At 51.0% G+C, this 57671-nt stretch carries 35 protein-coding genes (2 of these 35 only partly in view); 20 read left to right on the top strand and 15 right to left on the bottom strand.

Annotation, left to right across the window (positions count from 1 at the left end):
- A protein-coding gene (dprA, locus tag ACO08I_RS09995) for a DNA-processing protein DprA (RefSeq protein WP_282775551.1) crosses the window boundary here: on the bottom strand, positions 1 to 210 show its start. Its footprint begins 888 nt before the window's first position; 210 of the gene's 1098 nt are visible here — the first part of the coding sequence; it begins with the start codon at positions 208 to 210; its stop codon lies off the left edge, out of view.
- A 300-nt stretch (positions 211 to 510) separates the two neighbouring features.
- Here dprA and ACO08I_RS09990 point away from each other — a divergent pair, with 300 nt between their 5' ends.
- Positions 511 to 1044 carry an SH3 domain-containing protein gene (locus ACO08I_RS09990; RefSeq protein WP_282775552.1) on the top strand — a complete coding sequence of 178 codons (534 nt, stop codon included), beginning with the start codon at positions 511 to 513 and terminating at the stop codon, positions 1042 to 1044.
- A gap of 197 nt (positions 1045 to 1241) precedes the next feature.
- Here ACO08I_RS09990 and ACO08I_RS09985 read toward each other — a convergent pair whose 3' ends face one another.
- The 3 genes from ACO08I_RS09985 to ACO08I_RS09975 form a co-directional block, all read right to left on the bottom strand.
- A complete protein-coding gene (locus ACO08I_RS09985; protein ID WP_421949229.1) occupies positions 1242 to 1961 on the bottom strand; it encodes a glucosaminidase domain-containing protein in 720 nt (239 codons plus the stop codon).
- A gap of 443 nt (positions 1962 to 2404) precedes the next feature.
- Positions 2405 to 3550, bottom strand: coding sequence for a cystathionine gamma-synthase (locus ACO08I_RS09980; RefSeq protein ID WP_044222242.1), 1146 nt, complete (start codon positions 3548 to 3550; stop codon positions 2405 to 2407).
- 147 nt (positions 3551 to 3697) lie between these two features.
- A complete protein-coding gene (locus ACO08I_RS09975) occupies positions 3698 to 3973 on the bottom strand; it encodes an HU family DNA-binding protein (RefSeq protein WP_044222245.1) in 276 nt (91 codons plus the stop codon).
- A gap of 197 nt (positions 3974 to 4170) precedes the next feature.
- Between ACO08I_RS09975 and ACO08I_RS09970 the strand changes: the two genes are divergently transcribed.
- Positions 4171 to 4362 carry a hypothetical protein gene (locus tag ACO08I_RS09970; RefSeq protein ID WP_282775554.1) on the top strand — a complete coding sequence of 64 codons (192 nt, stop codon included), beginning with the start codon at positions 4171 to 4173 and terminating at the stop codon, positions 4360 to 4362.
- A gap of 2 nt (positions 4363 to 4364) precedes the next feature.
- Here ACO08I_RS09970 and ACO08I_RS09965 read toward each other — a convergent pair whose 3' ends face one another.
- From ACO08I_RS09965 to ACO08I_RS09950, 4 genes are read right to left on the bottom strand one after another with little or no spacing between them, the layout of a single operon-like run.
- The gene (locus ACO08I_RS09965; RefSeq protein ID WP_282775555.1) at positions 4365 to 5678 is read right to left on the bottom strand and encodes an ABC transporter permease; all 1314 of its coding nucleotides are present in this window, start codon (positions 5676 to 5678) and stop codon (positions 4365 to 4367) included.
- A 2-nt stretch (positions 5679 to 5680) separates the two neighbouring features.
- Positions 5681 to 7099 carry an ABC transporter permease gene (locus tag ACO08I_RS09960; RefSeq protein ID WP_282775556.1) on the bottom strand — a complete coding sequence of 473 codons (1419 nt, stop codon included), beginning with the start codon at positions 7097 to 7099 and terminating at the stop codon, positions 5681 to 5683.
- 13 nt (positions 7100 to 7112) lie between these two features.
- Complete coding sequence (locus ACO08I_RS09955; RefSeq protein WP_421949228.1) at positions 7113 to 8897, bottom strand: ABC transporter substrate-binding protein; 1785 nt, start codon at positions 8895 to 8897, stop codon at positions 7113 to 7115.
- A 49-nt stretch (positions 8898 to 8946) separates the two neighbouring features.
- Positions 8947 to 10749, bottom strand: a complete 1803-nt coding sequence (locus ACO08I_RS09950; RefSeq protein WP_421949227.1) for an ABC transporter substrate-binding protein — start codon at positions 10747 to 10749, stop codon at positions 8947 to 8949.
- A 1268-nt stretch (positions 10750 to 12017) separates the two neighbouring features.
- Between ACO08I_RS09950 and ACO08I_RS09945 the strand changes: the two genes are divergently transcribed.
- The 6 genes from ACO08I_RS09945 (at position 12018) to ACO08I_RS09920 (ending at position 29079) form a co-directional block, all read left to right on the top strand.
- Complete coding sequence (locus tag ACO08I_RS09945; protein WP_421949226.1) at positions 12018 to 17456, top strand: EndoU domain-containing protein; 5439 nt, start codon at positions 12018 to 12020, stop codon at positions 17454 to 17456.
- Between the two features lie 10 nt (positions 17457 to 17466).
- Entirely contained in the window at positions 17467 to 17961 is a 495-nt protein-coding gene (locus tag ACO08I_RS09940; RefSeq protein WP_282774662.1) for a hypothetical protein, read from the top strand.
- 197 nt (positions 17962 to 18158) lie between these two features.
- Positions 18159 to 23744 (top strand): T9SS type A sorting domain-containing protein, encoded by a 5586-nt coding sequence (locus ACO08I_RS09935; protein ID WP_421949225.1) that lies wholly within the window; start codon positions 18159 to 18161, stop codon positions 23742 to 23744.
- 20 nt (positions 23745 to 23764) lie between these two features.
- On the top strand, positions 23765 to 24397 hold the full coding sequence (locus tag ACO08I_RS09930; protein WP_421949224.1) for a hypothetical protein: 633 nt from the start codon (positions 23765 to 23767) through the stop codon (positions 24395 to 24397).
- Positions 24398 to 25308: 911 nt separating this feature from the next.
- Entirely contained in the window at positions 25309 to 27723 is a 2415-nt protein-coding gene (locus ACO08I_RS09925) for a gliding motility-associated C-terminal domain-containing protein (protein WP_421949223.1), read from the top strand.
- Positions 27724 to 28176: 453 nt separating this feature from the next.
- Complete coding sequence (locus ACO08I_RS09920; RefSeq protein WP_421949222.1) at positions 28177 to 29079, top strand: TIGR01777 family oxidoreductase; 903 nt, start codon at positions 28177 to 28179, stop codon at positions 29077 to 29079.
- On the opposite strand, the gene ACO08I_RS09915 is transcribed toward ACO08I_RS09920, so the two are convergent.
- Positions 29076 to 29981: a murein hydrolase activator EnvC family protein gene (locus ACO08I_RS09915; RefSeq protein ID WP_421949221.1), complete on the bottom strand. Its 906-nt coding sequence runs from the start codon at positions 29979 to 29981 to the stop codon at positions 29076 to 29078. The genes ACO08I_RS09920 and ACO08I_RS09915 overlap by 4 nt on opposite strands.
- Positions 29982 to 30217: 236 nt before the next feature.
- Between ACO08I_RS09915 and ACO08I_RS09910 the strand changes: the two genes are divergently transcribed.
- Positions 30218 to 33118: a tetratricopeptide repeat protein gene (locus ACO08I_RS09910; RefSeq protein WP_421949220.1), complete on the top strand. Its 2901-nt coding sequence runs from the start codon at positions 30218 to 30220 to the stop codon at positions 33116 to 33118.
- 146 nt (positions 33119 to 33264) lie between these two features.
- Positions 33265 to 36252, top strand: a complete 2988-nt coding sequence (locus tag ACO08I_RS09905; RefSeq protein ID WP_421949219.1) for a DNA polymerase III subunit alpha — start codon at positions 33265 to 33267, stop codon at positions 36250 to 36252.
- A gap of 4 nt (positions 36253 to 36256) precedes the next feature.
- Here ACO08I_RS09905 and egtD read toward each other — a convergent pair whose 3' ends face one another.
- The 5 genes from egtD to ACO08I_RS09880 form a co-directional block, all read right to left on the bottom strand.
- Positions 36257 to 37237 (bottom strand): L-histidine N(alpha)-methyltransferase, encoded by a 981-nt coding sequence (egtD, locus tag ACO08I_RS09900; protein ID WP_421949218.1) that lies wholly within the window; start codon positions 37235 to 37237, stop codon positions 36257 to 36259.
- 26 nt (positions 37238 to 37263) lie between these two features.
- Positions 37264 to 38541 (bottom strand): ergothioneine biosynthesis protein EgtB, encoded by a 1278-nt coding sequence (gene egtB / locus ACO08I_RS09895; RefSeq protein WP_282775306.1) that lies wholly within the window; start codon positions 38539 to 38541, stop codon positions 37264 to 37266.
- A gap of 191 nt (positions 38542 to 38732) precedes the next feature.
- A complete protein-coding gene (locus ACO08I_RS09890) occupies positions 38733 to 39623 on the bottom strand; it encodes a hypothetical protein (protein WP_282775307.1) in 891 nt (296 codons plus the stop codon).
- Positions 39624 to 39927: 304 nt separating this feature from the next.
- Complete coding sequence (locus tag ACO08I_RS09885; protein WP_282775308.1) at positions 39928 to 41514, bottom strand: glycoside hydrolase family 10 protein; 1587 nt, start codon at positions 41512 to 41514, stop codon at positions 39928 to 39930.
- The gene (locus tag ACO08I_RS09880; protein WP_421949217.1) at positions 41453 to 42910 is read right to left on the bottom strand and encodes a hypothetical protein; all 1458 of its coding nucleotides are present in this window, start codon (positions 42908 to 42910) and stop codon (positions 41453 to 41455) included. Before ACO08I_RS09880 ends, ACO08I_RS09885 begins: the two co-directional genes overlap by 62 nt.
- A 1195-nt stretch (positions 42911 to 44105) precedes the next feature.
- Here ACO08I_RS09880 and ACO08I_RS09875 point away from each other — a divergent pair.
- The 9 genes from ACO08I_RS09875 to ACO08I_RS09835 all read left to right on the top strand — a co-directional run bounded on the left by ACO08I_RS09875 (position 44106) and on the right by ACO08I_RS09835 (position 53568).
- Positions 44106 to 44498 (top strand): hypothetical protein, encoded by a 393-nt coding sequence (locus tag ACO08I_RS09875; protein WP_421949216.1) that lies wholly within the window; start codon positions 44106 to 44108, stop codon positions 44496 to 44498.
- A complete protein-coding gene (locus tag ACO08I_RS09870) occupies positions 44491 to 44913 on the top strand; it encodes an HNH endonuclease (protein ID WP_421949215.1) in 423 nt (140 codons plus the stop codon). The genes ACO08I_RS09875 and ACO08I_RS09870 overlap by 8 nt, the downstream gene beginning before the upstream one ends.
- Positions 44914 to 44994: 81 nt before the next feature.
- A complete protein-coding gene (rpe, locus tag ACO08I_RS09865) occupies positions 44995 to 45669 on the top strand; it encodes a ribulose-phosphate 3-epimerase (protein WP_044222285.1) in 675 nt (224 codons plus the stop codon).
- 83 nt (positions 45670 to 45752) lie between these two features.
- The gene (locus ACO08I_RS09860) at positions 45753 to 48296 is read left to right on the top strand and encodes a TonB-dependent receptor (RefSeq protein WP_282775312.1); all 2544 of its coding nucleotides are present in this window, start codon (positions 45753 to 45755) and stop codon (positions 48294 to 48296) included.
- 7 nt (positions 48297 to 48303) lie between these two features.
- Positions 48304 to 48471, top strand: a complete 168-nt coding sequence (locus tag ACO08I_RS09855; protein ID WP_160213783.1) for a hypothetical protein — start codon at positions 48304 to 48306, stop codon at positions 48469 to 48471.
- A 19-nt stretch (positions 48472 to 48490) separates the two neighbouring features.
- Positions 48491 to 50134, top strand: coding sequence for an alpha,alpha-trehalase TreF (gene treF / locus ACO08I_RS09850; protein WP_282775313.1), 1644 nt, complete (start codon positions 48491 to 48493; stop codon positions 50132 to 50134).
- Between the two features lie 19 nt (positions 50135 to 50153).
- Positions 50154 to 51086 (top strand): aldose 1-epimerase, encoded by a 933-nt coding sequence (locus ACO08I_RS09845; protein ID WP_421949214.1) that lies wholly within the window; start codon positions 50154 to 50156, stop codon positions 51084 to 51086.
- Positions 51087 to 51161: 75 nt separating this feature from the next.
- Positions 51162 to 52229: an Rpn family recombination-promoting nuclease/putative transposase gene (locus ACO08I_RS09840; protein ID WP_421949213.1), complete on the top strand. Its 1068-nt coding sequence runs from the start codon at positions 51162 to 51164 to the stop codon at positions 52227 to 52229.
- Between the two features lie 787 nt (positions 52230 to 53016).
- The gene (locus ACO08I_RS09835; RefSeq protein ID WP_421949212.1) at positions 53017 to 53568 is read left to right on the top strand and encodes a hypothetical protein; all 552 of its coding nucleotides are present in this window, start codon (positions 53017 to 53019) and stop codon (positions 53566 to 53568) included.
- Positions 53569 to 53776: 208 nt separating this feature from the next.
- On the opposite strand, the gene ACO08I_RS09830 is transcribed toward ACO08I_RS09835, so the two are convergent.
- Complete coding sequence (locus ACO08I_RS09830) at positions 53777 to 55384, bottom strand: hypothetical protein (protein ID WP_421949211.1); 1608 nt, start codon at positions 55382 to 55384, stop codon at positions 53777 to 53779.
- A gap of 125 nt (positions 55385 to 55509) precedes the next feature.
- Here ACO08I_RS09830 and ACO08I_RS09825 point away from each other — a divergent pair, with 125 nt between their 5' ends.
- Positions 55510 to 57671 carry the 5' portion of a DEAD/DEAH box helicase family protein gene (locus ACO08I_RS09825; protein WP_421949210.1) on the top strand. It continues 685 nt past the right edge of the window, so 2162 of the gene's 2847 nt are visible here — the first part of the coding sequence; it begins with the start codon at positions 55510 to 55512; its stop codon lies beyond the right edge, outside the window.

Genomic DNA, 57671 nt, shown 5'->3' with positions numbered 1-57671 from the left:
CAGCTCGCGCTCTGCCATGAAAAGGGCATCTGAGTTGCGAATGTTGTGCAGGAGCTGAGCGCCGATACCCGGTACTCCCTTCAGTTCTTTTTCTGTCGCCTCGAAAACAGCTCTTGCTCCGCCACAGTAGCTCATTAGATTACGGGCTGTCACCGCACCAACTTTGGGGATGAGCGTCAAAGCGACCTGGTAGAAGATATCATCATTCATGTTAGTATAGCTGGCGCGGAGTAAACCTTCAGCTCATGAATCAAAATAGACCGGAATAACGGGTGAGAAGAACACCCTGCACAGACAAGACAGAATAGGCAGTCAGCATAAAGTGCACTCAAAAAACAATGCGCTGACTAGCCGTTAACCGAAATATTGCTGCCCGAATGGGCAGGCTCGGAGGACAATTCCGCGTTAATTTATAATTTCGCTTCAAAGATAGGCTTTTCAGATTATGGAAGCAATTTTTTGTAGCTTTTTTGTAGTTTGTAACACAAAAAGCGTTGAAAACAATCTTGTATGAGTGAGCAGTCTGGTGGTATGTTACCAAAGGTAGAGATCCTCATCATTGGGGGCTTTTTTATTTTGTTTATGATTTGGGCGGTCTCCAAATGCGCGGCTACGCAGGAGGCCTACGAGGAACAGGCACAGCAGGAAGCCATAGAGGAGGCTCAGGCGGATTCCCTGCGCGATGCCGGGCTGGTTGGCGACTATATGCCACTGGATACTACCGTAAAGCCCCTAAAGAACCCGGCACCTGAAGCAGAAAGCGTTGAGCCGGCTATTTCCACACCGCTCTATGTCATCACACCTGCGCTGAATATGCGCACCGGGCCGGGCCTCCGCTTCAAAATAATGGAACGCCTGGAGCTCTACGATGAGTTGCAGTTCCTGGGTGAGGTGACCGATACGACACAACGTATTGATCTGGGCGAAATCACAGCAGAAGAACCCTGGGTGAAAGTACGCACGCCAAGTGGTAAGGAGGGTTGGGTGTTTGGTGCCTGTATCGATTACTATAAGCACGAGCTTAAAGGAGTCGAGACGGACTAGTGGTCTGTCAAGGCTAAAACTAGGGGTTGCCTGCGGCGACTTTTGAGGCTACTCTTCGTTGGACAACCCCTTACGTAGCGCTGCTATGCGCGGGAACATCCGCCTTGATTAGCCTCAAAATTCGCTCCCACTCAACCCATAAATTAACACTTGACAGACCACTAGCGCCGCACAGGCACCTGCAACCCTCCCCATGGCTACAGCCCGTACACCCGGATTACCTCAAGTAGCTGAGCGGCAAAGTCGGGCTCTTCCGAAAATCCTTTGTCTTCCAGTGCTGCCGCCCAGCCACGTATATCATCCGTATCCAGTGTTTTCAGGTCGCTGTATGGGCCGGTGGTGATGAAAAAGCTGTGGTCCCTAAAACTGGTCCAGGCATTCTCATACTGCCTGAGACAATAGCCATCGTAAGACTTTTCTGCCCCTTTCCAGTCATCGGTGCAAGGCAACAGGAAGTGGTTGTTGCGCCCCTCTGCGGACCATGGAGCCGTCCCTGCCTGACTGTGCAGCAAAGCACTTGCCAAGGTGACAGCTGCCGGTATTCCGAACTTGCGCTCCTCGCTTTTTGCTACTTTGTCAAAGCGCTCAATGTATTGTCTAATCTGCTTCTGTCCGGTATGCTGCAGTCGCTCCAGGGCGTTGGCTTTCTTAGGGCTGCGCGCCGCAGCGGTTAGGTCAAAATGCTCTGTTTGGCTGGCAGTAGCATCAATGATGGCGTTATCCGTATACCGTTCACTTTTGACTGCTTTTTCCATTGGCAGCTCCTCAGGGCTTTGTTCCAGTTGTACCGGTGTGTTGAGGTTGAGCTTAAAGCTGAGGTCTTTTTTCAGGGCAACAAAAATCAGTAAGGCAGCAATGCTTAGCTTAAACCAGTTGCGCTGTAGATAATTTTTGATGTGTTCTGCTTGCGGGCTCATTTTTAATACATTTTGTTTCCTAAGATTGTGTTTAAAACAAAAGTAAAACAAAAAGTTTTTATTCGCAACCCCTGTAAACAATTTGTAGACTATTTTCTTCATCTGCCCCGGAATAGGTGGTTGTTTTCACCTTTGGAATCCTGCATCTTTAGTCAACCACCAAATTCAAATTGATGCAGAGCACTATTCCAATGATTAGCTTTTTGTGGACTGTATGGCTTTTGCTCAGGTACATAGCCCTTTCATCCATATCGGTCAGTTTGCGGACTTGGCAGAGGCTACCAACGTGGCAGTTATCAGCGATCCACAGGCGGGATACAATCATCAATGGAGCTACAGCCCCCGGGTGAACTTCAGGCACAGAATGAAGTTCGTAAAGCATAAAAAAAGGCTCCGGGGCATAACCCCGAAGCCTTAATTTTGTTGTTGATCCCGCCGGAGCCTTATAGCTGTGCCAGTGCCTGCTTCAGGTCCTGAATGAGGTCTTCGACATCCTCGACGCCTACGCTTAGCCGGATTAGTGAATCCGTGAGGCCTACTTTCAGGCGTTCCTCCCGCGGGATAGAAGCGTGCGTCATGGAAGCAGGGTGCCCAATGAGCGACTCCACGCCACCGAGTGATTCCGCCAGGGTGAAGATTTTGGTGTTGCTGAGCACTTTTACTGCGTGATCGAAGCGGTCATCTTTCAGATCAAAAGAGACCATGCCGCCAAAGTAGCGCATCTGCTTTTTGGCAATTTCGTGGCCCGGGTGGTCCGAAAAGCCAGGATAATAGACGTGGCCTACCTTCTCCGTTCCCTTGAGGACTTCCGCGATTTGTGCAGCATTGTGGCAAGCCCGTTCTACTCTGAGATGGAGGGTTTTGATGCCCCGTAGTACGAGGAAGCAGTCTTGAGGGCCAGGGACGGCGCCAACGGCATTCTGGAAAAAGTGGAACTGCTCCGCGAGCTCATCGCTGCCAGTGACCAAAGCGCCCAGGACCACATCAGAGTGGCCGCCCAGATACTTGGTAGCGGAGTGCAGGACAATATCAGCGCCCAAATCCAGCGGGTTTTGCAGGTATGGAGAGGCAAAGGTATTGTCTACGCAACTCAGGATGCCTTTTTCCCGGGCAATACCACAGACCGCTTCGATGTCCACGATGTTGAGCATAGGGTTGGTTGGTGTTTCCACCCAGAGAAGCCTGGTTTGATCCGAGATAGCAGCGCGCACCGCATCCAGGTCATTGAAGTCGACAAAGGTAGACTTAATGCCATAGCGCTCGTACACTTTGGTCATCAGGCGGTAGGAGCCACCGTAGAGATCGTTGGTGGAGACCACCTCATCCCCCGGATTGAGGAGTTTAAGTACGGCATCCATGGCTGCCAGGCCACTGCCGAAGCAAATACCATGCTTCCCGTTTTCCAGCGCAGCGAGGTTGTTTTCCAGTACAGTCCGGGTGGGGTTCTGAGTACGTGCGTATTCATAGCCTTTGTGGTCGCCCGGCGCGCTTTGTGCATAGGTGGACGTTTGATAGATTGGTGTCATGACGGCACCGGTCACGGGGTCCGGGTGTACGCCGGCGTGTATGGTTTTGGTTCCGAATTTCATATGTAGGGCTGTGTACTTTCGGCCCGCTTGTAGCGGGTTGTGGTTTAAGAATGAAGAAAAGGGCAATCTGATAAGTATACCAGATTGCCCTTTTAGGACACCGGAGGCGTTAGCCGCCACCCGGTGTGTTATAAGACTTAGCTGTAATTAAGCGTTAACAGCGTCAGAAATTTCTTTACCGGGCTTGAATTTCACAACGTTCTTAGCTGCAATTTTGATGGTTTCACCGGTTTGTGGGTTACGTCCGCTGCGTGCTTCGCGGTGGGAAACAGAAAAAGTACCAAAGCCAATCAGGGTAACTTTGTCACCGCCCTTCAGTGAGTCAGTGATGCCATCGAGCACTGCGTTCAGTGCATCAGTAGCCTGGGCTTTAGAAAGGTTCGCGCTATCGGCGATTTTGTTAATAAGATCTCCCTTATTCATTTCTGAATGTTTTAATTAGTTAAACTTAACGTGCGGCAAATTTATGCGCTGGAACTGTCATTACCAAGTTTTGCTACTCAAAAAAAATGCGCGAAGCCAGAATTTTCAAGGGTTTTGGACGTTTTGGATATATCTTTGGAGCGAATTACATTTGACACTTGTTTATTTTTCTCCTGATCAGAATAAAATTTGTATACATGCGCCGAAGCTTATTGTTATTAGGATTTTGTACGGTTATGGCTTTTCTGACGGTTACGACCTCTTCCTGCAACCGTAAAGCCGGGTGCCCGGCAGTGGAAAACGCTCATGTCAAACCTAACCGTAAGGGGGAGCTGCCCACACGGGGGGGCAAGTCGCAGCTTTTTCCAAAGAAGTTCTACAAAAATTAGATTTACTGCTTCCGGCGGGGGTCCAACGCATCGGTAAGCCCTTCACCCAGCAGGTTGAATACCGTGACCGTCACAAAAATTGCCAGCCCGGGGAAGATCGCCAGCCACCAGGCAGTGAATTTACTCCGGGCCAGGTTGAGCAGGGAGCCCCAGGTGACTTCTTCTGCAGCTACCCCTATGCCCAGAAAGGATAAAAAGGCTTCCATCAGTATCGCACTGGCGACTCCAAAGGCGATAGTGATGAGTACTGGCGTCAGAGCATTGGGAATGGCATGCCGGGCTATAATCCGCCATTCGCTGTAGCCCAGGGCCTGCGCGGCCTCAATGTACTCCAGGTTTCTCACCCGTAGCAGCTCCGCCCGGATGAAGCGGGCGATCCCGGTCCAGCCTATCAGACCGATAATGGCCATAATGTAAAAGACCGATTGTTCTTCAATGATGGCTACGATGCTCAAAATGAGTAGCAGCCCGGGGATAGAGTTGACCACTTCGATCAGCCGCATCACTCCGAGGTCAAGCGGAATGGTGACCGGTTGCGACCAGACTCCCTTGCCTTTCAACCACACCGCAAGCAGATTGACGAGGCCCATAATGGCGATAATGAGGACCAGGCTCTTGAATATTTCCCAACCAAAGGTGCCCTCACTTAGGGCAAAGGACCGGGCCTGAAAACCATAGAAGTAGGCCAGAAAGACCCCCAGCCCGTTCAGTACCAAACGAATCCGGCTAATGCTGAACCGCTCATCCCCAAAGTAGCCAGCCAGTGCGCCGAGGAAGATGCCGATCAGCGCGGCAATACTCATCGCTACAATACCGACCAGCATAGCCGTGCGGGTGCCGGCAATCATCCCGGCAGCCACATCTCTGCCCAGTTGGTCGGTGCCGAGCCAGTGCCGGAAGCGGGTGGAAGGCACATCCTGCTCATCGCCCGGAGCTACGTAGTTGCGGTTGTTGCGGTCCATCGTTTGAGCGGAGTAGGGTATAGGTGCCCAGATCACATAGTCGTAGTCGTGCTCATGCCAGCTGTTCTGGAAAAAACGGGCTTCCCAGCTATCCAGCCCGAGCCCAACCGCATAGGAGCGGAGTACCGGGAAGTGCGACTCCCCGTCCAGCTTGGCGTATATCGGCTTTTCATTGGCGATGAAGTCGGCAAAGAGGGCAATAAACCCTAGTACGTACAGTACCCGCAGCGACCAGACCGCCATCCGGTTTTTCCGGAACTGCTGCCGCACGATCGACCAGTAGCTCTGCGGGGGAGCCTGCTGTTGGCTGAGATGGTCAGCCAGTTCCTGTTCTTTGCGTACGCCAATCAGCATGGTTAATTCTTGTCTTTTCCGTAGGAGACCCGGGGGTCTGCCATTGCATAAAGGATATCAGCCACCAGTATACCGGTCATCGTCAGTATCGCAGCAAGCATTAATACGGTGTACACTACCGGCCAGTCGCGCTGAAAAATAGCATCAACGGTCAGTTTGCCCATACCTGGTATATTGAAAATCACCTCAATCACCACCGAGCCGGCAAACACCGCCGGGAAGATACTCGCAAACATCGTGATAATGGGAAATAAAGCGTTGCTGAACGCATGTTTCCAGATCACCGGTTGCGCATTCAGGCCTTTGGCCCAGGCGGTACGGATGTAGTCTTGCCGGATCACGTTCAACATGCCGCCCCGCACCTGACGCGAAATAAAGGCCAGCGCACCGTAGGCCAGGCAAAAAACCGGTAGCACCAGGTGTGTGCCGGCTTCCACAAACCGCTGCCAGAATGGTGCATCGGGCGGCAGGTCCCCCAGCCCCAGAGACGGAAACCAGTCCATACCGTACTCCGGCGTGGTGAAGAAAACCACCAGCATCGTGGCAATCCAGAAGTTCGGCAGCGAATACAGCACGAAGAGCAGCAAAGTCGTCACACGGTCAAACGTACTGTCTTTCCAAACGGCTGAAAACACTCCAATCGGCACCGACAAAAGGTAGGCAATAAGAATGGCCAGGAGGTTCATCGTCAGGGTCCACCGCAGCGCATCCCCCATCTTATCGGCCACAGGCCGGCTGTCAATAAAGGATTCTCCAAAGTCGAGGGTCAGAAAATCCGTAATCCAGTTGTGGTACTGATTGTCGAACCCGTACCATTTGATATCGGGGATGTAGAGTCGCCCGGGGCTGGCCTGAGCCTTAAGCTGACTATACGTTTCCTGCAGTTGGGCTACCGAAGTGCCGATGGTTGCCTGCAGGGTGCTGTCTCCGGCGGTTTGGCTGGCGGCTTTGTCGAGCAGGCTGCTGATGCGCTCGTCTTTATAAGCCAGGTACAGCTGTTTGATGAGTGGGCGCACGGCACGAACGGCTTCGGTTTTGCCCAGGAGTTGTTCGGTACCTTGGTCTGCCTTTCGTATTGCATGATAGTAGTTGGAAATGGCTTCCCAGTTACCATACTGTTGAATGAGCTTGACCAGGTTTTCCCTTTCATCGCGCTTGAAGATGCGGTAGAGGGTGTCGGGGTAGGCCGCAGAAGACAGGCTCAGGTAAAAAACAGGCTTGTCCAGCCCCAGGTATTCGGACGTTTCCCGGTACACCCGGTCTGCGTCCCTTAGCTCACGCTGCAGCCCTCCACCCATATCACGGTTGCGCTGTTCCACCGGGTCGCCAGGTGCCATCTTGCTCAGCCCAAAGGCCAGCAAAGATATGACCAGCAGGGTGGGCAGAAAAATCAACAGGCGTTTAAGCAGGTACTGCAGCATAAATGGCGGGCACCTAGCCCTCGGTTTTAAATTTTAATAATGCAGGGACGTAGCCCGGGAACACCGGTGTGATCGGGGCTTCCAACTCCTTATTAATGATAAGCCGGCCGGTTGGTACCAAAATGGGAATGATCGGCATAGACTCGTGGATTTTGGCCTGTAGGTCCATGTAGAGCTTTTTGCGCTCCTTAGGATCCAGGGTAACTTGTATACGGTCAATAAGCGCATCGGTTTCAGGAGTGGCAAAACCACTGCGGTCATCACCTTCGGAATGGTACTCCTGCTTGGGCTCCCAGGTGATGGGCTGAATGCCTTTGGCACCTGCCAGGAGCTCGAAGTCCCGGCGGCTGACATCTTCCATATTCACGTTGTGCTCCTGTGGGGTCAGGGTGATTTCGATGCCGGCTTTTTTGGCAGACTCCTGAAGCAGCAGCGCTACACTTTGAGAAACCTGCCGCCCGGCGGTGTACTTATATTCCAGCGATAATTCCGTGAGCACCCCGTCAATTTCTTTGTCCACAATACCATTATCATTGCTGTCTTCCCAACCGGCTTCGGTCAGCAGTGCCCGGGCCTTCTCCACTTCATAGGGGATAGGCTTGATATCCGGGTTGTGGTAAGAAGAGGAAGCAAGTACGGATCCAGTCGAAGGCTCTGCCAGCCCGGAGAAAGCCGTATTAATAATGCTCTCCACATCGGTGGCGTAGGCCAGTGCACGGCGTACTCTTGGATCTTCCAGTTTTGGGATTCGGGTGTTCAGGTAGACAAAGGCATGCACCAAAGATGGTGGCGTGTAGAAGTCAAATTTCTCAGCTACAAAAGCCGTCTCCTTCAGCTCATTGAACTGCTCAGGTGCAGTATTCGCCAGTACATCAAGCTGCCCGTCCTTCAGGGCGGCCACCGCTGCGGTCTGATCCTGAATGGGGCGGAAGATCATCTCCTGCGGATAGGATTCCATGACAATGCCTGCACCTTCCACCTGATCGCCCCACCAGTCCGCTTTGCGTTTGAGGACCAGCCGCTGACCGGTCTCCCAGCGCACCAGCTTGTAAGGCCCGCAGCCATTCACACCTTCCGGCTCCCGGCTGAAAAAGGGGCTGGTGAATTGCTCGGCAAATTGGTTGATCTTTTCGTTGCTTTCGGCGAGGGCTTTGGCTTTCTCGGTATCCATTAGGTCGGGCAGGGGGATGTCCGCCATCAACCCGAGGGAGTCATAATGGTGCACAGGCAGCACGGGCAAAGCCGCGCTGATTGCTTCTTCCCCAATGATATACTTTTGGTCAGAGTAAACAGTGAACCGCTTCGGGTTCTCCGCATCTATTGCCACTTCCTTGATGAAAGACAAGTAAACCCGGTAGGGCGCCGCCGGCACTTTAGGATTGAAGGTGGCTTTCATGGTGAAAAGGAAGTCCTCTGCCGTCACCGGGCTGCCATTGTCCCAAACGGCTTCCGGGCGGATTTCGAAGGTGTAGGAAACGCCGCCTGCGTAGGGGCCTTCTTCCAGAATTTTCACTTCAGGCGCGCTCACGGCGAGAGCCGGTTCCAGCTCCAGGGTAGTGGGGTTGAGCCGCTGCAAATAGGAAAAGGTGGCACCAATAATGGTATTGGAATAATTGCTCAGGGTCAGCACGGGGTTGAGCTGATCAGGCTCCGCATCCAGTTGCAGGCTTACCGATTCAGGGGCAATGCCTTGGTTCGTTTGGCCGGTATCTGATGCGGGATCGGGATCACTGCCACAGCTAGAGAAGCCAATCAATAGAGCAAACAACAAGAAACGGAGGGTAGAACGTAAAGTCATGTGGTCGGTTTTTAGATTGAATTGGGGCGAATTAAGGTAAAATAGGTAATTATTGGGGCGCTACATCCCGCAAAACAAAGTCCTGAACAAAAAAGCCAGGCCTTCGCGCGGAGGCCATCGCTTCGAATCGTTTGCTGATGGCGATGCGTTCCAGTGGCGAAAATAGGAAAATGTAAGGCTGCTCTTCGTATATCAGCTCCTGAAATTCCAGATAAAGCTCCCGGCGCTTCTGCTCGTCCAGGGTTACCTGTATCGCTTCAATGAGCCGGTCGGCTTCTTCATTGCGGAAGCTGACGCGGTTGCCGCCGGACGGGGTATCGCTTTCCGAGTGCCAGAGCTGCTTGGGGTCATCGGGTATAGGGGCTTGCCCCCAGCCGCTGGAGTAGATTTCGTAATCGCGCTTTTTGACCTGGTCGATCAGCACGGTAAATTCTTTGGGTTCGATATTAATGCTTACGCCGGCCCGTTTGGCATTGTCCTGAAAGAGGAGCGCCTGGTTGTTGGCAAATTTACTGGCTGAGCTGATGATATAGTCCAGCTCCAGTTCGGTAAGTACGCCGTTGAGGTTTTTATCTACGATACCATTGCCGTTGGTGTCTTCCCAGCCGGCTTCTGCCAGCAAGCTGCGCGCCTGTTCCGGATCAAAGGGGATGGGGGGCAGCTCGTCATGGTAATAAGGCTTGGTAGGGTGGAAGGGGCCCACAGTGCGGGTGGCCAGGCCGTTGTAAAGGGTGTTGATCAGTTCATCCACGTCAAGCAGGTGGGCCAGCGCCCGGCGTACCCTTTTGTCTGCCAGTTTTGGAGACTTATTGTTGAGCCCGATGAAGTAGTACACGAGTGCCGGCGGCGTATGCAGTTCATAACGGTCGCTTACCAGCTCATTGTCCCTGAGGCCGACAAAGTCTTCGGCATCAATCTGGCTCGTCACATCAATCTGTTCGTCCTTAAGCGCAGCCAGCATGGCGGTCTGATCGGGGATAATCGTAAAGACCAACCGCTCCGGTGCCGCGCTAAGCATAGGGTAATCCGCCTGCAGGGCATCCCCCCACCAGTCAGTTTTGCGGGACAATTCAATTTTCTGCCCGGTTTCCCAGCCTTCAAAAGTGTAAGGGCCGGAACCGGAAACGAAGCCTTTTTCCCGGGAGTACTTAGGGCTGTTGAAAGCATCTGCAAAAGCCTGCAGGCCCGGGTCGGACTCCACAAGGCGGGCTGCTGCCTCAGGGTCGGACAAGTCCGCCACACGGTATGGGCTAAGCAGGCCTTCCGGGTCGTAAATATGGGCAGGCAGTACTGTCATATTGCTGATGGCAGGCTCGCCGAGTATATATTTCTTATTGGCATAAACCGTGAACGCTTTGGGGTTGTCAGCATTGACCTCCACCTCGCTGATGAACTCCAGGTAGGCGCGGTAGTGCGCGGCATTGACTTTGGGGTTGAGAATGGCTTTGAGCGTAAAAGCGAGGTCATGCCCGGTGATCGGGCTGCCGTCATCCCAAACTGCGGCCTCATGTATTTCAAAAGTGTAGGCGACACCACCGGCGTTGGGGCCCTCATTGATTTCTTTAACCACGGGGGGCGCTTTTGCCAGCTGCGGTTCCAGCTCCAGCGTAGTGGGGTTGAAGTGGAGGAGGTTCAGAAAGAGCTGCTCGTTCACCACGCGGGCGTAAGTGCTTGCCGCAAGTATAGGGTTCAGCCGGTCGGGCTCGGCAGGAAGCCGGGCGTAGACGACATTGTCTTTGCGCTTGAAATCCACTCCGGAGGCTTGCCCGCCGGAAGCAGGCGAACTGTCCTGGCAACGCCAAAGAAAAAAGCTAAGCATCAGCAGTAGTACTGCGGGGCTGATTTTGATCATGTTTTCAGATTCGTTCAAAGGAAGAATAAACTTGGGACCTGCCCTAAATTAAAGGATTTGGTGAGTAATTTATAATTATTTTTCCGGAGGCGGCCTGGTAGGTATAACAAATTGCACAAAACAGAAAGTGATACCGTAGATTATATACGCCATATGAAGTGGCCACTAGTTACCGGGGGCAACCCTCTGCATTTAAGCGCTATGGCTGCTGGGGTAGAGCTTCCGGCTCTGCTCCAGCTTATCCAAGAGGCAAACAGCAAATGCTGCCAGGCTATCAAAAGTGCAGTTTGTTATGCACACGGCGGCTTGTTAGCGTGCCAATAGCCTTGGTGTGCTGGGGCAGCGTGGTGAACAAAACGGGTTTTTCTCAATCAGGTGTCTCAGATAAATGGTCGGTCAATTGAGGCTTGGTCCCAGGTACGCTCTGCTGACGAAACGGTCTCTACGGTTGAAGGTAAGCACCTGAAACGAGACCGGACCAGAGCCTTTTGCAAGACAATAGTCCGCGCCACAATGTTTTTTTTGAAAAAAACACTCAAAAATTTTGGAATCTCGCGGGGGGGGGGGTAAATTTACCATTGTTAGTAAACTATATAGAGTTACAGAAGCAACTAAGACTTCTGTCTCCTGTATGCACAAGGTATATTCGCGCAAGCGCTTAATCATCTATTGCACATTTTTATCTGGGGAACAAAATCGGTAAAGGGTATGGCTTCTGTCGTCAGCATGGTTTACTATGTCTGATAAATGTCTGCTCGTTCAATAAGAGATAGGATTGCCTGTTCACAGGTATAAAGCTTATCCTTTTGGCTGATGCATTTAGAAGCTGTCTTGATGGTTAGATTGGTTTGGAATAAAGCATCAATAGCGTGCCTCTGGGTACGATATTTGTTTGATCCGTTGATGCCCTACTTCGAACCTTTCTGCCAGGGCTTAGCCGTTCAAGTCTAAGATTAGGAGTTCTACGCCTGGAACCTTAATAATTGGGTTCTTACATGTATAGATATGCACCAATGGTTGGGTTGTCAAATGGTGAATTAGATTAGCATTATTTGTACGGTAATCCCGGCACAAAAATTAAGTATAAGGTTCAGCAACGGTCCTCGGTAAGGACTGAACTGTTAATGCGTCCCTGTATGCACAAGTTGGTGCATACCTGACATAATATTCGTTTTCACAGCTTCCGGCATCGTGTACCGCCGGAAGGGTAAACCCCGTTGCCCGGGTGTCAATTTCATGCTGATTCGGGCATTAAAACTTAGATTAAAATGCAAAAACATCGTGCTACTCCTTCCTGTACATTAACTACGGTATTTACCGGTACGTTTTTCAGGAAGCGGCTTGGGCAACTGGTCCTGTTGGCTGCCCTGCTTATGGTGCCTTTCCTCACCTCCGCTCAAAGCTGGGATACGGTGCGGATTGTTGATTTTTCAAACCCTTCCTTTACAGATAGCCTTACCGGAGTTCAGGGGTTTGCTCAACAAGGCTTTGGAAAGGGAAACAATGGTGCTTCCGGAAGTTACAATGACCTTTGCGCGTTTACAAGCAGCTTTAGTGCTCAGGACCGTATGCGAATGCGCGTATCCCTGCTGGCAGGTGTAACCTACCGGGTATCCCTTAATGGGAAGGTGAACAGAACCGGGCAGGCGGTCAACTTTGGGTATGTGCCAACGTCGAACCCCCAACAAGTCACCTTCATATCGCAGGGTGTACCGCTTGCCGATATCCATTATGAAGACCCCGGCGCGGCAGTAGAAAGCGATACATTTTCGGTCGCGGCTGATGGCAACTATTGGGTGGCCGTGGAGCATGGAGGTGCTAATCTCCCCGATGTATTTGCCCGGCTGGATAATTTCATGGTCGAAGCCCTGCAAGAAGCTCCAATGCCCAGTTTGTCTCTGACAGATAATGATGGCAACCTAATAACAGGCGGCATAGAGGCCGAGCCCGGCACCCCATTCATGCTATGCCTGTCGCCTGACAGTGCGCCAGCTGGGGATATGGCGTTAGCGCTTAGTATTGATGGGGACGGCTCCCCGCACTTTAGTGATTTCACAACTATGCCGCTGACCTTCCCGGCAGGAAGTACTGACAATGTGTGCTTCGAGCTGTCACCAAGCGCGGAGGCTGTCGCCGGTACATACACGTTCCAGCTCACGGATGGAAATGGTGATGAAGTGATGAGCTTTGAGGTGGTGGTGGAGCCGCCTTGTACTAGCGTCGCCGGGCCGGACCACATCATTTGCGCCGGGGAGACTGTACAATTGGGCACGGGCTGCCTGCCAGCGCCTCACCCGGTGGATGGCGTGGATTATTGTTATGCTTGGCTGCCTACAGATGGGCTGGATGACCCTGCATCTGCCATGCCTGATGCGACGCCTTCTGAGACGACTACCTATACCGTTTATGTGACTACTTCGGAGGGGGAGTTGATTGTGGAGGAGGAAGTGATGGTGACAGTTAATCAACCCTCTGATCTGACAATAACGCCCTCCGGACCTTCAATTTGTGAGGGTGGAACAGTATGGTTGGAAGCAGTTACTTGGTTAAGCACAGATGCAAATACCTATCAGTGGTCCACCGGAGAGTCAACTGCAGCTATTGAAGCAGGCCAACCGGGCACCTATACTGTAACTATTACGGATGTAATTTCCGGATGTACCGATGAAGGCAGCATTGAAGTCACGGAAGCCTCTTTCAGTGCAAGTATTTCAGCTACCAGTACGTCTGTTTGTTCGGGAGCTCCATCAGTGCTTATTGTCAATGTCGTTCCAGAGGGTAATGCTGAAGACTATGAGTTCTATTGGTCTAATGGTCTTTCTGGCAGTGAGATAAGCGAAGACAGGAGCGGAAATTATGATGTAACCGTCACTAACATAGTAACAGGATGTGAAACTACAGCAGAAATTGACTTACAAGAAATTGATGCTGTTGTCAGTATATTACCGGAGAACCCTGTGATATGCCCTGGAGGTACGGTAGAGCTATCCGTTGAAGGGCAATATTCAAATTACACATGGTCTACAGGTGCCACAGGTACGACGGAAACTTCCATTACAGTCTCAGATGTTGATGTGGCAGCCAATCCTGAATTTTCGGTTACTGTTACAGCGGCGAACGGTTGTGAAGCTGTTGCTGCTGTAGAAGTAGGGGAGGCTATGGATACCGATGATATACAAGCTTATTTCCAGGGCAAAGGCTTCTTTGCGATGGATATAGAGATAGATCCGGATGTAACCTTATCTCCCGGTGAGCCTACATCTCAGCGAACAACCACAAGTTTGTGCACTTCGGCCTGCTCTTCATCGGATGTTACATGTGTCAAGGACGATGCCGAAAAGGTGATCGCAGTTAATGATGAAGTTATAGACAATTTAGCTGGGGTTATGGACTCTTATATGTCCTACTTCAATACGATGTATGGCTACGATAAGGTCAGAACCTACATTACTAAGAACGACGATCTCTGCAGCTGCATGGATTACCTTGACTTTATAGAAGGGAAATTCGAAGGGGATGCGCCGCTCGCTTTTTGGATACATCTCTTTGAGGCAGAAGGGGATGGGCAAGATAAATTATACATACTTACTAATGTGCCGGGCTTAGACAATCATTATCCAGGAGAATCTCTGGAGGGGCATGCCGATCTGTCCTTTGCCTTAGCGCAAACAGAGATTGACGGGTGGGACGGCAATACCGGCAGCGAAGCTAACCAAGCTATTTTCGCTATTACGGACAATAGCCTAAATAACTTTATGGACCAAGGGCTGAGTGCCGCACAGCCAAGTGGCAACCTCAACCAGTTACTGTGTGACGGGTCCTCTACAGAAAGCATGGTAGCCATTTCTCCTGCTGGTATACCAATGAGTGTGCCAGATGGGTACACCACCCGATTTGTGCCTAATGACGATATGATAGGGGCTGACATACCAGAAGGAGCTTTGCTCGGGCTTACAGATTTTACAAATTATGGACAGAGTGGAGAGATTACGTACTACAGGGGTAGGGTAGATTTGAATGTACAGCTTCTAAATAATCTGCCTCCCTTGTTTGTCGGCTACCACCGGATGAACACGGTGGTAACTACCAGCAATAACCCCCAGGAAGCATTCTTTTCAGTCAGCCCTTTTGAAGAGGGTCAAACACTGGCCGTCACATTAGGAGAGCTGTCTCCACCCTGGCCAGCAAGTACGGAGACGGTGTCGTACAGTTACTTTCAATATGTAGGGGCAGAACCTGATTATATCAACAATGGGTCGGGAGTTGTTATCTCTGACTTCTTCAGCGCCCCTGCCGTGCTTAGCGGGCAATTTACTGGGCCCGCCGCCCCTAGTGTGCCGGTTAGCACATCTCCCGTTACTGCGGCAGAATTCCTTGAGGCGTTCGAGCTGCTTTCTATCGACCAGCGAGTCGCATCTTTCCGGGTCACTCGAGAGGATGGTACGTTGGACTATGTTGTTTTCACTTGCGTAGGCGGGCAGATTAAGTCTTTCATGTTCAACTGTTACACAGGGGTATATGAAGAAATTGACCTTGCCTTGAATGATGTTGTCGCACAAGGAGTACTTCAAGACATACAGGCCGTTTTAGACCCAAGCGAATGCATAAATGAAGAAGAAAGTGCTCTGGATGAGCCAGATTGCTTTGTACTGGATGAAGAAATAGCGTTGGCGCCTTCGTATGTCATCCCACCGAATACAGCAATAAGCGAGACTGCCAATTTGCAAGACTTTGCAGGTCTAGATCCTGAAACCAAAAGCATTTTCGAGCAAGCCATTACTCAGGCATCTCAAGTCTATGGCGCTAATTTCGCGTTTATCATAACAGCGGATAATAGCTATTGCCCTGATGGAGGCTGTGGCTATGACTATAGTGAAGCCCAAGAGCGTTTTCAAACTCTTGCTCTAAGTACTGCTGAGTCACACATTAAGGATGCCATTTTTCGAATTCATTATACCGAGGATAGGAGGGCTTTCTTCTGTGTCCGTTTAGCTGAGGACTTCTATACGCATACTAATGTGGGCTATGATCTGCCGGAAGAGCAAGCGCTGCTTTTGAAAAACATGTATGTCCGAAAAATCAGGGATGTGATCCGGAATGTGAGGACACCACAAACTCTAGCGGAAAACGCCAATCCGGGAGAAGAGGATAACACGCCCACCTCAAGGCCTAATTTTTTTGGATTGCGGCCTAACCTGCCTGAGTCAACTAAAAAAAATATAAATACCTATACCATTACCAGCGAGATGGCGGCTATTGCCGTAGATTTCATGGGAACCCAGCAGATTACGGATAAACTGTGGAGGGCTAATTTGCCGGCGGATGATCAGCCGCTTTATGAAGTGCCAGAAGCTTTGGTGGGAATTGGCAATGTGGTTGTCAGCGAGAATCCGTTAGTCGGTGCAGTACAATTGGGTAATTTTGCCTGGACTTTTGTGAATGATAAGCAGCTACGCGGCAATATAGTAGAGATGGTGCGGCAACCACTGAAAACCGCCAGGGCTTTTTATCAGGACAAGAGGGACACCTACGCAGGGAATGGGCCCAATGGTATAGAAGGCACCTATTACGCGGCTGGGGAAGATGGCGCATCCTTGGTGATGTTCCTGGTCGGTGGCAACATAGGCGCTATTACTAAAATAGCCGATAAAGTATCGGGGCTGCCCCGAAAAACCGAGCCTGCCGTACGGGAATGGAACGAAGACCTTGATGATATAAAGCACCACTCCGAGGTAGACTTAGATGGCATCAGCTCGGACGCTTTCTACAAATACTTCCAAGACGGCAACTTTACCGATGCTGAGATCGAAGGCTACCTGAAATTTGCAGGTGACTTCGACAACCCCATCGACCAAAGAAAGCTAAAATCGCAGCCTTCGCTGGCCGTACTTTGGAAAAAGAATAAGGACGGGGACCCTGACTTCTGTCCGTTGGGTTTTACCTCTGGCGGTACGCCCGTAGCGGTCCGGTCTACAGGCTGCAATGGTGGGATAGATTTGGAGAGCATAATCAAAAAGCTTCCGGACCCGGATACTGATGCTGGCGTTGCTTTCTGGACAAAGTACGAGGAGGTCTTCATCAACGACCACTTTGATGCAGATGGCATACTTGATTTTGATGCCACACAAAAGGTGGATGAGTTTTTGAAAGACCTGCAGAAGGAGGGGGATGGATTTTTGGACGAGTTCGTGGATGTGCCAGATTTGATGGAGGCTTGGGATGAAGCATTTAATCGTAATTTACCTGATAGTTGGAGAACCGATCGAGACTATCTGAAACCCTTCAAAAAGGCTTTAGATGAAAAACCAATTATCGACTCACACTTATCAGGTTATGTTAACTCAAGTGGAGCAGCTGTTGGGGGGCACTTATCTTCTGCAGTAGATGGTATTAATGTAAGACTTAAGTCACCACAGCCCACAGGGTTTCCAACTTATTATGCTGATGGTAGCTTAAAAGAGGCAGCTATTGACATAAAGCAAGGGAATAATTGGGTGCCAAAAACAGCTCGGTCTACTTTCTTCCCAGTAGATTGGACTAATGATCAAATTCTCAACGAAATCGCTTACATTAGATCAAAGGCAGAGAATAAGGTTACTGAACGTATATGGTATGGTAAGTCAAGTGATGGTCAACTCGATATTGAAGTTCAATATACTGGACCTTTAGATAATTTGTCTTTCAGTACTACGTTTCCTGATTTTTAATTTTAAAAATATGAAAATTAGTTTTGATGGTTTTGCGAAAACTGGTCCTCTTATCGATAAGTTATCGAAGATCAAGGTTTTAACATTAGATGATTACGGTAAGGCATATCAGCCATACATTACTTTTTTGAGTACCGCTTTAGAATTGAGGATTTTTCATGGGAACACCTCTAATTTCGAAAGTATTGTCGATTTTATCATGCATATTTTTTCTATTCCTTATGCTAGAGGAAATCACTTTGAGCTAACCGTCGATTTTTTCGAACAAGAACTTAATCTGGAGTCATTGGATTTACAAGAGTTTTTAAAATATATAAACTCAAGTGTTGAATCATTCTTTGAGGGTATGTATCCGATAAGCGGTGGGGGAGATATTTGGAAACTTTCTTTAAACATTAAAGGCTTTATTGAAGGATATAAAATTGTAACAGTAGGAAGCGATCAAATCTTTGTTTGCCGTACATCTGAGTACTATTTATATTTTTCCAGTCAGAGTATCAATTGATTTAATTGAATGTCCCAGTTGTCGGGAGGCTGTTTGAAATATAGTCTTTACCAATTGCTCTCGGGTAGAAAAAAGACGCTAGGTTTTTTACGTCTCTTAAATCTGCCCACAACATAAAAAACTTCAACCTACAGCAAGGGAGCGTCCCACTGAGTTGGCTTAGTGGACGATAGCCATTCCTTTGCCCAAACACGAGTATGATGAAATACACGATTACTACCGTCCTCTTTGTAGCCCTGCTCAGTGCGCTGCAGGCACAGATAGGGATTGAGCTCAATCTCCAGCCGGGTGATTGCTTCTGCGAAGGCACCCCACAACAGCCCTTTTCAGTCACGGCTGAGGGCAATGCCGGGCCCTTCACCTATGAGTGGTCGAGCCCTAATGGTTATTCCTCCACAGCAAAAGAGCCGGACGATATTGTGCTGGCAGGCGAGTATACGCTTGAGGTTTATAATGCTTATGCTTGTTCTTTTACGTATAGTGTGGTATTGGAGGCCTGCCCCGGTCCACAGTTTCAATTCACCCAAAATAGTTGCATTGGCGAGATCGAACTGCATATAGAAGAGGGTGCCCCTCCTTTTTCAGTGAATTGGTTCAATCATGACACAAGTGAAAGTATAGGGCAGTCAGGTACGAGTATCACAGTTGGGGATGGGGCATATTTTGCAGAAGTCACAGACGGCAATGAGTGTATCTGGCAGACTCAAGTCATTGAAATGGAATTTGACAGTGCGCCACTTGAGTTAGAAGCCATTGTTAACTCTGTGACCTGTGCCAGTGCTACAGATGGAAGTATTACCATAAATATTACTAATGGGACACCAGAATACTCCTTTAATTGGTTTCTCCTGGGGCCCAATGGTTCGCCGCTACCTATTGACGTTGCAGATCCGAGCAGCAATATTCTTGATCAGATTGGAATGGGATTGTATAATGTCATTGTTGAAGATCAAAATGGCTGTGGCGGCTTTCTGCTGGAGATTGAGGTTGGTCAGGAGCCTTTAATTGAAACCCAGCCCCCCTTCATTAACCAGACGAAAGTTTTTGCAGAGGTTCAGGGGGCACCTAAGTTGATTTATCAAGGGAACTGGCAAGACAATGGTGACGGTTGTTTTGAGTTGCAGGTACAAGAAGATTTGGACGTTGGGCAGGAAGAAATATTCGCAATTCAACAGGGAGCAGATTTAACTATTCAGGTATTTACAAATGTGCCTATGCAGTGGATGACCGTAAGTTTACCAGGAACAGCTGCATTTGAGCTTGGAGTAACTTCCTTTCCTGGAAGTGGGCAGTCTTGGACTTTTGATTTAGGCAGTGTGCCCGAAATATCTATGGGCAGCAATGGAGTAGAACAAATCCTATCATTTGCAGGAATAGACAATAGTGGTAACGCACTTCCACTTTTGAACCCGCTAGCTCTTCTTGATAATACAGACAACTGTTTTGAGCTGCCGGTTCAACAGGCTGACTGCAGCTGGGAGCCACCGTATTCAGAGGGGAATGATAATTCGCACATAGTCGTGATTCAGGGATGCAGTGGGCTTTCAGCCCCCACTAGTTCTCTATGTCCTAATATTTCAGCAGTATCAGCATGTGGCGAATCCGATGGTAGCATCGTATTCAGAGGCGGGTGTTCATTTGGAGGTGTCCTACCGTATACCTATATATGGAGCAATGGAACAACGACGTTGAATAACGATAACTTATCAGGAGGTGAGTATACTCTTTCAGTTACAGATGCCATTGGTTGCCAAGGTGCCTTTGAATATTTTGTGCCTAGCTACGGCGAGCCTTTGGTTGACCAGAGCCAAACTTCGGTTGTGAATTCTTGTTCCGGGCAGAATAATGGCCGGATAATAGTAGCCCTGTCATTAATTGATCCTGATAATAGTGGCAATGAGCCACCGATTGATGCCTCGTTTGAGTGGAGTAATGGAGTAACGGTTCAAAATGATGTATTTAGTATACAGGAGAATCTATCTCCTGGCACGTACACCGTTACTATCACTAATTTAGCTACTCAATGCTCAATTGTCGAAGACTTTACGGTACAGGAAGTTGCTAGTGATGCTCCATTGAATGTTGCGGCAGAGACGCTAGGTGATATTTGTTACGGAAGCAGTGGTGGCTCGGTAAAGCTGACTATTACCGGAGGTGTTCCTCCCTATTACAGAAACGGAGCAGAGATTTCAGGCAGCATTCTACAGATTAATCATCAGTATCCGGAGGGACAACACTGCGAAACGATTACAGACCACTGTGGGGAGTCCTATCAGGTTTGTTTTGATATAGAGGTCATTGAAAGCTCTATCTTCACCATATTCCTGGCGGATATCGACCATGTCTCTTCGAGTGGTGCAAATGATGGAAGTGCTTCTATTTCTGTCGTTCCAGATGGGGACTATAGCTATCAGTGGCTGCCTTACAGTAGCTTTTTAGGAACGAACCCTTCGGTAGACGGCTTGGAGGCCGGTAATTATACTGTACGCGTGGAGGATAATTTAAGTGGTTGCACTCAGGTTTTGGATATTCAAATCCAAGAGTGTAAGGATGTGCCTGATTTTGATGTCAACTTGTTCGGTGGATTTATTGACCCGGCAAATCAATCGGAGCCCGTTTCGTTTTATGCAAGTATTACAGAAGATGGGCAACCGCTTACGTTTGTGCCTTCAAACTATGTTATTCAATGGAGTATTAATGGAACGCCAGTTGACCATCAAGGATTTCAGTTATTTGTTTCCCCAACGCTTCTGCTGAGTGATGATGACCCGGTAGTTCAAGTTGTGGTCGATAATGGCTGTACTGTAAAGTTTGCATCAAGAGAAATATACAATTGCCAAAACGATGCGGCTGCTATAGATTTCTTTGTTGCAGAAGAAATAAAACCCTGCTCAGGCAGTTCTGAAGGAGAAATACAAATTGTTATTCCAAACATCTACCTGACTTCAACACCAGAAAACCTGTCTGTTGAAGTATTAGTAGCAGGAGTGGCTGTGCCTATAGAGCTTTTGCCCTATGCGGAGGGTACTGCGTTCACGGCTACGGTGGGTGGGCTATCTTCAGGCTCTTATGACTTCATTGTAAATGTAGGGGCTGATTGCCAGGCAACGTTTACATATGAATTAGGCGAAAGTGCGCCGGAACCTGTCTACGATCGCTATGAAAACGAACCTGCACCGGCTTGCATATATAAGCTTTTTTGTGGCGAAGGGCAAGAGGTTGGTGAGACCTCACAGGTCCCAATTCTTGACCTTGACAACGCAGAAAAGAGAAAATGTAGAGTTCCTATTGTTTGTAACAATGAAGCTACAGGATATTATAAAGAATATGAGGTTGTTACCTGCCGTGTGGCTCAATACGAGGATATCCTACAAATTATTGAAGCGAATAACCCAGGTGATTATGGCTTTTTACCAGGATATATTGATGAGCTTCAACATCATATTCAACCCGAGAAAGATTGTGCCTGGGTAAAGTTTTGTACAGGGACGTTAGAGGTTATAGCAACCTGGGGGAATTGGAATGGTAATATTGTTGATCAAGTAGTACTCCCAAATGGATGTACACGTTATCGATGCTCTGGCGGTTTTTTCGGGCTCAATAGTAGTTTTAAAGTATGCCCTAATGACAATTCAGGGTGTAATACTTTGCCATTCATATCTTTACAAGAGCCTCCACAGCCAGACTTATTTTGCCCAAATGTAGTATCTTTCAATTTATATGGATTGTTAAATGCTATGGATAACGGCTTGCTTGACGAGGATACGGAATTCTGGACTAGTACTCTGTATAATGAATTATTGAACTTTCAGCCTGAAAACCCTGACGCTGCTAAATGCATGGAAGTCGTCTTTTGCAAAGAAGGGTATGAGTTCAAGTATTTTAACACCTATTCACAGATAGAAACATTGTGCAATGATGTCAACATCCTTCAATACAATCCAACGCAAATCCCGGATACTAATCCTTTTGACGATAATGGGTCTGAAGTCACTTTTGAGCCTGTAGAGGAGATTACCTTGCCTACTTGTGAAGTCGTATCTGGCATTGTAAATGAAAACGGAGAATTGATTCAGGAGGTCATTCGATGCAGAACAGAGGAATGCGACAAGTATGAAACATCCATAGTTTTAGATGATTGCACCTCAATTCATATCATCAACTACGGTGATTTATCCGATATTTTCAATATTGATAATTTAGTGCCTTCAGACACAATGATATGTTTTATGCAGGATAATTATGGGGCAGAGCGACTTCGGTCTTTAAGTACGCTTACATTTGAAGGAATGACTATCCCGAAACCAGTACTAGATGCAAGCTTAAACAGAAGAATTTTTTATGACTTCACCCCCTTCTCTGAAGGGACTTTAAAAAGAGAGGACAATGGACTAATTACCCAAATAGAAAATTGGGATACTCATCAAAGTTTATATGTGTTTGAAGAAACCCAGGGGATATCAATATCTTATGAGGATTCCATAACTACGTGGGTCAATATCCTCAATCCAAGTATAGACTCTGCCTTAATTATAAATGAAGTGGCTCTTGCCGGGGAAGGATTCATTCAGATTACCGGAGAGTTTAAGGGAAGCCTGTCTTGGGGAGAAGAAGACCTTATCTCTTCAGAAAATATGTCTTTGTTTATTATACAACTAGACTTATTTGGGCAAGTCATCGGTCTCGACTTTGTAGAAGGCATAAATACTACCAACCGGAATGCAACTATGAGTACAGAGAGTGATGGAAGCGGAGTGTTATTGACAAAAATGGGTAGTTCCAACAGTAGCGAGGTGATTCTTAATGGTGCTGGAATTGGAAATGTTCCTTCTTTTGATGCGAATGGATTGGGGGTTATTTTATGGGACGCTGCAACGAGAGCATTCTCTACTTTAAAGTTTCTGGATATTAGTGAAACGTCTACCCTTATTGGTGCAGTTCAAAAAGAGGGCAAGACTATGCTAATGCTCAAGGGGACTCGTTCAGATGGTATATCAAGCTTTGAAAACAAGCTTCAGATACCAATGGATTCAACATCAAGTACTTTGGTTTATCTTAATACTGATGGTGAGATGCTATGGAGTAAGGATATTTTTGGAGAGGAGGTTTATAATATTGAGACGGTTTTCATGGAGAACGGTGGTGTTGCTGTTGGAATTACTTATTCCAGCACCATAGCCGTAGACGGTAATGAATTCACTTCGAATGGAGGATTAGACATTTTGATTTTGACCTTGTCATCAACCGGAGATTTATTATCATTCAATCCATATGGAAGTCAAGATAGTGAAACGATCGAAGTAATGTTCATTGATAGTGATATACTATATTTTGGTGGGCATTTTTTTGGGAGTGAAACTACACGTTATGTTGGCAATAAAATCTTTAAAGATTTTTCTCCCTATGGCCCCGAAGTGTATATGAGTGAAATATTTTTGAACCAACCACAGATGACAGCTTCAGAAAAAACAACCAAAAAGGATATATTCGTTCCTAAGACGTTGGAGAATCAACTAAACTTAACAAATGTTTATCCTAATCCTTCATCAGGGGAAATCCATTTATCCATCTTCTCCAATGAAACCCAACAACAAGTTCTATTAGAAATGACTGATATGACAGGCAGAACAGTAGAAAACTGGGGAAAGCTGCCATTAGTAAAAGGTTCAAACAACCTTAACATCACTCCCTCTCCTTTAATAGGTCCAGGAGTCTACCTACTGAAAATCATTCCTGTCAATCTACCTCAGCAAACTATCATTACTAAAATCATTAGGTTGTAATCCTATCAAAATCATTCAACATGAAATTCGTTCCTGTTCCAATTTATGTTCTCTTTCTCGGAGTGGCGCTACTGTCCAGCTGCACAGAAGACGATCCGCCCCAACTCCCGGAATTCCCCAAGGCTTACAGCCTTTCTGGTTATGAATCGGCTGACCGGGAGTATGTTTTGGTCACCGAACAGGGCTACATCCCTATCACTCCATCTGATTATTTTGTAAGCTACGTGGATACCATGCGGGCAACAGACTGGCTGCTTTTTGTAGGTGACAATTTCTTTATCCAGGAAATTGTGCTGCAAAACGAGACAGAGGCACAACTTACCTTTATGGATGACCCGACAACCGGAGCCACCACGCTTGCCGATAGCCTGAAGTATGAGGTTGCCGGTCAGGAAATCACATTTACCCGGGATGGATTTGTCATGGTTTTTGACTATAACAGCGGTGCTGACCGGATTGAAATTTGTGAGGTGACTTTCCACTTTGTGGAGGAGGAAGGCTTGAATGGGACTCCCTCCTACTTCACCGCAGGTGGTGAATTTTGCCGGACCTTCGACAGTGAAGACCTGACGACTGCGGGTATTGAGCAGAATGTACTGGAAGCAGGGGATACGCTTTGTACAGTAGTGACTAATTTCGTATTCGAACAATAAAGTGCCTATGTGACAGAATATCATGTCTATTCTTCACTATAGAGGTCGAAAGCAGGCCAAGGTTCCTAAAACTTTGGTAGCTTTTTTAGACAAAAAATCGACAGTCTCAAAAGATTAGAGGAATAGGATTCTGATACAGTAAAGTGTTTAGTGGTATACAGTTCTTTTAGAGAAATGACATCTTTAGTGAGGGATAAGATGTGTATGATTACCCCTTTATTGTGTAGCAGTTTTGCGCCAAGAGCGGATGCGGTCCTCTACGTAAGTTAGCATGTAATTTGCAGGGAATTTTACAATAGCAAGGGGAATTCTTTCCATCGGTATAAATAAATAATATGGCAGAATACTTTTCTAAAGGGGTTAAAAATTTTTTCGATTGCTGCAAGTGCTACCTCTTTCTCGGAGTAATTATTTTATTCACGATATTACGACCTGAGGTTCTTTACACACAATCCTTTTGGGTATACGATAGTGTTGATGTGGATGCAACATTAATAGATGAAAGTGTTGGGCGTTTGGGAATTGTAAATACGCAAGACTGCTCCTTCGATACTAAGGTCGTATCGGGGTTCACTTTTTCAAGAGGTTTAACATTGCTCAACAATGAGTATGACTCACTATATTTTGACCTTATCCTTTATAATTTGACTACGCCATTAATCCTTCCAGGAATTTACGCTTGGAAATCTGAAGGTACCGGAGCCAGTGAACCTTATGCTTTTGGGGTTGAGATGGATACATATAATTCACCCGTAAGAGGCATGGGTTGTGACTATGATGGCAATATATATATTGGTGGCGATTCACTTTGGATATTTGATTGGGAGACTCGAATTTTGGAAAATAAAGGCGCCTTTCCTTCAAACTTCAGAACTGGTGGAGATTTTCTCTTCCGTTATGGAGAACTGTTCATGACCACAATAGATAACGACCTTATTAAAGTTGATATAGAGGATCCTGAAAATAGCGAAATCATCTATAGTTTTCCCGAAGAACTTGCTCTAATAGAGGGGGTTGCGAACTTTCATTATACCTGTGATAGCATAGAGCATTATGTTACAACATACGATCCCAATGCTGGGACTGTTATATATAATTTGGACTTTGAGACATTCGAACTAAGCGAGATTTGTGATTTTCCAACAAGGTTTACAGATGCGGCAACTGATCAGGAATGTAGACAACCCGATTGTATATTATACACCGACCTGGACCCCGACGACAGCTCCGGTGCCTCCGGGCTGGGCTATCAGCGCACGACTTGCACCGGGCCGGTGCCGGTGGCCGATGCGGATGTGGAGGTTTTTTCGCCTTTTGTGCTGGATTCAATCCGCCTGCAGGTGCTGAGCCCGCCCGATGGAGGGGCAGAGCAGTTATCCTGCCCGGGGGCGCCCGGAGTGGAGGTAGCGGGCAACAACACCGGGAGCTTGCTTTTATCCAACAGCTATGCTTCCCTCGGTACCGATTTTGCAGCTGCGGTCCAGGCTGTGGTGTATGAAAATACCGCTGCTTTACCTACCCTGGGCAGCCGGGAAATCCTGTTGGAAATGTATTCTTCCTACTACGGGACTATGCCGAGCATCGCTACCATCACGCTCGATACCCTGAACAACCTCGCCCTTGCCGCTGATACGGCTTCTACGCGCTGCTACGGACAGGAGGACGCCTCCGTCTCCCTACAGGGCGAGAACGGCACGGGTGGGTACACCTTCACCTGGCCCGATGGTGTACAGGCTGCTGAGCGCAGTGGGCTTGGAGCGGGGAGCTACCTCATCCAAATCGGTGACGGGCAGGGGTGCAGCGGCCAGGATACACTTTGGGTACAAGCCCCCGATAGCCTTTCGGTGGGCATAACAGCAGCGGCACTGTTTGCCTGTGAGGGCAGCGGTAGCCTTACCGCCTCCGGGGCTGGGGGTACGGGGGCTTACACTTTCGCCTGGAGCAACGGGCAGTCCGGTGCCACCACAACGGGGCTTGATGCAGGCACCTACACCGTTACCCTTACCGATGCCAATGACTGTGAAGCTACAGCAGACTTTGAGCTGTTGCAAGCTGATACTTTCCTGCAAACTGATGTGGTGGAAGACTGTGCAGGCACGCCTTACACATGGCAAAACCAAACCTTCACCACCGACACCGCCCTCTGCCTCACCTACACCTCCCAGTACGGCTGCGACAGCACCCACTGCCTGGAGCTGCGCTACGAGCGTCGGGAGGGGAGCCTGCAGGCGGATATCTGCCCCGGCGGGGCCTACGCCTTCGGTGGGCAGTTGCTCACCGTGCCCGGCACCTACCGGGACACGATTAGCGACGGGCAGCCTTGCGACAGTGTGGTGGTGCTGGAACTGGGCCTTCATCCGGAGCCGGCTTTGTCCATCAGTCAGTCGGGCAGCCTCTGCAACGGCGGCAGCGCAACGCTTACGGGCAATGGCAGCGGCACCTTCATTTGGAGCGATGGCACCACAGGGCCTGCACTGAGCACCACGGCCCCCGGCACCTACGCCGTCACCCTCACCGATGCCAATGGCTGCACCGCTTCGGACAGCCTGAGCCTTTCGGAAAACAGCATAGATTTCACCTTTACGTTGGGCTATACCGGCTGCCCGGAGCCCGGAGCCGGGCAATTGCGGGTCGACAGCATCTGGGGCGGTGCGCCGCCCTACAGCTATCAGCTCAATGATGGCCCGGTACAGCCCGGCCCGGTCTTTTCCAACCTGTCTGCACAGCCTTATACGGTTACGGTAGCCGATGGCAGCGGCTGCGCCCGGGCCCGTCAGGCGGCCCTGCCGGCAGCCACACCCCTTCAGGTGAGCCTGCCCGCCGATACGAGCATCCGCCTGGGGCAGGAAGTGCGGCTGCCGGCTGCTACAAATGCCATCAGCTTTGACATCGCCTGGGACCCGCCCACGGGCTTGTCCTGCACCGATTGCCCAATGCCCCTGGCTCAGCCGCCGGCCACCACGGCCTACACCGCCACCCTGACGGACAGCCTGGGCTGCACCGCTACCGCCCGTACCACCATTTACGTGGATGCGGCTGCGCCGGCCTACCTGCCCAACGCCTTTTCGCCCAACGGTGATGGCCGCAATGACCTGCTGACGGTCTACGCCGGCACGGGCGTCGCGGAGGTTTTCCTGATGCAAGCCTACAACCGCTGGGGCGGTCTGGTCTATGAGGGGCAAAACTTCGCTCCCGGCTCGGGGGGCTGGGACGGTACGCATAAGGGTGAGGCGGCGCCTTCGGGCGTTTACCTTTGCCGCCTGCGCCTGCTGTTGCTGGATGGGCGGGAGGTGGAGATTGGGGGGGAGGTTTTGTTGGTGCGGTAGTCTCGCCCGGCGCACTCGCTGTCCGACGTAGTTTTATACGGAGTCGGTCCTTTCGCCGGGCGTGCTTGGAGACGGCACTATTTTTTTAGGGAAGGAAAAGAATAAACTTCCACCCCCGACCCCCGCCAGGACAGTAATGGCTTTGTATTGGGTAATGATTTTTTGCGGGGGACACGAGCGGTGCCGTAGGGGCAATCTCGGGTGGCGAGCAGTGCCGATCGGCTGGGCTACCGGGAGGCGGCCGCAAAGCGGCCGTTGCCTTTGGAGGACGCAGGCTGGTGCTTCTCCGTCCGACGCAGCTTTGGCGTAGTCGAAAACCTTTCCCTGGCAATCCCAGGTAGAGGCTGCACCAAGGGGCTACCCCTGAACCTTGCCTTTCAGGAATTGTTAAAAAATTACGCCAAGCCCCGCAGTGCTCGGCATGGTTTACCTTCAAAACAAAAACCAACGGATATGTCTACAGTTCTCATCGGTGGCGGTACAGGTCTAATTGGGACACGGCTCAGCGCATTGCTCAAAGCAAAAGGGTACGAGGTGATGCACCTCAGCCGGACGGCCCGGCCTGATGCTGAATTCCCCGCCTTCGAGTGGGATGTTGAAGCGGGCACGATCGACGAGGCCGCTGTGGAAAAAGCGGATTATGTGATTAATCTGGCGGGGGCAGGCATTGCCGACCGCCCCTGGACCAAAGCCCGGAAGAAGCTGATCATCAGCAGCCGTGTGCAGTCCGCAGCTTTGCTGGCTGATACCTTCCAAAAGCTGGGGCATCAGCCTAAGGCTTATCTTTCCAGTTCCGCGATTGGCTACTACGGCGACCGCGGCAACGAGTGGATGTCGGAAGATGCGGCGCCCGGCAACGGCTTCCTTTCGGAAAGTACACAGGCCTGGGAAGAAGCCATCAAGGGTGTGGCGGAAACGGGCGTGCGAACGGTTGGGCTGCGTATCGGGATTGTACTGTCTACTCAGGGCGGCGCACTGGAAAAAATGCTCATCCCTTTCCGGTTTTACACGGGGACTTACTTTGGAGACGGCGAGCAATGGTACAGCTGGATCCATATTGATGATATCGCCCGGATGTTTATTTATGCGCTGGAAACGGAGACGATATCGGGTTTCTACAACGGCGTAGCGCCCAATCCGGTGACCAACAAACGCCTGGTTACCCAAATGAAGGAAGCGCTGAACTCCCCGGCTTTGATCGTGCCGGCGCCGGCTTTTGCTATGCGCCTTGCGATGGGCGAAATGGCGGATGCCGTACTGGACAGTACCCGCGTACTGGCGGACAAGATTCAGGCTACGGGCTTCACCTTTGAATATCCGGCCATCGACAAGGCGCTGGATCAGCTGCTGGGTTAAAATTTAATATACTCCACCGGGTCTACCGGCTTGCCTTTGTGCCAAAGCTCGAAGTGCAGGTGCGGCCCGTCCGACAGGGTCCCGGTATTGCCAATAATGGCAACCGCTTCCCCGGCTTTGACAAAACTGCCCTCTTCCTTCAGCAGCACAGAGTTGTGCTTGTAGAAGGTGATGGTATTGTTGGAGTGCTGAATGCCGATGGTATTGCCGGTCTCAAGCGTCCAGTCGGAGAAAAAGATAAACCCATCCATCGCGGATTTGATCGCGGTGTTTTTGGGGGCCAGTACATCCACGCCGTAGTGTTTTTGGTCGGGCATGAAGGCGGCACTGATCTCTCCGGTAACGGGCGGGGAGAAAAACAACTGCTCCAGGGGCACATCGCCCGGAGAGAAGTTGATGGGGCGGCCACGGCGTGCCACATCTCCAATCTCTTTGAGTTCCAGTTCTTCACGTAGTTGTTCCTCCGCCTCTGAGCGTTCCACCTCCTGCAGGGAGTCCATATTTACTTCTGGGCCAGCTTTTTGCTCAGCCTGTTCGGCGGTTTCCACATCTCCCACGAGCACTTTGCGGATATTTTCAGAATAGGCCCGCTGGGCGGCGAGCTGTTGTTCCAGCGACTGTACCTCATCGTATAGTTTTTCCACCTGCCGGCGGGCTTTGTCGCCTTCGCCGTAGCCGGGCACGTACTGGCGCAGCGGGGTAAAGGCAATGGCTGTCACCACCAGAAAAGCCACCAAGACCAGAATGGTGCTGGCTGCAACGTACACATTGAGCAGGGTAAGCCGGTACGAGCCTACTTCTTCGAAGGTCTCGTTGTTCATGATTATGAAACGGTACGTATGCTGCAGGTTCTGCTTTGTCCGTTTCCACCACGCTTTGAATTTATCTTCGTTCGGAGCCATGTGTGTTTGTTGTTTCTTGCATCCGCCTGAATAACGCTGCCAGGCTGCTAAAATTTGACGCAGACCCACTCAAAAGGTTTGTAGTCTGTTAATAATAAAATAATTTTGGCATTTGGCGTTTATTATACAGTTCCGGGTTCGCAAAGTTAGGCAGTGTCCACAGCGCCCGGAAGTAATTCGGCCTTTTTCTTTACAATTTGGCGCCCCGGCAGGCGCATTCGGAAAATAACAGGACTTTGAAACAGATCAACAAAATACTTTGGGTATTCCTGAGCATGGCGGTACTGGCAGCTTGTACCACCACCAAGAGCCGCAGCGATATGTCGGCGCTCAGCGAAGCCTACCACAATACAACGGCACATTATAATGGTTATTTCAATGCGGATGAGCTGATCATGCTCAGCCGGGCGTTGCTGGAACAGTCGCATACGGATAACTACACAAAGCTGCTGCCCATTTACAAACACCTGGCTGTGGAAGATGCCACCGTGGTTGCACAAGACCTCGATATCGCCATGGAAAAGGTGACCGTGGTAGTCAACCTGCACCCCTACAGCAAGTGGGTGGATGATTCTTACCTGGTCTTCGGCAAAGCCCAGTACTACAAGCGCGACTACGAAGCTGCAGAGGCGACCTTCCGCTTCTTTTCCAATGAGTTTAGCCCCGAGGAGATGCGCAAAAAGGAGAAAAAAGCCGACGCCGCTAAAAAAGCCAGCAAGAAGAAAAAGAAAAAGAAGAAGCGCAAAAAGTCCCGCAGCAAGAAAAACAAGATGAGCAAGAAAAAGGCGCGGGCATTGAAAAAGTACAATAAGGCTGTTCGCAAAGCCCGTAAATCCGGCGGGCAGGCACCGGAAAAGCCGGCTATCCTTCAAAGTGGCAAAGACCAGGAAATGGCAGATGCCAAAGAGGAAAAGCGAAAGGAAAATGAAGCCGCCCTGGAGGAAGAAAATGCAGCGAACGATGATCCGAAGAAAAATCCGCTGAAGCATCAGCTGGCCTATCAGGAGGGCATGTTGTATTATGCCAAAACCCTTATTGAACGCGACAAGTTTGACGGCGCAGAACGGGTGATTCGGGAGCTGGAACAGGACCCGGGGACCTTCGCGGAGACCAAAGCCGAGTTGGCTGTTATCAAAGCGCACCTCTATATCTCGGAGGAGGCTTACGTAGATGCCCTGCCTGCTTTGGAGAACGCCATAGAAATGACGGACGATAAGACCCTCAAAGCCCGCTACGCCTTCATCATGGCACAAATCTATCAGAAGCTGGGCAACAGCCGTGGCGCTTATGCCGGGTTCGAGCAGGCCCTGAATTATCGGCCGGACTACGTGATGGCGTTCAACTGCAAACTGAATATGGCGCAGAACGCCTGGGCAAGCGGCACCGGAAGCGCACGGGAAGCACGCGCCAGCCTCGAAAAGCTGCTCAGAGAAGAGAAAAATGCCGAGTTTAAAGATCAAATTTACTTTGCGCTGGCAATGATTGCGTTCAAGGAAGGCGATCAGGCGGAAGGGGTGCGCAACTTGCAGCTGTCCCTGCAGCATGATTCGGGCAATCAGGGGCAGAAAGCCGAAGCCTACGTGACACTGGCCGACTTCTACTATGAGGGAGAGTCCTATGTGAAAGCCAAAAATTACTACGACAGCACTCTCATGGTAATGACGGAACAGGACGAGCGCTACAAGCGGGTCAAAGGCATGGCCAGCAGCCTCACAGATATCGCCAAAAACCTGGAAATCATCGCCCTGCAGGACAGTCTCCTGACCATCAGTCAGATGACGCCGGCCGAGCAGGAAGCCCTGGCACTGGAAATTAAGAAAAAACAAGACGAGGCCCGCCGTAAGCAATTGATCGCGCAGGCCAATCAACAAGCCAATCAGCGTTTTGGCAACCTCAATAACCGGGTGAATGCGTCTGCAAGCCTGGGCAGCGAAGAGAGTTCCTTTTTTGCCTACGACGACCGCAGGCAGAAGCGGGGCATCCGGGATTTTCAACGGGTTTGGGGCACCCGCCCGCTGGAGGACAACTGGCGGCGCTCAGCAGCAAGCTCCAACGACATTATCGAGGAAATCGGCTCCGATGACGGTAGCGATATACTGACGGACGAGGAGATCGAAAAACTCCTGGGCGCAGTCCCTAAAACTGAAGGCGATATCGCAGCGGCTGAAATTCAGCTGCAGGAAGCCATGTCCAAACTGGGCGCCCTGTACCGGGAACGCCTCGAAAACTACGATCAGGCCGTGGCCGTACTGGAGGGGCTCAACGAGCGCTTCCCTGGCAATACCTACGAGCTGGATTCCTGGTATCAGCTCTATCTGGCGTACACGGATATGGGCAACAACGAGAAAGCAAGGTATTATGCCGATAAGATTTTGGAGAAATACCCGAATACCGCCTATGCGCTAATCATTAAAAATCCAAACTACGCTGAGGAGCTCGTGAAGGAAGAACGGGAGCTCAACCGCTACTACGATGAGACCTATGCCGCCTTTACTTCCGGTAACTATCGCCTGGCATTTGACCGCAGTCAGCAGGCTAAGGATAAATTTGGGGCAGCTAATCCGTTTCAGCCCAAGTTTGCCCTGCTTTCAGCCATGAGCACCGGCAATATGGAAGGTAAGGAAGCCTACGTGGAAGCGCTGCGCAAAGTCGTGGCCCGCTACCCTGACACGGAAGAGCAACTGCGTGCCCGTGAAATCTTGCGCCTCCTGGGCGAGACGACTACGAGCCTGCCTGCCGGCGCAAAAGAGGAAATCGAAGCCTTTACACAGGAAGACGACAAGCTGCACTACACCATTATCGCCTTCAAAGATAAAGAAGTGAGCCTGACAGATGCTAAAGTGAAGGTATCAGACTACAATGAGAAGTATCATAAGCTCGACCGTATCCGGATATCCAATATTTATCTGGGCACAACAGCCGATGACCGTATTCCCATCCTCGTGTTGCGCCGCTTTAAGGATAAGCAGGATGCGATGAAGTACTATAATGGCGTACAGCGCAATAAGAGTGAATTTGTTGATGGAGGGGTGGAGTTTGAGCTCTTCCCCGTCACACAGAACAACTACCGCGAAATCCTCAAGCAGCGTAAAATCGACGGGTACCGGTTGTTTTTCCAGCAGTATTACCTCAACTAGCGCGTCAGCCCGATTCCGATACCCGGATCATCCCGGCTTCTGTATATTGATCAGGAGCCGGGATTTTTTTCAAGAATCCCGGGAAGAAATTTTTTGTTTCAAACAATAACTTTAAATTAGCGAGCCGAATACTATGAGAAAAACGTATGCTGCTCAACGCCCATACCTACTACAGCCTCCGGTATGGCACCCTGCCACCGCCCGCCCTGACTGAACGCGCTGCACAGTTGGGCTACACGGCTATGGCACTCACGGACATCAACAATACCAGCTGCTCATATGAGTTTGTCCGCTGCTGCGAAAAAGCCGGCATTAAACCTGTTTTGGGGCTGGAGTTCCGTAAAGAAGGGCGCTGCCTGTACATCGGTCTGGCCCGCAACCGGGAGGGGCTTCGTGAGCTCAATCAGTTCCTGAGTGAAGCCTCAATTGAGGGTCGGCCGCTGCCCGAAGTGGCTCCGCCCATGCAGCATGCTTACATCATCTATCCCCGCCTGGTCAAGCCCATTCAGGCGTTCCGGGAGGAAGAGTTCCTGGGGGTCCGCCCGGAGCACGTAGCCCGGCTTTTTGGGCACGAACTGCTGCAGTATAAAAACAAATTGGTGGCCCTCAGCCCGGTCTTTTTTGCAGACAACGAAGGGTTTGAGCTCCACCGCCTGCTGCGGGCGATCGATGAGAATACCCTGCTGAACAAGCTGACGCCCAGGCAAACGGTCAAGGCTTCTGAGCGCCTGATGCCGCCCGAGCAGCTCCGTGCCTTCTACAAAACACAGCCCTACCTGATTGAGAACGCCGAACGCCTGCTCCAATCCTGCGAAGCAAACCTGCGCCCCGGGCTACACCTCAACCGCCAAACCTTTACCGGGAGCAAAGCAGGTGATTTTAAACTACTCGAGAAGCTGGCCCTGAATGGGTGCGAACGCCGCTATGCCCACCTGGGTACGGACACCCCGGCCTACCGCAGTACGCTGGAGCGGGTCAGGCGGGAGCTAAAAGTGATTGAGCAGCAGGACTTTTGTGCTTACTTTCTCATCACCTGGGATATTGTGCGTTACGCTGCTTCAGCCGGATACCACCACGTGGGGCGGGGGAGCGGGGCGAACTCCATTGTAGCCTATTGCCTGCGGATTACCGACGTAGACCCCATGGAGCTGGGGCTGTACTTTGAGCGCTTTATCAACCCGCACCGCACCTCGCCCCCGGATTTCGATATCGACTTTTCCTGGGATGAACGGGATGATGTGACGGACTACATTTTTAAGCGCTACGGACGGGACTACACGGCCCTGCTGGCGACTTACTCCACGTTCAAAGGGCGCTCTATTGTGCGCGAACTGGGCAAAGTATATGGCTTGCCAAAGGCAGAGATCGACAAAATCGTAGCTGCGCCCTTCGAGCCGGAGGAGCATCATGAGCTGGCAGGCAAAATCGTCCACTACGGCCGTAAGCTGGAAGGCTTCCCCAACCACCTGTCGATTCACGCCGGGGGCATTGTGATTTCGGAAGAGCCGATTTATTATCAGACCGCACTGCAATTGATGCCAAAAGGCTTTCCAATCACCCATTTTGATATGTACCACGGCGAAGACCTGGGCTTCCATAAGTTTGATGTGCTCAGTCAGCGGGGGCTCGGGCATATCAAGGATGCGGTAGACCTGATTAAGCAAAACCGGGAGCAGGCGGTGGACATTCACGACATCCCCCGCCTCAAGTCAGATGAGCGGGTGAAGGCGCAGCTCCGTTCCGGGGACTGCATGGGCTGTTTTTACATTGAATCGCCGGCCATGCGGGGCTTGCTTAAGAAGCTGCAGTGCGACAACTACGTGCACCTGGTGGCTGCCAGTTCCATCATCCGGCCGGGTGTAGCCAAGTCGGGCATGATGAAGGAGTACATCCGCCGTTTTCACAACCCCAACAGTTTTGAGTACCTGCACCCGGTGTTTGAAGAACAACTGGGTGAAACCTTCGGCGTGATGGTCTACCAGGAGGATGTCATGAAAATCGTGCACCACTTTGCCGGGCTGGGGCTGGACGAAAGCGATGTGCTGCGCCGTATTATGAGTGGCAAGAAGTCTAAAGGCGACACCTTTGAGCGCCTGCAGCGAAAGTACTTCGGGAACTGCCGGGCGAGGGGGCATCCGGAAGACCTGGCCAAAGAAGTGTGGCGGCAGGTGGAAAGTTTTTCCGGGTATTCTTTCTGCAAAGCTCACTCTGCCAGTTTTGCGGTCGAGAGTTTTCAAAGCCTGTACCTGAAAGCCTACTTCCCCCTGGAGTTCATTGTGGCGGTGATCAATAATTTCGGAGGCTTCTACCGCTCGGAGTACTACTTCCACGAAGCGCGGCGCTGTGGCGGGCAGGTGCATGCCCCCTGCGTCAACCACAGTCAGTACCTGACCACGCTGGAAGGGGAGGATATCTACATCGGTTTCGTCCACCTCCACCAAATGGAGCAGCAGGTGGCCCACCGCATCGTACATCAGCGGGCGCAGGGCGGTGCTTTCCGCAGCCTGTCTGACTTTCTCAATCGGGTGGAAATTGGTAAGGAGCAGGTCGACTTGCTCATCCGCATCGGTGCCTTCCGTTTTACCGGGCAAACCAAACAGGAGCTGATGTGGGAACGGGTAGCACTGTTTCAGCCACCGGGGCAGGAGCGCCATACCATGAGCCTTTTCCCGCAGGAATACGAAGAGGTGGAGGCCACCGCCCGTCAGTTTCTGTCTGGAGGCGAAGCAGGTGCCCCTGAGCCTTATGCCGATGCAATAGACGAGTTGGAGCTCCTTGGTTTTCCCCTGTGCCCGCCCTTCTACTTGCTTGACAGGCAGGTTTTCACAGATACCATTTCCCAGTCGGCCCGCCTGGGGGAGCTGGAAGGGCGGATCGTCCGGATACTGGGGTACTACGTTTGCAAAAAAGACGTACGCACCAGCAAGGGCAAACTGATGGCTTTCGGATGCTGGATTGGGCAGGACGGGCACTTCTTTGATACCGTCCACTTTCCACCCACCCTCAAGCGATCGCCCTTTCGGGGCAAAGGCGTCTACAAAATCGAGGGCAGGGTAGTCCTTGAGTTTGGCTTTCCGAGTCTGGAGGTGGTCCGGATGTCCTTTCTGGGCTGGGGCAATGCTGTGGTGGAGTAAGGGGTTAAACCTTACACCAAAGGCTGTCTACAAAGTAGCCCTGATCATCAGTGAAGTGCTGTTCAACCTGGAACCCTGCTTCCCGGGCCAGGCTTTCAATTTCCGGCAGGCTGTACTTTTGGCTCAGCTCTACATTGATGGCCTCCCAGGCATCAAAGTGGAAAGACCGGTTGAGGGCTTTGATGAAAACGTGCTGTGCCTTCTCACTCACCAAAAAGCTGCGCGTGGCTCCGGTTACCGGGTCGTAAGACTCCCAGTGCCGGAAGTCCTGCACATTGAAATTGGCACCCAGTTCCCGGTTCATGCGCTCCAGAAGATTGAGGTTGAAGGCAGCGGTGATCCCGGCCGGGTCATTGTAAGCACGGAGAATGACGTCGGGGTCTTTCTTCAGGTCAAAGCCAATGAGCAGCTTGTCGCCGGGGTTGAGCTCCTCTTGCAGGTGTCGCAGGAAAGCAGCGGCTCTTTCTTGCGGGTAGTTGCCGATATTGGCGCCCAGGAAAAGGACAACTTTAGGCGTGGCATCCGTCTCCTTTACTTCGTGCAGCACTTTGAAGTAATCGCCAGGCAAGGGGTGCACCTTGAGTTCAGGCAGTTCTTCACGCAGGCGCTGTTCGAGCTCCAGCAATACATTTGGCGAAATATCCACCGGCTGATACTCGAAGTCAACTGATTGTTCCATGAAGTGGCGGAGCAGTACCCGGGTTTTGTACCCGTCGCCGGCCCCCAGCTCCAGCAGATGGAAGTTTTCGAGCCCGATAGCATTAAGGATTTGTGCTTTCTGCTGCTCGAAGATATCCAGCTCGCAGTTCATCAGGTAGTATTCCGGCATGTGCATGATGCGCTGGAATAGCTGATCGCCCTGCTCATCGTAAAAATACATGGAGGGCAGCTGTTTAGGTGTTTTCGATAGCCCGTGAAGCACATCTCGGGCGAATGCAGAAAGTTCAGCCGTAGTGATTGCTGTGGAAGCAGTATTAGAAGACATAGGTCCGGTTTTTTGAGGTTTTGGTGTTATTTAGCCAGGCGCAGCCCGGTGAATTGCCAGCGTTCCTGCGGATAGAAGAAATTGCGGTAGCTCATCCGGATGTGCGAGCGCGGGGTAGCGCAGGAGCCGCCCCGGAGTACCATCTGATTGACCATAAACTTACCGTTGTACTCGCCCAGCGCGCCTTTGAAGCGTGGGTAGTTGGGGTAGGGGAGGTAGGCACTGCCGGTCCACTCCCAGGTGTTGCCCAGCATCTGAAAATCCTGGCTATTGACCGGGGCAGTAGGGTGGAAACGCTCTGATTCCACAAAGTTAGCTGCTTCCGGAATGCCCTGGCAGAGTATGCGGCAGGCGGCTTCCCACTCTTGCTCTGTAGGCAGGCGCATGCCTTTCCAGTTGGCAAAGGCATCTGCTTCGTAGTAGTTGATATGCGTGACTGGTGCATTAGGGTCCACCGGTTGCAGCCCCTGCATGGTGTAATGCCACCAATCGCCCGCTTGTTCGTACCAGTAGAGGGGGGCTTTGACCTCCTGTTCCTGTACCCAGCTCCAGCCATCGTCCAGCCAGTACCCGAATTGCTCGTATCCGCCATCGGCCATGAAAGCCATGTACTCTCCGTTGGTAATCAGCCGGTTAGCGATGGCGAAGTCGTGCAGGTAGGTTTTGTGCGCGCCCTGCTCATTGTCCCAGGAGAACCCTTCTCCCTGATGCCCGATGGTGTAGATGCCTTCCTTTACCTGAGTGAAAGACAGTGGCGCAGGCTCAGGAGAGGTTACGGCTGTATAGTCTGTCTGATAAGGCTCATGCATGGGGTTGTGCCCCAGGATGTATTTGATGTCCGTGACGAGCAATTCCTGGTGCTGTTGTTCGTGTTGCAACCCCACCTCCAGCAGCAGGGCCAGGTCTTCGGGCAGGCCATCTTGTGCATATTGTTCGAGAAAGCGGGACATATGCTCGTCCACATATTCGCGGTAAGCCCTGATGGTCTCCAAAGAGGGGCGGGTCAGATTACCGCGCTTATCGCGCAAAATCCGTGGGCCCTGGCTTTGGTAATAGCTGTTAAAGCAATAGTTCAGCGCTTCATTGAACCGTTGGTAGCCCTCCATTTGCTCCGCCAGGATGAAGTTCTCAAAAAACCAGGTGGTATGGCCAAGGTGCCACTTGGGCGGGCTGACAAATGGTACGGGTTGCGCCACATAGTCCTCTGTTTGTAGAGGCGCACAGATATTAAAGCTTTGCCGGCGAATAGACTGGTACCGGTCGAGGAGGGTGCCTGCTGAGGCAGGTGTCGCGTGCAAGGTCATAAAATTTGTTGAGTTGGGTACGCATTTGTAAATGCGAAAAGCGGCGGTTTGTTTGCAGGTCCTGCCTGCGGATTGGTACGAAAACCGGGATAAATGGTAAATATCGCGGTGGAAGCCAGAAAAGAAAAAGGCCCACCACTCCGAAGAGGTGCGAACCTTCTTTCCGTCTCGGGGAAAAATTCAGCTGTAATTTAAGCTTTTACAGCGGTTTCTTCAAGTATTTCTAGAGATGCTTCGATGCCCTCTTTCAAAAACTGATCTGTAAGTTCGTACTGCGCAGTGCCTTCCTTGAGCTTGGCAATGGCAGAAGCCTTCAGAATGGCTCCTTTCCAGTCCGTGTCGGTTTTCCATGCGCCACCCTCAGGAAGACTGGGCAGGCTATCATAACTGATGTTGTCTTTCTTTGCCCAGTGATTTACATAAAAATAGGGCTCGTCGCACAGATTATCGGCTGGTGCAAAACCAATGCCCACTGTTTTTTCCGGATTGCTGGTGTCATCGAACCTGACAGTAATCAGGCTGGCGGTATCAAAATGATGGGGCCAGGTAGCCACCTCGCTGGCATATTCGTACATCTTGGCGATTTCGCGGAGTACCAGGCTGGCGTTATGCCGGTACTTGGCAAGTTCTCTGTGGTCATCTGGCGCTGTCATAAGGAAAGGAGCTCCTTTGTCCAGGTCATGTTCTGGCAATTGATAGTGGTCGATAGGCTGTACATCTTCCCCACTCAGTCCCATTGCTCGCGCCTGCGTGCGCACAAAGCTAAGGGCGGTGCTTTTGGTTTGCCCGGACAGCGGGAAAACGCCCATAGTGTTTTCATTTTCGTTGATCATGCGCAGCTCGAACTTGTCATAAACGAGCGCCAAACGGACACGCCGCTTCAGGTTGACTTCCTGTGAAGCCAGGGCTTTGATATCGGGCACCCAGTTCAGGCTGGATTGGGAGTCATCAGAGGCTTTAGGGATCAGGCTGTTGCCAAAAGCTGCAACGCATTGTGATGCATGATGAAGCTGCTGCATCGCATTCACGAGGTTTTTTGGCGTCTCATTCGTTAGTTTTTTCCAGTTGTTAATCAATGCCATATAGTTTATTTTTTCTATTATTTTTAACACAGGGAAAGGGCTTTGGGTTTATTTTATGCACAAAATGAATCATAATGGTCTGGTTTTTGGCAAATTGATGTGCTTTTTATTAGCAAAGTTGTATAAATTGACATCCATCACTTTTCCTGATATCAGCAGGGGAGCTATGGTTATCCGAAGGCAAAAGCGGCTGAAGCAGCCCTGCAGGCCATCAAAGCCTACCGGGATGATCACCCGAGTGCCTTACAGGAAGTCTTGCTGGTGTGCTTCGATGAGGAAAACCACACCTTATATTGCCGCTTGCTTAACGCCTGACCTCAGCCCTTTTACTGGGAGGGCCTTCCCGGTGCGTACGGCTGATGCCCGTAACGATATAGGTATAGGTATGCCCCGGTTCTGCAGTGTTGTCCATAAATTTGTACCGCCGTTTGCCTGTCCCAAAATGAGTAAGGTGCAAAATGTGCTCCGGTTGGTCTAAGTTTACTGGCTGATTGCCCTTGAAACGGTACACCACATAATAGTGCGGACGGTTTTTGCGGTCTCCTTTTCCAAATTTCCACTTGAGCAACGTTCCGTCCCGCCGGGTTTTGGCTTTCCGGAGCCGGGGGGCAGCGGGTACCGGGCCTTCTTTATGCTGATGTGCAGGCAGCAGGGCAGGAGTGGCAAAAGTGGCCTGCAGGCTGTCACGCACCCCCAGGTCACCATAGAGAGTGGATGCAGCACGGAAGAAAATGCCACCATCAATATCGGGGTTGCTTCGGCCCAGTTGGATCTGCCGGGGCAACTCATCCGGTAAGAGCCACTGCTCCATGTTATCACGCCCCACTTTATAGGCTGCATAGCCAACATAAAGCTTGGCTTTTCCTTTGTGCCGGCTCCACCAGCGCTGCAGCTCAGCGTGGTCTGCAACCTCGAAGCCAATATGCCAGTAGAGCTGTGGTACCAGATAATCGATCCAACCTTCCTCCGCCCAGCGCAGCGCATCTGCATAAAGTGCATCATAGGCACCGATGCTGGCCTGAGTGGCAGAGCCTCTGGGGTCTTCTGCCCGATTGCGCCATACCCCAAATGGGCTGACCCCAAATTCTGCGTGGGGGGCATGCTTTTCGAGCGTGGAGTCGACCATCTCAATCAGCCGGTTAACACTATAGCGCCGCCAGTCAGCGATCGTGTCGAATTGAGCTCTGCCATATTGCTCGAAGGCCAGGCTGTCGGGGAATGGCGTGCCCGCCACCGGGTAGGGATAGAAGTAGTCATCAAAGTGGATGCCGTCAATATCATACCGGCCGGCGATTTCAGCAACCACGGCACTTAGGTGCTGCCTAACCTGCGGCAGCCCCGGATTGAGGTAGTAGCGGTTGCCGTAAGGTACGACCCAGTCGCGGTGCTGATAGAACACCTGATTGGGCGACAGTTGGGCGGTGTCGAGGTTCATGCTCACCCGGTAAGGGTTGAGCCAGGCGTGGAAATCCATACCCCGCTCGTGCGCTTCCTCTATCATAAACTTAAGGACATCGTACTCCGGGCTGGGCGGCAGGCCCTGCTTGCCAGTCAGGTAGGCCGACCATGGGGCATATGCAGAAGGGTAGAAGGCATCTGCTGCCGGGCGCACCTGAGCAACAACGGCATTGAAGCCGGTTGCTTTGAGCTTGTCCAGCAAATTGCGCCATTCCTCCTGATGGGCGGTGGGCCAGGCAGAGGGAGACTTGGGGTAGTCAAGATTGAGAACGGTTGCGACCCAAACACCACGGAATTCACGCTTTAGGGGGCGGCCTGCCTGTCCGTAGAGCGTACTTGCCAGTACCAACAGCGGCAAGAGAAGGAATGAGTTAAGCTGTTGCTTTAGCGCCGGTATGGCATTCTTCCAGGAGCCAGTATTTATTGATGACATTTTCGCTGGTTTCTATTTTGTCGCGAAGTTCGTCAATTTCTTTTTCAAAATCCTTACGGGAGTAGGTCGAAGCACTGTGCTTGATAAGGACCAGCTTTTTGGCAAAGCGGAGGAAATTGGTGTAGCCTCGCTTTTGCTCCACGGTCATCTTGCGGTTGCGAATGACGTAAATGCGGAACGTTTCAATGAGTGAGAGCAGGGCTTCGGTATCCTGCAGGGCATAGTAGGTGCGCAGGAGGAGGAAGGTGGTGCTCAGGTGGTATTTGACATCTGTAAACTGGACAAGAAGGAGGGCCGAAAGGGCTTCTTCGTACAGGCCTTTGTTGTAGTATAAGTTGCCGAGGTTGTAATTGTAGGCGTTCTCCTTACGATGGGCCGGGAGCTTCTCCTGGTATTCCTGCAGGAAGTTTTCGGTCCATGTGAATTCCTTGAGCCGGGCGCCAAGGGTTGCAATGTTCTTGTAGTCCCACTCCGAAATCAGGCCTTTGTCCAGCAAAAGATCCTGTTTGAGCCCTTGCTTATAAAGTTGGAATAATTCTACCTGATAGTCCCGGTGGCCGGCATTGATCATCCGGATACAATAATTATAGGAGAAGCTATAGAGATCACGCCCTTCGGTTTCGGAAAAGGACTTCATATTCTCCGCCAGCATCCGCTTCATCCGCTGATAGTGGTCAGGGTTGTCTTCCTCCAGCATACTCATAAGGGCGGTGTGATACATCACGATTGAGTATTCACCCTCGAAGTCCGGCCAGTTGGTCCGTAAGTGCTCCAGCAGCTCGTTCAGCATTCGGAAATTATAGGAGGTATTGAGGATAAGCGAGTTGGCGGTCAGGTGGCAACAGTTGCGGAGCTTTTCGAGTATGTAGTACTTATCAAGCTCGTCAAGCATACTTTGAAAAGTGTTGGTTTCGGCCCGGTCAAAATAAGTGCCGCTGTAGTAGCCCAGTGCATGATTGAGCCGGTAGCTGGCCTGGAAGTACTCCGAATTGTGTACGGGGTCTTTTTTTAGCTTTTTCATCAGTTGCTTGCCCCGGTTGGTCATGATATCGAACTGATGGTTGTCGAAGGCTTCTTCAAGTGTGAAGATGGACTCGAGGTACCTCTGTTTTTCTGTATATTCTGCTGCCATAAACCGATAGTACAGCTTGTTGAGATAAGACATCACATTGTACAGTTGTTGCTCATTGAAGTCCTCGCCCGGGAACAGGGCTTTGTAGGCGCGTTCTTTGGATAGCCCGCTGGGCCGCCCGTCAAGTTTTTTGAGGATGAATTCCAGAAGGGCGGTCGTCCGGTCGTGCTGATTGAAGTAGGGGGAGTTGACAAATTGACGAAAGCGCTCCTGCTTCTTGGCAGGTAGTTCACGGATGTGCTGTACGAGGCGGCTCTGATACATAGGTTTCAAATTAAAAAAATACAGAATTGGGCTTAGTTTTGTGTGGTAATTTGCTGTTAATCAGATTTTTGATTAATGGGTGTTCGTGTTTTATGGTCAGAAATATACGAAAATGTACTTATTTTACACATAAAATGATATCATATTTGTGGTGTACTCACAATGAAACACTATTTTAAACCTTATGCCGGTTCGACGTAAACAAGAACGGCAAAACTGATGGAAAAGGAGTGTAAAGGCACTGAGTTCCCTTTGCAGCCCGGCATCATCAATCGCCCCCCTTTCTTCTACCCCTTCGATCGCTATGTTCAGTACGCTTCTACCCAAACGCTTTGGCTACTTTTTTGCCAGTTTGACTGACAAGCATGTTCCTTTTAAGACTTGGAGCAAGCTTTGACCGTCTTTCTTATGCCGTTCTTCGCTGACGGTACAAAATGCTGACTAGACCAGCATTAGAGTCAGTGTGTACTTCGCTGCAGCAATTGTTAAAACTGCTGAGGATGAGTATAAAAGCCAGTAAATCACTACTCATTAAGTCGAACGAATGTCTCAAGGTCCCCGTTCCGGGGGCCTTTTTTGTTATGCGCAAGGCTGTATTTCGAAAAAAAATCAGAAAAAACGAAGCGGAATGCAGGCTTAAACCCACTGTTTTTAAGAGCTTCAATAGGTATTTAGTGTGTTATGTATTTGAAAATCAGAAAGTTGTGTTTTTTGTTGATTTAGGTTTTAGTACAGTAATATTTAAAAATGTACTTAGCATCCCCCAAAAATTAGTTCACCTTTGTAATGTGATCGGAAAGCAATGGCTTTCAATGCAAGATCCAAAATCCTGATAACGACTTATAATCTCATGAACACGACCTGTTTTTTGAGCTAATGACAAATCATAATCTTTTTTCAGGAGCCTTCTTGCTGATGACAAATCATAATCAAACGACGACACTCAAAAGCATTCGGCTTACTACTAACAAATTATAATCCACACTTTTTAGTAGCCGAATCACTGCAAGCAATTGTAGTTCCACGAATAATGCAATTATAATCTCATGAATTTTTTGAGGGTGCCGATGGGCACCCTCCTTTTGGTATGTAGATAGCCTCTCAAAGCTCTTTTGGAACCGGTCCGTTGTGGCCGGTTTTCTTTTTTTTGTACTCTTCTGAAATAATCTTATCTTGGAGTAAAGCTCGAAAATACATGTCATCTGTTCGTATTAGTTCTCAAATTACAGTGAAAGACCTTTTACAGGGAGTCGCTCAGCTAAGTTCTGAGGAGTTGGATTATTTCATTGAAAGGGCAATAGAAATCAGATCATCAAAGGAAGGTATTTCCGAAGAGGCTCAAATAAAGACATTGATTGAAGCTGTAGGGAAAGGGCCGGAGCAATCATGGTTACAAAGGCTGGAAGAACTGGATCAAAAGCGGATTAATAATGCCCTTTCGGATCAGGAACTCAAGGAGTTTCAGCAGATGGGAGAAGAGCTCGAGGAGTGGAGCGCCCAGCGGCTTAAGCATTTAGTTCAACTTGCTGCACTAAAGAAAACAGATTTGCCTGCTCTGGTCAAAGAACTGGAACTGGACAATGGCTAAGTTTTCCAGTGAAATCCGGGCAGCCGTCAAAGAAAGAGCAAAAGGGTACTGTGAGTACTGCCGTTGTCATGTCAGTTATTCTGTAGCTTCCTTTTCTATCGAGCATATACAACCAGTTAGCCGGGGCGGAGGGGATGAACTGGAAAACCTGGCTTTTTCCTGCTTAGGTTGCAATGGGTTTAAGTACAATAGGCTGGATTGTATTGATCCGGTAACCCTGGATAGAGTACTGCTTTACAATCCGCGAGCAGATAAATGGAAGCAGCATTTCACCTGGAGTGCTGATTGCAGTACCATGATGGGGCTCACTTCAAAAGGAAGGGCTACTGTAAGTTGCCTGAAGTTAAATCGGCCTGCCCTGCTAAATATTAGAAGCTTGCTGACTGTTTTTGGTGAACATCCGCCAAAGGAATAGGCAATACCGAATCCGATCTCCCCCAAATTGCCACTTTTCCCCCATTCGTCCCTATATTCGCCTTTCTCAATCGTACAACCAATGAACCACATAATAGCACCCTCGCTTTTGGCGGCCGATTTTACCCGCCTGGCTGATGAAATTCAAATGGTCAATGATAGCCAGGCAGACTGGCTCCACCTCGATGTAATGGACGGCCGCTTTGTGCCCAATATTACTTTCGGGATGCTGCTCATTGACGCGGCGAAGCAACTCTGTACCAAGCCCCTCGACGTCCACCTCATGATCGTGGAGCCGGAAAAGTACGTGGAGCAATTCCGCGAAGCCGGGGCAGACACCATCACTGTGCACCTCGAAGCCTCCCCCCATTTACACCGCACGCTGCAACAGATCAAGGCAACCGGTGCCAAAGCAGGTGTAGCTATCAATCCGCACACACCGGCAAGCAGCCTGGAAGATATCATCGAGCTGGCTGACCTGGTCTGTGTCATGTCGGTCAACCCTGGCTTCGGCGGGCAGAAATTCATTTACAACACCATTCCCAAAATCCGGCGGATCAAAGATCTCATCACCGTGCGCAACACCGAAACACTTATCGAAGTGGACGGTGGGGTGGGGTTACACAATGCCGAGAAAATCCTGCAGGCTGGCGCTGATGTACTGGTTGCGGGCAGCAGCGTCTTCAAAGCCGATGACCCCGCGGATGCTGTAGCGCGCCTGAAAGACATAGGAGGTGAAATACAGCGGTTCGCCTAAATAAAAAATACCATCCGGCGTTCCCTTTTGAGAATGCCTGATTTGACGATCCCGCAGGGGAAATCCTGCTCCACAACTGTATTATGAAGCATACTCAACTGTCACTTTTTGCCCTTTTTCTCATTTCTGTCTTTCCCCTTTCTGCACAGGAAGCCAATTTAGCTAAGGTCACCGGTCTGGTCACCGATGCCGTTAGTGAAACACCGGTAGATTTGGTAACGGTGTATATCGATGGGACGAATAAAGCAGTGGAAACCAGCACCACCGGGCGTTACAGTATCACTGTGCCGGCTAATGAGGACTTCGTCCTGGTCTTCAGCCGTATTGGCTATCAGAAGGTCGAAGCTAAAATTGCTAATATGCCACCCCGGACTACCCGGCAGGTGGATGTGGAAATGCCGCCCATCAATTCTGATGTGGAGGTCATCGTGCGGGAAAGCAAAATCAAGGATGCGGGCATCATCACTGAAGATGTGGAGCAGCTCCGCCTCCTGCCTACCACCACCGGAAACCTTGAAAGCCTCCTGCCGTACATCGCGCTGGGTGCAAGCGGTGGAACCGGAGGCGAGCTCAGCTCACAGTACAACGTGCGTGGAGGCAACTACGACGAAAACCTGGTCTATATCAATGACTTCGAAGTGTACCGGCCGCAGCTCATCCGCGCCGGGCAGCAGGAGGGACTGACATTTGCTAACATGGACCTGATCCGGAGCCTTTCCTTTTCTTCCGGTGGCTTCGAGGCCAAATATGGGGATAAGCTGTCCTCTGTACTCGACATCAAGTACAAACGGCCAGATAGCCTGAGGGCTTCTATGGAGCTTAGTTTCCTGGGGGGCTCTGCGCATGTGGAGGGCAGCGTGGACGTTGGGAAAGACAGCTACCGGAAACTCCGCTATCTTTTTGGCGCCCGTTACAAAACGACCCGTTACCTGCTCGGCTCCCTGGATGTACAGGGCGAATATATCCCCAATTTTACGGACTTTCAGACCTACATTACCTACGACATCAACCGCAACTGGCAGCTCGGCCTGCTGGCTAACTACAACCGCTCAGAGTACAACTTCACGCCTACGGAGCGTAGCACGGCTCTGGGCCTGATCAACTTCGCACTGGAGCTGTTCAGCGTATTCGATGGGCAGGAGGTCGATGATTTTACTACTTCGATGGGCGGATTGTCCCTGACCTATCTGCCCGACCGCAGCCGCAACCCCTTCTTCCTGAAATTCCTCGCTTCCTCCTTCCGCAGCGATGAGAATGAGCGGTTCGACATCATTGGCCGGTACAGCCTGCGCCAGATTGAGACCGGGCTGGGCAGTGATAATTTTGGTGATGTGATTGCTGAACTGGGTACCGGTACACAACAGCAGTTTGTCCGGAATTTCCTGGACATTCAGCTCTACAATTTCCAGCATAAAGGGGGCATTGAGCTGCAGCTCGATCCTGACAAAGACGATGTCACCGCCAGCCACTTCATACAATGGAGTGCCAAGGTTCAAAACGAGCTCATCGACGATCGTATCAACGAGTGGGAACGCCTGGATTCGGCGGGCTATTCCCTGCCCTACGATACTTCGGATGTCCAGTTGTTCAATGTGCTCAAGACCCGAAATGAGCTGGTGAGCACTCGTTTCACGGCCTTTGTGCAGGATACTTACACCTATCGTGACGAAGAGCGCGGAGAGTGGCGGGTTTCCGCCGGTGTGCGGGCTTCCTACTGGGATTTGAACCAGGAATTGCTCATCTCGCCCCGTGCCCAGCTGCTGTACAAACCGTTGGCAGGCAAACGCGACATTTCCTATCGCCTGGCGGGCGGCTTGTACTATCAGCCCCCGTTTTACCGGGAAATGCGGGGCTTTGACGGTAGTGTGAACACTGATCTTAGAGCACAAAAGTCCGCACATATCGTGGGGGGCTTCACCTATGATTTTTACCTGGGCAAAAGAAACCCCAAGAAATTTCGCTTCATCACCGAAGCCTATTATAAGAGCCTGTGGGACGTTGTTTCCTATGAGATTGAGAATGTCCGCATCCGGTACTCCGGTCAGAATGATGCCACGGGCTACGTGACCGGCATCGACCTGCGCCTGAATGGCGAATTTGTGCCCGGGGCTGAGTCCTGGATCAACCTTTCCTTCCTGCGGGCGCGCGAAAGCCTCAATGGCGTGCAGCACCTCATCCGCGAAGTCGGGCAGACAGAAGGGCAGCCGGTAGATGACGTACCCCGCCCCACTGATCAGTTTATGAACCTGTCGATGCTCTTCCAGGACTATCTGCCCAACAGCGAGAACTTCCGCATGCACCTCAACCTGACCGTAGGCACCGGCCTGCCTTTTGGCCTGCAGGGCAACAACGAGGTGTTCCGTAATACCTACCGCTTTTCGCCCTATCACCGGGTGGATATTGGCTTTAGCCTGCAGCTGTTTGACGAGGAGAGGCGCCGGAAAAATCCCAGCCACTTCCTTAGCTTCACCCGCAACACCTGGCTGAGCCTGGAAGTCTTCAACCTCATGCAGGTCCGAAATCAGGCCGGCAATACCTGGATAAAAACTATCTTTAACCAGCAATACGCTATACCGAATTACCTCACTTCCCGGCGGATCAACCTCCGCCTGCGGATGGAATTCTGATTCGATTATGTCTGAAGAACAACCTAAAAAACGACGTTTACTGTCCCGATGGGACTGGCTATGGCTCATCATTGTTGCCGCTATCATCCTGTACGTACTGGCAGACCGCCTGGGCATGCCCGTGGTCACTAAAACAGAGCAGGAAGAACTGATTGAGCATCCACACCGGGATTAAACCTAAACCATCGCTACCTATGAAAAAATCATACCTATTGGCTGCACTAAGCACTTTACTCGCACTGGCCGCCTGCCAAACCGAAGACGCACAAGCTGGTGCCGAACAGAATTCCGCACAGCCAGCTGCTGAAGCCCATCCCTTCCTGCCGCCGGCAGAGCGTTGGGGGCAACTGTTTGTCGATGTTCAAATGGCAAAGGTCTTCCCTGATGGAAAAACCTTTGTGGACTGTACGCCTAAGCAGCCTGCGGAAGAGATCCTTGCAGCCTACGAAGCAATGAAAGACGAACCGGAGTTTCAGCTCAAAGCTTTCGTGCTGGAGCATTTTGAATTGCCAAAGGACTACGCCTCCGGTTTTACCTCAGACCCTTCCCGCAGCCCGGCAGCGCACATCAATGCCCTTTGGCCGGTACTGACCCGTGAGCCCGACAACCAAAGTACGATGGGGTCGCTCATACCGTTGCCCAATGCCTATGTGGTGCCCGGCGGCCGTTTCGGTGAGATTTACTACTGGGACAGCTACTTCACGATGCTGGGGCTTGAAGTTGCCGGCAAAACAGATATGATCCGCAATATGCTGGACAACTTTGCCTACCTTATTGATACGGTGGGCTTCATTCCCAATGGCAACCGCGATTATTTCCTGACCCGGTCCCAACCACCTTTCTTTGCCGCTATGGTTGACCTGCTGGCACAGTCTGAACTGGAGTCCACAGATCAGCAGGCGGTCTACCTGCGTTACCTCCCTCAGCTGGAAAAAGAATATGCTTTCTGGATGAATGGAGAAGAGCAGGTGAGTGCCGAAAACCCGGCCGTGAAGCACGTGGTCCGTTTGCCGGAAGGCGAAATCCTCAACCGCTATTGGGACGAAGGCGATTATCCCCGGGAGGAGATGCACCGCGATGATATCGAAACGGCGGAGAAAGCAGAAGGCCGCCCTGCCGAACAAGTCTACCGGGACCTTCGCTCTGCCTGCGAATCCGGCTGGGACTTCAGCAGCCGCTGGTTTGCTGACCCTGAGCGCCTGGAGACCGTTCAGACCACGCAGATCATTCCGGTTGACCTGAATGCGCTGCTTTACAACCTGGAGCTCATCCTGTCCAAAGCCAACGCCCTGAACGGCATGACGGATCGGGCAGCGCTGTACGAGGAAAAAGCAGATCAGCGCCGCGCCGCTATTCAAAAGTACCTCTGGGATGAGCAGGAAAGCTTCTATCAGGACTACAATTTTGTGGAGAAAGCCTTCACGGGGCAGCGGTCTCTGGCTGCCGTGTATCCGCTGTTTTTCAACATCGCCTCGCCTCAGCAAGCCGCTTACGTAGCCGGTGTGCTGGAGCGGGACTTCCTCGCTGACGGTGGGCTCGTTTCCACCCTTACCCACAACGGGCAGCAATGGGATGCCCCCAACGGCTGGGCTCCCCTGCAGTGGATGAGCATTAAGGGCCTGCGCAACTACGGAGAGGACGAACTGGCGCAGCGCGTACGCGACAACTGGGTCGCCCTGAACGTCAAAGTGTACGAAAATACCGGCAAGATGGTGGAAAAATACAATGTGGAAGACATGGGGCTGGAAGCTGGCGGTGGCGAGTACCCGGTACAGGACGGCTTTGGCTGGACCAACGGGGTGTTGCTGCGCCTGCTAAGTGAAACAGAAGGGGAGTAATCGATAAAAAACAGGAAGCATGTTTCAAATTAAGACCGAAGCCTTTGGGGAATACGAAGCGTACCTGCTTTCGGATACTACCGGAGCTCATCAGCTCAAGCTTGTACCGGCATTTGGTGCCTGTGTGATTGATCTGCAACTGAATGGGCAGGCGGTGCTGGACACCTACAAAACGCCCCGTGAGATGGGCATCAACCGCTGGGCAAAGAATGTACTGCTTTACCCTTTTCCAAACCGCCTCAAAAACGGGCAGTACGAATGGGACGGGCAGGCCTATGCGTTTCCGGTCAATGATGTGCCCACTGACAACGCGCTGCATGGTTTCGGTACCGAGCAGGAGATGGAAGTGGCAGGCTCGGAAGCCACGGCAGATTATGCTCAGGTCCGTTGCCGGTTTGACTATGATGGGGCGCTGGAATACTACCCTTTCCCTTTCCGGTTTGAAGCCGCTTTCACTCTTCGGTCCGGCGCTCTGGAAGTGGAGTTATCTGTAGAAAATACAGGCGCTTCTGCATTGCCCTTCGGCATGGGCTGGCACCCTTACTTCCGGCTTTCGGAGGACCTTGCCAATCATCACCTGCATCTTCCTCCCTGTGAAATGATTGGTGTGAATGCGGCGATGATCCCCACGGGCAAACGCTACGAATACACTACTTTCTCACAGCCCCGGCGTATCGGCAGCGAAGTGCTGGATAACTGCTTCGCCTTGCAGCAGCAGGAAGGGCGTATTGAGATTGTGCTCACGCATGCCGATCAGGAGCTCCGTTACTGGCAGGAGGTGGGGGAGAGCGGGTTCCCTTACGTTCAGCTTTTCACGCCTCCGCACCGCACCTGCCTGGCTATCGAGCCTATGACCTGTAATATCGATGCTTTCAATAACGGGGAAGGACTGATACGTGTCGAATCAGGGGAGCGCCGCGCTGCGGTATTCGGGGTAGATAAAAAGGTGTAGTGTTGGTTTTGTTTTTTATTGATGTTTTTAAAAATATTTTGTATATTTGTGGGCGTACGCACACTCTGTATGATTATGCCCCTAAACTTGAACATCCACCAGCCAGACGACCGCTTTTTCAAGTCAGCCATGAGCGACCCGGAAGTGGTCAAAGCTTATCTTCAGCACTTCTATCCGGAAATTGCCGGGATTGCTGACCTCAGTACGCTGCAGCAGCAGAATACGCAGTCTATGCGCCCCAATTTAAAGCTGTTCAGCGCTGATGTCGTGTACCGGTGCCAGCTGAGGGGTGGAAGTGGGCAGCATTTTCATTTCTGCCTGCTGTTCGAGCACAAATCAGAGCCAGACGAGTATGTAGCGGTACAAATAGGACTGTACATTTTCCTGCTCCTGCGCGAGCAAGTAAAAGCCCAAAATCAGCCGTTAGAACCGGTGCTGCCTCTGCTGTTTTACAATGGGAAAGCAACCTGGCGGCCCAAGCGCATCAGAGAAATCTTTAAGGGGCATCCCGGCTATGAAGTCCTGAAACCCTATCTGCCGGATTTTCGTTTCCTGTTTGAAGATGCGCACCGATTACCCCCGGAAGAATTGCTAAAGCTGGATCTTAGCTACTTCCGCTCCACGGTACTGTCGATGGCGCTGCGGCATAAGCCGGACTTGATCTTTGAGTATATTGAAGTTATCTTTGAAGGGGCAGAAGACAGCGATCAGGTGCTTTCCATTATTACGTATATTTTGGGCGTAGCCGAGCGCTCTCCCAAGCGATTTCTGGAGGAATTGGAAAACACCGAATTCAAGACAAAACCGAATGTGATGAGTACATTAGAACAACTTTTGGAAATGGGCAGGGAGGAAGGTAGAGAGGAAGGGCTGGAAAAAGGGCTGGATAAAGGCATGCACAAAAAGAGCATCTTCAACCTCCTCAAAACTGCGGTACATTTCCCGGACTGGCCTGCTGCAAAATTATCAGACTTCACGGAGCTGAGCGTGGAGGTCGTCACCACTTTCCTGTCTGTCAAATCGCAGGGGGATTCGGCAGCGCTAAGCAGGTACGTCCGTCAGGATCTGCTTGCCAATATCCCACTGAGCGCGGAAGATGAGGAAAAGCTGGACCGGCTTGTTGTACAGTTGGCGGGTAGATAAAGCCATGAAGAAAAGCTTTGCCAACGCATCTTCTACACCCAATCTTATAGCACAACCTATAGCGCCTCCTCCGGAGTCTGGCGCAGACACCTTCAGCTACTCAAAGGAAGTGTAGCCTGCCTAATAACCCGGACAAAACGGACAAACGACTTCGTAGAAGTCACATCCTAGTCTCTCAGGGCCCCTATGGCAGCCCGACTTCGTAGAAGTCGCATGTTTCCCAACCAAACCAAGACCAACGCTCCACCTACCCCCACCCAAGCCCCAAAAAAACAACAATGTTTTAACCCCTCAACCTTGACATTACCACGGCTAAGCAGTATATTACCAATCCATTGCACGAATCACTGCGCGCAGCAACAAAAACCGGCGCTCCCTGTGTGACCGCCACACTTATACCGACGATTAAGTGGTTTGCCGAGGTAAACCCACTCAATGCTTGCCCGTGTCTCATCGCCTTTAGGCTTTGACCACCTTAAAGGCAGGAGGGGCGGCATATACGCCTTGAAGCGGTATGCCATGGAGTAGCATACCACTTTGCAATGCGTATACTTGAACAAAAAACATAACCGCCCTGCTAAAGCCTTGAGCTATAGCAGTACCATTAGTATTGGCATTAAACAGATATGCCTGGGACAGCCGGTAGCTGAATCCCCTGTCTGTGCTATACTCCGCTGGGCGCTTCCGGCAGCGCAACTGGCTACAGCGCCGTGACAAGGGGGTGCCCGAAGGGCGGGGGTGGATCCAAGTCAATTTCTATTTTTTCACACATAAAAACCTTTCACTTATGAAAAACAAATTCCTACTCCTCACCTGGCTGCTCGCCGTGCCCCTGCTGTGGGGCGGGTGCGACAAGCCACTCTTCAAGCCCGACAGAGGTTCCATCGCACAGCCCGATGAGCTGCCGCCCATCACCACCACCGGCGAGGGCAACTTCGCCTGCAAAATCAATGGGGTGAACTGGCAGCGCTGTGGGGGCGGGTTCCTTCAGAGTAGCATACTTGGAAACTGGTCTCCGAATTATAAGATTTTTCAGATTTCTGGGATGAGACGAAGCTGTGAGGGCTTTGATGATTCGGTTAATATTACTGCATACGTTGACAGTGCGGGGATTTATGAACTGCATCATGCATTTTATATTGACCGCAATCTTTCTTGCCAAAATATAACCAACCCATACAGCTTGCTTGAGAACGCTGACAACTGGGTAGAGATCCTCAATCTGGACACCGAAGAATATATCGTCTCTGGTACCTTTCAGTGTACTCTATTCGATCCTAACTGTGGCGACACGATTTACATCACCGATGGCCGTTTCGACTACGACTGGGCCAATTAATTAACCTATTTTAACCTTTATCACATGCGACTATACTCGGAACGGAGAGGTTTGGGCCTAAGGCACAAACCCGACGCACGCGTATATGCCGACACGAAGTCATGTTTGGTTCCAAATTACTTCGTCGTCGGTATAACCGCTATTTTCAACAGCCTGCTGTTTGGAATATTCATCCTGGCAGCGCCTGCGCTCAGGGTCAGTTAAAGTATCATTCTACTTCCCTCCACTCCAGCCCCTTCTGTATCAAAAATACAGCTCCTTGCTCCGGCTGCCTCAGCGTCAAAAAATAATGATGCCCTTTGCTATCGACCTCATATACTTCTGTGTCATAGCCCGGCCCCATACCAATACCGCGCCTCCACCACCAATTGCCCCACTGATTAAACTCCACCCGTAGGGTGCCCGTACTGTCAACGGTAGCGGTAGCACCATCCGTCAGACGGGTCATATTGTATTGGGCTACTTCGTAGATTTGCCCGTTGTAAGGTTGTTGCCTGATGTACTTTAGCGCATCGCGAAAGGCATGGTCCTCCCCGCTGTAGTCGCGGAACATGGGCGCACCCTGGAAGTTGTCCGGCAGATTAAGGAGGTAAGCCGCCGGGGTATCGTAGTAGTCAAATCCATCGAGCATTTGCTGGTAAACCTGCGTGGACTTCCACCAGAACTGATTGTGCTGCCACAGGAAATAGCTGGAACAACCAAGATAGGCCAGCAGCAGGGGCAGGCGGCCCCACCTCGGCAGCGCGCTAAAGCCTGTGGCCAGAACCAGCGCGAGAAAGGCAGAGGCCAGGTAGCCATAACGGTCGTTTTCCAAATGCAGGGTGTAATTGAAATACAAGTTGAGCACCGGAAGCAGCGCCAGCCCAAAACCCGTCAGCCCTATGACCGATAACCGCCACCGGTTACTCAGTCTGTTCCGGAATATAAGCCCTGCGGCTAAGAGCATAATTAATATTCCACCCAAACTCAATGCAACCGCAGGTTGTGCCAACCCCTCAAAAAGCCATTGTTTGGCGGCGTGCGGCCAGTTGCGCGCAAAAAGCAGATGCTTGGCGGTGTAGCGCAGCCCGTTGCCAAGCAGCACCGGCAGCTCGAACTTGAGGTGCACCTCCGCTCCGTAGTGCCCTACCCAGGACCCAAGCATAAGCCGGTTGAGCATAAAGTAAAGCCCTACGCCCCCAAACTGCGGCAGGCTCAGGCGCCGCCATTTAGGCCAGCTTCCATGGGGCAGCATCAGCAGGAGCAAACTGCTGAGGAGCGGGATAATCAGGACCAACTCAAAGGTGAATAAGCCCAGGATAAAGAGAATTTGTATCAGTACCCACCGATGGCGGTCAGGCTTGTACAGCCAGTCTAAGGTGAGCCGGGCCGTACCCAAAATGACCGCGGTGGAAAGCAGGAAGTTTTGTGCGACCCGCCAGGTGACCGGCTCAGAAGCATAGGGCGATAGCAGGAACAGAAAAGCCGCCATCCACCCCATCAGGTGAGCATTGGGCAACTGCGGGCGCTCGCTCAGCGCTTTCCCCAACTGCAAAAGCAGTAACGCATTGAGCGCATGAAGGCTACTCTGCAGCAGGTACCAGGGCAGTGGCGCAATGCCAAAGATAGCATGCCAGGTGTAAAGCAGGGCATTCAGTACCTGCTGCATAGCCGGAAACCCAAAGCAGTCCAGTATGCCCGCAGCTGTCCTTCCTTCAAAACGGGACAACAGCCCTGTAAAGTCCGTGACGAAGCCCGAATACCGTGTGGGAAAGTAAAACAGCTGGGTGATAGCCCAAAACAGAAGGTACTGCAACAGGGCAGGGTAGCGCCGCATTCTTTTTGAGGCTAAGATAAGGTATTCTGAAGTGAAGCTATCCAGGACGGGAAATTTCTCCGCTGAATCCCTAATTTTAAGGTTTGCTAACTAATGACCGAACCTGAATGGCTTTTCCGCCCCACATGAAATTCAATTTCCCCTGGCGTACCTATCAGGCGCGGTTGCTGTCTGAGCTGGGGCAGCACCTCGGGGACAACCGCCTGCATGTGGTGGCCCCGCCCGGGTCTGGCAAGACGGTGTTGGGGTTGGAAATCATGCGGCAGCTCAATCAGCCCTGCCTCATCCTTTGTCCCACGCTGGCCATCCGTCAGCAATGGGGCGAACGCCTCACGCAGGACTTCCTGAACGGGCAGCAACCCGACTGGCTTTCCTACGAGCTCGAAAAGCCCGGCACCGTTACCATTGCCACCTATCAGGCCCTGCACGCTGCGGTAAAGCGGGGAGATGAAGTGTGGAATACCCTCAAGCGGCTTGCTGCCGGTACTCTGATAGTCGATGAGTGCCACCACCTGCAAAAAGCCTGGTGGCAGAGCCTGATGAAAACCTACGAACAGTGGTCGCCTACCCTCATTGCCCTCACTGCTACGCCGCCCTACGATGTATCTGGTTACGAATGGCAACGCTATCAGGAACTCTGCGGGCTGATTGATGCCGAAATCAGTATGCCCGAGCTGATCGCCGAAGGTAATCTCTGCCCGCATCAGGACTACATCTGGTTTACCCTGCCTGCTGCTGAAGAACAGGCTCCGCTAAAGGCTTTTCAGGAAGCCATCGATGACTTGCTGGACCACCTGAAGGCCAATTATACGTTTCGCGAGCACCTCAAAGCACATCCCTGGCTCATCCGCCCGGAGGTGTGCCTGGAAGGCATCTATGAAAATCCCTCGTATTTCTCTGCCCTCATGATTGTACTGGAGGGCATAGGCGGGGTAGCTCCTGCCACCGCTATTGGTATTATTGGCGCTGATGACAGCCTGATCCCTGAAATGAATCTCGAATGGCTGGAGATGTTCCTCAATGAAGCCTTTTATAAAGACCCCTACTTTGAGCCTTTAATTGAGCAGCCTTGCATGGTCTCTATTTACCGGAGGTTGCGGAAAGCACATGCCATTGAGCGCCGGCGTATTTATTTGGAAGAGCCGCCTCACCTGGAGCGCCGCATCCGGCAGAGCAGCAGCAAACTGCATGCCATAGCTGCCATTGCCCGGGCAGAGTACGGAAGCATGGGCAGCAGCCTGCGGCTATTGGTGCTCACCGATTACATTCGAGCGGAAGCCCTGCCCCGTGCCGAACTGGAGGATAGTCCTGAATTGCAGAAAATAGGCGTAGCCCCTATTTTCGAGGTGCTCCGCCGGCTTTTCCCTGTAGAAGTCGAAATAGGCGTGCTGACCGGCAGCCTTTTAATTTTGCCTAAATTGCTGTTGCCTGCCCTCCGGCAACACATGGCACAAACAGGACTGGCGGATAGCGGCCTTCTGGCGTCAGCACTGCCGCATGATCCGCACTATGTACGCCTGCAGCCCCAGGAACACCTGAGAAAGCAGATGACAGGCCTGGTCACGCAGCTGTTCAATGACGGGCAGCTACAAGTCCTGGTGGGCACCAACGCCCTGCTCGGCGAAGGTTGGGATGCCCCAGCCGCCAATACGCTGATCCTGGCATCCGTGGTCAAGTCATTTGTGACCTCTAATCAGGCTCGTGGACGGGTCATCCGTACTGACCCACGGCAGCCTGCCAAAGCCGCCAATATCTGGCACCTGGCTTGTATGGACCCTTACCACCACGCAGGAGGACTGGATTGGAAAAAGCTGGCACAACGCTTCCGGGCTTTTGCCGGTCCTTCCTTTGAAGCCGCGCCACGTATTGAAAACGGGGTGGGGCGTTTCCATTTAGGGGAATTGCCCATCACGCCTGCCGCGGTAGCCCAAACTAACAGGCGCATGCTGGAACAGGCCGGTATGCGCGACCGGCTTAGGCGTGCCTGGGGCGAAAGTATTCAGCGAGGCGTGCACATGGCGGAGGAGATTACGTTGCCTGTGATTCGTACAAGGCGCCAAAAGCAGGTTTATGAAGTGTACTGGGCGAAGAATCAGGCGATGGTGGCTCCTCAGCTGGAAGAACTTGTGGAAATGGGGAACATCGTCATGCCAATGGTGGCAGCGGGCAGCGTAGCTATGGTGATTTCCGGGCTGATCCCTCCGCAGGTGCTATTGCTGGTTGGTGTGCTGCTGCTTTTGCTGTACAGCCTTTTTAACCTGGGGCGCAATGGTTATATCGGCCGTTT

The sequence above is a fragment of the Phaeodactylibacter xiamenensis genome, from assembly GCF_965229835.1.
GTDB classification, from domain to species: Bacteria; Bacteroidota; Bacteroidia; order Chitinophagales; family Saprospiraceae; genus Phaeodactylibacter; species Phaeodactylibacter xiamenensis.
Note: the sequence above shows the minus strand (reverse complement) of the source record. Positions and strands in the feature narration are given on the sequence as shown.

Coding starts and splice junctions, on each gene's coding strand:
- ACO08I_RS09990 (WP_282775552.1), top strand. CDS start 511: ATGAGTGAGCAGTCTGGTGGTATGTTACCAAAGGTAGAGATCCTCATC.
- ACO08I_RS09985 (WP_421949229.1), bottom strand. CDS start 1,961: ATGAGCCCGCAAGCAGAACACATCAAAAATTATCTACAGCGCAACTGG.
- ACO08I_RS09980 (WP_044222242.1), bottom strand. CDS start 3,550: ATGAAATTCGGAACCAAAACCATACACGCCGGCGTACACCCGGACCCC.
- ACO08I_RS09975 (WP_044222245.1), bottom strand. CDS start 3,973: ATGAATAAGGGAGATCTTATTAACAAAATCGCCGATAGCGCGAACCTT.
- ACO08I_RS09970 (WP_282775554.1), top strand. CDS start 4,171: ATGCGCCGAAGCTTATTGTTATTAGGATTTTGTACGGTTATGGCTTTT.
- ACO08I_RS09965 (WP_282775555.1), bottom strand. CDS start 5,678: ATGCTGATTGGCGTACGCAAAGAACAGGAACTGGCTGACCATCTCAGC.
- ACO08I_RS09960 (WP_282775556.1), bottom strand. CDS start 7,099: ATGCTGCAGTACCTGCTTAAACGCCTGTTGATTTTTCTGCCCACCCTG.
- ACO08I_RS09955 (WP_421949228.1), bottom strand. CDS start 8,897: ATGACTTTACGTTCTACCCTCCGTTTCTTGTTGTTTGCTCTATTGATT.
- ACO08I_RS09950 (WP_421949227.1), bottom strand. CDS start 10,749: ATGATCAAAATCAGCCCCGCAGTACTACTGCTGATGCTTAGCTTTTTT.
- ACO08I_RS09945 (WP_421949226.1), top strand. CDS start 12,018: ATGCAAAAACATCGTGCTACTCCTTCCTGTACATTAACTACGGTATTT.
- ACO08I_RS09940 (WP_282774662.1), top strand. CDS start 17,467: ATGAAAATTAGTTTTGATGGTTTTGCGAAAACTGGTCCTCTTATCGAT.
- ACO08I_RS09935 (WP_421949225.1), top strand. CDS start 18,159: ATGATGAAATACACGATTACTACCGTCCTCTTTGTAGCCCTGCTCAGT.
- ACO08I_RS09930 (WP_421949224.1), top strand. CDS start 23,765: ATGAAATTCGTTCCTGTTCCAATTTATGTTCTCTTTCTCGGAGTGGCG.
- ACO08I_RS09925 (WP_421949223.1), top strand. CDS start 25,309: ATGACCACAATAGATAACGACCTTATTAAAGTTGATATAGAGGATCCT.
- ACO08I_RS09920 (WP_421949222.1), top strand. CDS start 28,177: ATGTCTACAGTTCTCATCGGTGGCGGTACAGGTCTAATTGGGACACGG.
- ACO08I_RS09915 (WP_421949221.1), bottom strand. CDS start 29,981: ATGGCTCCGAACGAAGATAAATTCAAAGCGTGGTGGAAACGGACAAAG.
- ACO08I_RS09905 (WP_421949219.1), top strand. CDS start 33,265: ATGCTGCTCAACGCCCATACCTACTACAGCCTCCGGTATGGCACCCTG.
- egtD (WP_421949218.1), bottom strand. CDS start 37,237: ATGTCTTCTAATACTGCTTCCACAGCAATCACTACGGCTGAACTTTCT.
- egtB (WP_282775306.1), bottom strand. CDS start 38,541: ATGACCTTGCACGCGACACCTGCCTCAGCAGGCACCCTCCTCGACCGG.
- ACO08I_RS09890 (WP_282775307.1), bottom strand. CDS start 39,623: ATGGCATTGATTAACAACTGGAAAAAACTAACGAATGAGACGCCAAAA.
- ACO08I_RS09885 (WP_282775308.1), bottom strand. CDS start 41,514: ATGTCATCAATAAATACTGGCTCCTGGAAGAATGCCATACCGGCGCTA.
- ACO08I_RS09880 (WP_421949217.1), bottom strand. CDS start 42,910: ATGTATCAGAGCCGCCTCGTACAGCACATCCGTGAACTACCTGCCAAG.
- ACO08I_RS09875 (WP_421949216.1), top strand. CDS start 44,106: ATGTCATCTGTTCGTATTAGTTCTCAAATTACAGTGAAAGACCTTTTA.
- ACO08I_RS09870 (WP_421949215.1), top strand. CDS start 44,491: ATGGCTAAGTTTTCCAGTGAAATCCGGGCAGCCGTCAAAGAAAGAGCA.
- rpe (WP_044222285.1), top strand. CDS start 44,995: ATGAACCACATAATAGCACCCTCGCTTTTGGCGGCCGATTTTACCCGC.
- ACO08I_RS09860 (WP_282775312.1), top strand. CDS start 45,753: ATGAAGCATACTCAACTGTCACTTTTTGCCCTTTTTCTCATTTCTGTC.
- ACO08I_RS09855 (WP_160213783.1), top strand. CDS start 48,304: ATGTCTGAAGAACAACCTAAAAAACGACGTTTACTGTCCCGATGGGAC.
- treF (WP_282775313.1), top strand. CDS start 48,491: ATGAAAAAATCATACCTATTGGCTGCACTAAGCACTTTACTCGCACTG.
- ACO08I_RS09845 (WP_421949214.1), top strand. CDS start 50,154: ATGTTTCAAATTAAGACCGAAGCCTTTGGGGAATACGAAGCGTACCTG.
- ACO08I_RS09840 (WP_421949213.1), top strand. CDS start 51,162: ATGCCCCTAAACTTGAACATCCACCAGCCAGACGACCGCTTTTTCAAG.
- ACO08I_RS09835 (WP_421949212.1), top strand. CDS start 53,017: ATGAAAAACAAATTCCTACTCCTCACCTGGCTGCTCGCCGTGCCCCTG.
- ACO08I_RS09830 (WP_421949211.1), bottom strand. CDS start 55,384: ATGCGGCGCTACCCTGCCCTGTTGCAGTACCTTCTGTTTTGGGCTATC.